The organism is Desulfosediminicola sp. (assembly GCF_048381775.1).
GTDB classification, from domain to species: Bacteria; Desulfobacterota; Desulfobulbia; order Desulfobulbales; family Desulfocapsaceae; genus Desulfopila; species Desulfopila ganghwensis.
This window is the reverse complement of the sequence record NZ_JBLXGE010000005.1, coordinates 115,343-173,013: the sequence shown is the minus strand read 5'-3', so window position 1 is coordinate 173,013 and position 57,671 is coordinate 115,343. Positions and strand designations below refer to the sequence as shown.

Genomic DNA, 57,671 nt, shown 5'->3' with positions numbered 1-57,671 from the left:
ATGTAATGGATTACACCGTTCCGAGCTTTAATATTTGCCTTAATGATCGTCGTTTCGTAATTTATCTGTACACCAGTAGCGCCAATACCCACTGCAAATACAGACTCATCTGCAACCACAACGCTCCCATTTTCCAGTAGAGCATTTTCAGATGCAGTCCGAAGATTCGCTCTTCTGGGCAGCGAGACATGCTTGAGCAGGATTGCAGCTACTGTACCTGCATCCACACCTGGAGGCAGCAAGCCGGGCAATGCCGCTACGATTTCTTCTATGGTCAGGCCATTCAGGGTTCCCGGTTCCAGGCCAAGCAGCTTCTCGAAGGCTGCGTTACCAGGTGCGAAAAGAACCACATCTCCACGTTTATTTCCGAGAATCTCGGCTAGGCTGAACTCCAGGACTTCCGCTTCGTCAACAACAAGTACGGCGGCCACCACGGCTTGAGCTCCGTCGGTTTGTACTAGTTTATCGAGAATAGTTGCAAATCTTTGATTTCCGTTGGCCATAGCAGTACTTACAGTCATCAAGAAAGCAAGAGCCAGTGCCACTAGGTATATGGAGCGTTTTATTATTAGAAATTTCATTGTATTTTTCTCCATTGGTGGTGATAAGCAATCGATTTTGAATAAAAAAGGCAAAAAGATACAAAACAGGTATTAAAATCGCCTTTCAAAAGTCATGAGCCACAGACAAACGTCGAAGGTACCGTACAAGCATATCTGTCACTTGATTGTCAAAACATAAATAATTTCGGCATAAACTGCCAGTTAGCCTGTCATAAAGCCGCCAAACAATTCGTTCCAAACTTCCTTATGTACCAACAAGAAAACTTCTTTTCATTTAACCTGTCACCCTCCTATCCACCTATATTTAACGAAAAACAACCGTACCACTTTTACTAAAGCAGTTCGGCCAATTATATAGCCTCGTATTTTTCGGCCCCTTTCTTCCGGCAGGTTTGGCTTTATCGCGTGGCAAAGATAATAAAAATTATTATCTAAAGTAATCACAAAAACTAAACGAAAGTCAATACAGCAACGTATTGATGCCATTATTACACGAGGTAAAAAACATGAATAAACTTTCTCGAATTAAGTTAAAATATTAAATATTTACAATTTCTTGTGCTTCGAAAGCAATATATTAAATTTTCTTAAAATCAATACATATTCGGTTGAAACAAATAAGATTATTTAAAAAGAACGAAATAGGTTCTAATTTTTTTTTGCCATCGTCCCTGCGGGAGTTTCGAATTGCCGCCATGTTATTAAAAACACAACTATTCTGGCCTGTCCCTTATATTTATGCTTCGAGAACTTGATCTTCGGTCAATTAAACTGAACCTACCACAGTAATTTAGTTAGTTCTGAAACACCGGCAATAGCTATAAAAAAAACGTGAGATAAAGCCTATCATGGAAAGTTGGTATTTTCCTTAAAAGTCCCTTTTTGCCTATGAAAAGGACACTCTAAGCTTCAAAAACACCTATTTTCTCGAAATAAAGCCTGAATTTGTAATTTATTGGCGTGGTCCGACCCCGAATTGGCGAATTGAGATCTACATTTTATCCGGGGTGGTTGACGAAGCGTGTCTCTGGTGAAACCGTTATGGGTGGTTTCTCCTGATGATTGGGGACGCTCTTAACTTCTTAACTTGACGAACTTTGTTATGACGGATAGCATGTCGTTATGCCTAGAAAATCTCGTATAGACTTTCCTGATGCGTTGCATCATATCATTGTTCGACGAATCGAGCGTCGACCAATCTTTCGAGACAACAAAGATCGCTATAATTTTATCGATCGCTTGGGTAAAATCTTGCTTAAGAGTAATACAAGATGCTTTGCCTGGGCGTTAATCCCCAACCACTCCACCTACTCCTGTGTACAGGGAGTTCTTCGATTTCCTCAATAATGAGTCGGTTGCTTACCGGGCATGCCATTTATTTCAACCGCCGGCATCGTCGCCACGGTCATTTGTTTCAGAATCGATACAAATCCATCCTTTGCCAGGAAGACACCTATTTGCTGGAACTTGTCCGTTATATCCATTTGAGTCCTTTACGATCAAAGCTTGTTAAGGATATGGATCAGTTAGTCCAATATCCCTTTTCGGGTCATGCGATTATAATGGGAAGTTACGAGCAGCCCTGGCAGGATAACCAAACAGTATTGACCTATTTCGGCAACCATCTCAAAAAGGCCAGAAGTGCCCGCCGAACCTTTGCAGCCAAAGTAGCTGATCAAGGGCGGCGAGATGAACTTATCGGTGGTTGGCTGATTCGCAGCTCCGTAGGTTGCGCTGGGGTATAGATTATACGCGAAGCAGAGCTGCATGCTCCAAGCGATGAACGCATCTTAGGTGACAATGATTTTGTAACTCAAATTCTTTCCAAACGCGCTGAGGTTGTAGAACGTCGCACTCGGTTACGGGCTAAGGGAGTTGATGTGGATGTTATTGCTCAAAAGGTGGCACAACTGTTGGTTATGGATGTGCATGAGGTCTGGAAACCTGGTCTCTTCTTCTCCTATCGTTTTTTACGAGAAGAGTCGTTTTCGCGGTCATGACCAAGCCCGGTAAGGGGCACAAAGGCCACCGACAGGATATCGTTCTGGATGAAACTCCGGTCACTTTCCTTCTTGAGAACCATCAGTTGCTGGGTATGGTAGGGAAGCCCTACCGGGATAACGAGCTTGCCGCCGGGACGAAGTTGCTCCTGCAGAGGATTGGGGATATGGCTGGCGGCGGCGGTGACAATAATACCGTCAAATGGGGCATGCTCGGGCCAGCCGTGATAACCGTCCCCCTGGCGTACCTCCACGTTGTGATACCCCAGTTTCTTAAGGCGTTGCGCGGCATCGCTGGCCAGGCTGGGGATGATCTCGATGGTGTAGAGTTGGTGGATCAGCAGGGAGAGCACCGCGGCCTGATAACCGCAACCGGCACCAACTTCCAGCATAACGTCATCTGGCTCGGGACACAGCAGATCGGTCATCAAGGCGACGATAAAGGGCTGGGAGATGGTCTGGCCGTTGCCGATGGGCAGGGGACCGTTGCTATAGGCATAAGGCCTCAGGTCGCTGGCCACGAATTGATGACGAGGCACACTGGCCATGGCATCCATGACCTCGGGACGCAGGGCTGACCGGCCAGTGAGCATCCTGGTCATCCGGGTCTCAACCTCAATGATGCGCAACATCTCCTGGATATCTGCTCTGTGCATTAGGCCCTCCTTTTACTCACTTTATCATTGGCCCGGGGCTGGCGGCAACAGGATTAGCCTCCCAAATAACAAATCGGGGACATCCATGATAAGTATTGTCAAGAGGAAAGCGGAGGTTTCCTCTAACCACCAATAGCGTCCAAATCTTTCTTTCTTGCGCTCGCCCCTCCCGGAAGGAGCGGAAGTGAAAGAGTACACGGCCTGAGAATGGGCCCCTCAATTAAGCTCGTCGGAAGACCGTTTACTCTTTCACTGGAGCGGGTTCCTTGCGATATCTCAGATACCCATCGTGGCTTCTTCGTTCTTCCTGCTGTAATTCGATCTTTTTTCCTCTTCAAATGGTCAACATTGATCATGCGACCAGACATCCATTTGCTGCATTTTGAAGTCCATACGAATCTGCTTTTCTCGTACCTGTGATGACTTCCGCAGAAGATTGAGTTAGGGTCAACCCGCCAGCCTCGAAACAGACCAAATGTTGCCTTACCAGTCTACAGCATGCATAGTCCCCGATTCGGCAAGGACTGGCTGGAAGATCTTTTTAAACTAGCAAGGGAATTGAAGTTTTTCTCTTAGGCTACTGCATGTTCCTCCGGTACCAAGAAGTCGGCTTTAGTTTTATCTACAGCCATCATGTAGGCTACCATTTTTCTGGCAACGGCAAGCGTTGCCCTGTTCCTGTTTCCCTTTTTTAATTCCCGTTCATGGATGGCAGCTAGTTGCGTGTTCCACCGCGGAGCAATTTTGGCCGCCTCAACAAGTGTGGTCTGCAAATGCTTGTTGCGCTTCTTAGAAATTGGTCCTCGTTTCTCTTTACCTGCTGATTCGCACTGGGCGCTGCAGAGTCCGCAGTAGCTGACTGCCTTGCGAACGGAAGGAAATCTCATGGGGTCACCAATCTCAAGTACCCAGGTCAGAGCGGTCAACCTCACCGACTCCCTGGATTGTCATTAGACGCCGTACCCGCTCCTGTATCAGGGGGTTGGTGCGTAAGGCCTTTGTGAGATGTTTCTGAGCCGTATGAAACATCTCGTAACCGGCGCGGCTCAACTTCAGAAGTTCTTTCACTGATTCCGGGATATCATCAAATGTCTCAAGGAGGTTATGGAAATATTTTTTCCCATGCAGTCGCTTTTTATTGTATCCAGCCCCAACCTCCATGAGCAATCCAGACATTTTGTTCTGCATCCTTACCGCAGTTTGAACGACATGAGTGCAATATCGAAGAACGCGCCGTAGTTCGCGGATTTCAGTAGGCAACATATAACATTCAGAAAGGAGCTTTACCCTCAGGAGATCAGTTATTTTTTCGGCGTCGTCGCGATCATTCTTCTTTTTGGCAGCAGTGATCGCTTTCCGCATTTCTGGATGTGCTACTTTCATTCCCATGGAGGCCTCCTTGTGGGTTGTTTTGGCCTATCCTTTCAGATGAATTGACCAGAATGGCGCTTGCCGGAGAATCTGAATCCGGAGATTGAAGTGATGCGCCAAGTTGCATAAAAGAAATCCATCTTAATCAGGGTTCAATCCCGTCCAATGAATCGGAGTTGCTGAATTGTAATTTTTCCAGTTGGGGAGTAATGACCTCGATACCACTGTCGAAGGTGAGCGCAATGACCCGTTGGCCGCTGACATACTCTGTCATCGCCTTCAGGATGGAGAGCGCCTGCTCTTCCGTATTCTCAGTGGAACTGGCCGGCGAGGTAACACAGAGCACGAACAAAAAAAGGGGGAAAATCAAAAATAAGCGTCGCATGTTCTTCTCCTCGCAAGGTGGTGGGTGGTATCAGAGAGGTTTGTCTGCAACCACATAAACCAGGTTGTTACTCTGGAATGCGGTTCGGTAGCCTGGTCTTTGACGTTGGCCACTGTCGCCGGAGCACAATGTGCCGGCAGGGTCTCGGCAACCGTGCCGATTAGGTTTGCTGCGGCTGCCGTGGCCCAGGGGGGGAGGAGACCGGTTGCTGCGTCGCGACGGTCGGGTACTGCGAGGCAGTTCCCGGCCGATATGCCGCAGCTTCCGCCGTCTAACGCCAGGAATGGCGTAAGCAACTGAAACGAAAGCGAGCAATGAAGCGTCCCATTTCTCAAGCAACTCTGAATTATAAGAAATACCGGAGGGAGTTGTTTCCCGCACCTGCAGCACTCTCTCACCGGTGGCCGGGACGTCGCCATCTTTAGGCCAGTTCCCCAGGAATGTCACCACCAGGGCGTCGCTTGCCAGGCTGACAAACTGTATTGCCGCATCCTTCATGCCTACTCCAGGATTGTTGAAGATAACAGCATGGAAAACACTACTTCGTGATTATATCAAATCCCGGATAGCTTGAACAACGCAATACACCAACTACAAGACAGGTAAATATTGTGGAACCAAGGCCTCTACGCCACCCAATCCCGGAAAGGAAAATCCTATCGACCAAACATCGCTCATCAATGGGAACAAACGAAACCAAGGGAAACACCACGGTTTTCAAAATAACAGCGAGTAATCTCATCAATATATCGATCGCTATCCGCACAATGTGCTTTAAAATAAATTACGCTGACTGCCCAGCCAACCCCTCCATCAAACACTCTTTGGGGTCTTGCCCTCCCCCCCCTTTCAACCCGTCTGCGAATAGGCAACATTCTGCTTGTCAACGGGTTCACACTCTTATATTTTTCTGAAATTCTACAAAAAACATGTGCATTGCAAATTTTCAGATATGGGTGAATCATGACAGTCAGGATGCTGGTCCTCGTGTTGCTGTTTATAGGGATATCGCAATCTGCAGCAGCGCAGGCGGAGGATAAGGCGGGAATCGATTTCGCCCTGGAGACTGAGGCGGTTTTAGCATCCCGGCAGATACAACAAGCCCGGATGTCAGCAGGCAAGCTGTGCAGTTCCCAGGAGGTATATCACTGGGAGATGTTGGTTCAGAAATACCTGTCATACGAGAGGGGCAAGGAGGCTGAAGCGCTCTGGTTTGATCTGTTGCAGGAGTGCGCACAGCAGAGTAGCTACCTTCATCCGGATACTCTTCAGGTTGCCGAGGCCATTGTCCGCTTTTATGGGGCGCAGGCCCAGCCGCACAAGGTGAACCCGTTTCTGGAAGAGCTCATGCTGATGGGAGAGCAGCAAGCCGGGAATAGGGAAGAAAATCTTTTGCCCTTACTCGATACATGCTCCGGTTTATACGGCGCTGCAGGCGACATTGGCAAACAGGAAGAAGTTCTGCGTCGCGGGCTTGCAATCGTTATTGACTCCAATCGCGCTTCCAGGCTGGATGTGGCACAACGAAAGGTTCACCTCGCCGATTTTCTTTTCGAGCATGAGCGCATGCCGGAAGCTGAGGAACTCTATCTGCAGAACGCCCCGCTTCTTCTTGAAGAATTATCAGAAAAGAGTGATAAATCTGCCGACCTTCGTGATCGGCTGGCAAAAATCCACATCTCCAGAAATGAGTGGGCCGCGGCAGAACCACATATCCAGATACTCAACAAGTATATTCATGACAAGCTTGGAGAGGAGTCTCCCGTCTCTATCAGATATCTTGGCTATCTGGCATTTATCTACGCAAATCAGGGGAAATATGCAGATGCCCGGCAGACCCTTGCGCGGGCAATACCACTGGCGGAGAGACTGGAGGGAGAAGACCGTACGCTGCTTGCAGATCTGAAAGAATTTCAAAGCCAACTTGATCACGAGCTGGATTATCTGATCACCCAGAAAGCCGTTGTCTGCAGCGAGGAAAGCGTTCGGCTCTATCAGCAGAAAACTCAAGAATGGCAGGAGATTTTTAGAGAGATATCTGAACGGGTGGAGAGCCTGAAGAGGAACGTTGAAAAAGAAGAAGCCTACGATCAGCAGATCGAGGAAGCCCGGCAAGCTATATATACGACAGAGCCGAAGCCGGGAGAAACACGGCGGGAGGCGCAACTCAGGGGGCGGGCTCATTACAACAGAGTCCGGTTATCCCGTCCCAACCTCTGGGGTGAGGCGGGCTTTGGCCGCGCCTGCCTGAAGGAACTGGCGGCAGTGGATCATGACCTCAACCGTTACCTCAATGGGGCTGAAGAACTCTATCAGGGCTGGAATGAAGTTGTCCGAAACTGTTCGGAAGAAGATAACAATGAATTGTTTGAAGCTTCCATGAGATACGAGGCTTTTGTTGACGATTGGTTTATGGAAGAATCAATGCTGCGGCAGAATGTTCTTGACCCACTTTATACGAGCTGCACAACTGAACTTGCGAACAGTATATGGGCGGAACAGGCTGTCGGGCAGGTGACGGGGCATGGGGATGAAAACCAGTTTTGCGGAGCCCTGGCATACATTATGGAAGGTTCATCCATAGAGCCGGAAGATATCGAGCAGTTACCGACAGGTGAACTCCGGCTGTTGCGCAACGCGGTTTTCGCCAAACAGGGCCGCAGCTTCAAGGCCCAGGATCTGCAGAGCTTCTTCTATGATGACGGAGCGTTGCCCTGTGGCTTTTATTTCCGCCAGAAGGCTGCATTTACTGCCAGCGCCCTCAGTGATGCCGACAGAAAAAACGTCAGCCTGCTCAAGTCGCTGGAATAGCGGGATACAGATAAGATATGGGGTCTGGCAGCGACTTCTTTACAACCGGCAGCCCCCTTCAACCTGGCACATCTTCCGCTGAGTCAATCAGCTGCCCGGCCATGCAATATGATTTGGTAAAATCATATTGCATGGCTTTGACGCCCCAATCGTCTCACCTGCCCGGCTCTCCTCCACCTCTTACCTGGCCTACACCAAAGAAAGGGGATGCGCCTTTATTCTCAGTCCAGATTGATCAAATTTCAAGAGTAGATTAACCGCACACAAGTCGTACTCTTAACCAATAATTGCTCTGCTTTCTAAGCTCTTATGTCCTTTCCTGAACAAGTTTCATCTTTCGATGAAAACCTTCGAGAATACCATTGCTTCTATAATATCGGAACATTCTTGCAATTGGCTCCAGCCAACTCGTAATGCTTCTACTAAGAGTTCGCATCTGCTTTAAAGGCCTCGTTTTCAACATCTCCACCCGTTCTCATAGTTCGCGAACAAGTTTTCTACAGGTGATATAGTTTTTCCCTTTATTTCCGCATAAAGTGGCTATTTTCCCCCAATATTTTCATGCGGTTGCAGTACAGCTAATCTTTTTAAATGCTTGAGTGATTCGGTTTATGTGTTTCGGCCTGTGAGCCAAATGCCATCTGGATGGTGCTCAGGGCAGAATGGGGGCAAATCATCTTTTGACTTTTATGCAATTCTTCCAAAAATTATTTATCCAACTATAGCTGTAATCCCATATCTGAGATTATTTGACATATCACGACAAACCCTCCACCTAACTATCCGATTACTTCGAAATCATTCTTCAGTCAGCATAATTGCTCCTCGTTCAAACCTGCCGACTTGCCTCCAGGCCGTTATCCAGAACGGCAGTCATAGTCGTAAATGAAATTTACATACATATACTTGTATTTCCAGACACATAGCAAGTCAGCCAAGGATTGTGCATACTTAGTTTACACGCAATGCAGGCGATCAGCGTCGTTATCAAAAGAAAGAAAGACAGGCTCACGAGGAAGCAAAAAAACACCTGCTAAACTATTAATATATTAGCAATATTTTACCTAAGAAGCCAACCCGGTCCATTTTGCCGGAACACATATGATAACTGTCGAAGGTGACAACTTCGTTTCCGCTCTCCCGCATTTTACCTCTACCCGTCAAAACATTCTTTATTCGATATCGGCGACACAGACATTCGAAAGGGTATTTTTCAAAGCGAAACTCTATCACCCATGCAGCATGATACCTGGGCATGAGGTGTGCGATTGAATTGTTGACCACCGAGTTCCCCAACTCCTGGCATGCATCGTGCAATGGCCACAAAGACAGAGTGCCAACTTGCAATCTGACATGACGAGGAGCGCAATAAGACTACTATTTCTTTCATATTCGATCCTCAAAAGTTGACATGACATCGTGAATGACGACAGGCTTGAGTCATTTGCTATAAAAATCTCCGAAAAGGCAAAACCAGAGAAATCTGGTAGCGCAAAACCACGGGCTCTGAAATCAGGGTAGCCGGGTTGCCGAAGAGATATGATGCGTCTTGGTTTACTGGAACAAAGGTTTCAGAAGCGCTCATCTTCGGCAGAAGATTGAGCGTTTTTTTTGTCCTGAATGCAAGCGGCAGCTCAATCGCAACGCTCGATGCAGGGAAATTTGATAGCCGTTTTATTATCAGGGATTCGTGATTGAATATGTTGTTGAATAAAACCAAATCGAAAATATGCCTCATGCTGGTAATCGCGGCCATGAGTGTTGCTGGTTTGTTGCTTTTTTTACAAACGGCTCAGGCTGCCCCCTGTGACGTCCAGAGTGGTGTTCCCTTTGTCCAGCACGATCTCCGCGAAAGTTACTGTGAGCTGTGTAGCTACGGTTATATTACGATAGTTGTCTCCAATCCTTACAGGAAAACGACCGGTCCGGACTCTCAAGGGACGATAATGACCGATATGACGGTTATTGAGAATCTGGGGAGTTCGGGCCTTCGCTACGAGCCGAGTGCGCCGGATTCGGTCACCTATTGGGTTAACAACGGCCCTGTCCAGACCGGAGCTGCGCCGGAGATCAGTAGCGGCGGTTCTACTACCCTAACTTTCACCTCAAAAGAAATTCCCGCACTGGCAAGCCTGGAGCCAGCTAGCAATAAGAATCAGGTCAACTCCATTACCATAAAGTTCGCTGTACGGAGAACGACTGATCCGGAAGATCTTGTTACTGCCGACCGAACCGTTCAGGCGAATCTTACCTTTGACACGGATTCAGGATGCAGTGATTCTCCGGTAAGTGAGGCGGTCACCCTACCCTTGCGCGAACCGAACCCTGCGGTATCGAAAGAAGGTTGGAACTACGATGCCGGCCAAAGGGAGAGTTCCCTGAGCAACACCGTTTACGGCAATAATAACGACGATATCGTCTGGCGCATCGCTATCGACAATAACGGCCAGGCCGATTTGCAGGACCTGCGCCTGGATGACCGGATGGATTCGGGCAGTCTGGTTATCAGTAACATTTGTCCTACCGCGGCAGCGGCCAACACCATTGCTGGCAATAACGGCGTTGGAACCGCCTCTGGCTGCGTGGCGGCAGGCAACAGCATCGACGACTTCATTGTCACCAATCCCTTCGGCAATCCGGGCACCTCATATTATGGTCATGAAATCGATGTAAACGCCGGCGGCACAGCCTATATCTATCTGGTCGGCAAGATTGGCAGTAGCGGCTCCTGTGAAACCAGCAAAACCAATACCGTCTCGGACGTCCAGTGGGGCTGCCAGGAACAGACTCCCGCCGGTGGCATCAGCCAGACATCCACGGACCGCACCCCGGCTCCCGCCACAGCCACCCTCCAGACCCGCTATACCTCTAATCTGAGCGTTGAACGCCAATTGACCGGAACCAACACCTCGCAACCTGTAGGCAGTAAAGGGACGATGACCATCACCATCCGCAACCAAAGCGGCGGCAGTGTGAAAAACATCCAGCTGAAAAATGTGTTGCCGCTTGAGTATGTCATGGACCCGACCTTCACCCCAGAGATAGCTGTGACACCCGCCTACGGGACGTATCCGGGACTTGTCGATACCATCGTCTGGACCAATGAAGACACTGATCCTTTAGCCAATACTGCTCCGGAGTTCGATATAACGAGCAACGGTATCTCACATCCCGATTACTCTGATCAGATCGACATGTTGCGCCACGGTGATGTTGCTGTGGTCAGTTTTCGCGTTGTCCTGATCGAGTCCGATTTCTATGATCGGAAAGCAAATCTCGATATCAATCCCGAGACCTACGAGACGACCGGCACCGATCCGACCTACCAGACACCGCTGAGCAATACCCTGATCGTCGATTTTGACCTATTCTGTTCGACCCAGGGACATCAGCAGCTGGTCCTGACGGGAAACGGTACCGGCAATCCTGACGGTTCCAATATTCCCGCTTTTCCGGAAGATTTAGATATTACCATCGGCGGCGAAGTTTTCATCCTGACCAACGATCCAAATCAACTCCTGACCCTGCCGATCGAGTTGACCAATAACGGCGGCCATGACGCTGCCGACTACCACGCCTTCGTCAGTTTCGGAGCCACCATGGAGGTTGTGAGTGCTCCTTCCGGCTGCAGTCCGATTTCATTGTCCGCAACCACCAGACAGCCAGATCCGTGGAAGGTGTGGGTCGACCCTACGCCTATACCTGCAACAGCCACGGTCTACCAGTGCGATTCGCCCTCGGTCATCAGGCCGGGACGGATTGTCACATTAAATTTCGATGTCAGAAAGAGCAGCGATCCTGCGAGGATCGCAATCGATGACCTCAGCCTTCGCGCCGATGTTGTAGGTGAAATCACCCTGAGCGACGGCACCCCGCTCTGGTTTCCGGCCCCGATACGTCGGGAGGATGGTGAACTTGATCGCGCCAATAACTACTCATTGGATGCAACCTGGGCCAGGGTCATCGGTTTCAACCTGAAAAAGAGTCTAATCGGCACCTGTAATGAGAACAATCCGCCAAGCTACGATACGAACGGCTATGAAGAGGTGCAGATAGGTGAGGAATGCTCCTACCACATCGAGACCGGAGGCTGGTTTGGTTTCGAAACTCCGGGATTTGCCTATATTGCCGTACAAAATATCGATGTGGTTGATGAAGTTCCTGACGGCCAGGCGTACCTTTCCAGCACCGACCCGTATGCACAATCCACCATCAGAATACAGAATATAACGCTCAATCCGGCCGGTCTGTCGGCTTTGGACGAAGGCTGGTTTAACTGGCGCTTCAACGTACCAGAAAGAGAACGGATCGAGGTGGCCGATGAGTGGTTTGTCGTCGATACGAAGACCCGACTGCTGAACAAATCTGTCGATGAGAGGCTCGCGCCCAATGTCCATGCGGCCAACAGCCACAATGTTATGACATCGACGTTTGATGCAATTTTCCAAAACGACAATACAGGCTTCATCGAAAATTATACCCTTGGACCGGCAACGGTGGGCTACCCGAATGAGGCAATCCGCCGCGTGGATCTCACCGTTACCGAACCGTACCTCACGGTCGTGAAGGAAGTGTGCAACGAAACCCTGTACGGCAGCGGATCCTCGTGCAGCAACTTTGTTCAGTTGACCGATGAGGGAGATGCCTATAACTCGTATATTTATCGCATCAGAATCACCAACGAGGCTGCCTCGGATGGGGTGCCGAGAGCTCCGGCTTACGACGTCATAGTTACGGATCAACTGGACGACAGTGACTACGCGTACCTGCTTCCGTTTGCCAGCGACGGCCTCGACAACGATGGTGACGGCCTGACTGGCGCGGCCGATAGTATTGGAGAGGGCTCGATCAACGATAACGTCGTCAAGAACGGCACACCGGGGCAAATAACCTTCTCCTACCCCCATAGCACAGCGTTGCAGCGGATAGATCCGGGGCAGTACGTCGAGCTTTACTACCGCATCGACTACGATGACGATGCGGCACCGCAGCAGGTTTTCACCAACACGGCCCAGGCCAGTTATGACAGCCTCGCAGGCGATTTCGGCAACCAGAGTACTCCGCAGCGCCCCAATAGCGATCTGGGCGGTGCCCGTGTTTACACTTCCGACAGCGCCTCGGCAAGCGTGCGTATCGTCCAGGTGGAGACGCGACCCAAAAGTATTGTCAATCTCTCCAATACCCCTCTTGTAACTACTCCCGATACCCAGGAAGTGTCGATCGGTGAGGAAGTCGAATACCAGTTGAATACCCTGCTTCCGGTTGCACTGCTGAGAAACTTTGTGATTCACGATGAGCTGCCGACGGGCTTGAGTTGTTCTGAGGCGGCACCGGTAAACCTTGATGCACCACCCTACAACGATGCGGGTTTTGAGCCGGGAGGAAGAATTACCCCTACCTGTACGGACGACTTTGTTGAATGGAATTTCGGCAACCAGCGTCTGACCAAAAGAACTGTCTCCGGCCTCTACGATTTTGCAATCAATTTCATTGCGCGTCTTGAAAACAGTGCGGCAACAAACGACGGCGATCTCATCACCAACGGCAGCCCGGCAACCACTGCGACGGCTGAGTATGTCGATGAAAATGGCACATTGATAGCCAACAATTTCGGCCAGGTGAGTATAGAGGTCCGTGAACCGCTCATCGCACTCACCAACACCTTTAACGTAGCTCAAGCCGACGGTGGGGATGTCGTGACGGTAACCGTGACAGCCACCAATACCGGTACTGCTCCCGCCTACAACCTTCGTGTCCTTGACGATCTGGTAGCTACCAGCCTGAGTTATGCAGGAAACGTGGGTGGCACTACGCCGCCGGACAATGTTGACACCAGTACCCTCGGCAATACGCAGCCGGTTTTCAGCTGGAACGTTCCCAACGGCATCGATGTCGGCGCAAGTGTCAGTTTCACCTATGACGTCCGTGTAGCAGACGATGTACAGCCGCATCAGGTCCTGAGCCATACCATCTATGCGGACTGGACATCGCTGCCGGGGCAGAGTACGGCGCTGAACAGTTCCGGGAGCATCGGCGTTGACGGCAGTCTCACCGGCATGCGTAACGGAACGCTGCCGATCAGCGGCGATTCGATCAACGACTACGAGACCAGTGCCGACAGCCAGTTGAGCATAGGGACCGTTGCCATGAGCAAAACCGATGCGGCACCGGCTACAGTTCCAACCATCGGTGCCCACAAGCTGTTCAGGATCGATATACACCTTCCGGAAGGGGTAACGACAGGAGTGAGGGTCACCGACAGCCTGAACGCGGCAGGCATCAGCTACGTCCTCGCCGACAATACAGACTTCGATATCAGTTACAGCTTTGAGGGAATCGCCGAAATCAATGGCCAGTTGCCCGGCGAGAATGGATTCAATGCAGTTCCGGCCGACGGCACCAGCGGCACTGCGACCTGGGACATCGGTACCGTGGTTACTGAGACAGAAGATGATTTGAGCAACTCTGCCATTGATCCGTTGATACGAATTAACTACTACGCCCGGGTCAATAATGACCTCGATACCGATGCCGGCGATATGCTGCAAAACGGGGTGGAGGTACAGTATACCAACGGCGAGACGGGAGGGCGTGAGACGCTCACCGCATCGACTGTTGCGGTCATCGTCTCCGAACCGGATCTGACCCTGACCAAAACCCTGGCCAATGTGACTCCGGGCAAAGGAGCATCCGATCCGCCGTTTGCCGGGGATATTCTCGAATACCGACTGACGGCGATCAATACCGGCAGCTCCAATTCCACCGGCTTTGATATCAATCTGGTAGACACCCTGCCCCCAGGATTGGTTCTGGATACCGGCTTTACCCCGACTGCGACAATCGATTCGATACCGGTGCCCGGCTTTGTACCGATGCCTGCAGGAGCTCCGGCAGGGCCACTGGTTTGGGGACGGGAGAATGGAGACGGGAGCCTGGATATCCCTGCCGGTGAGACCCTGATTTTGACCTATCGGACCATTGTTGAAAATATCCTTGATCCCTCAGGTCTTATAAAAAACGGTGTCTTGAGCGACTGGACTTCCCTTGCTGACGCAAACCCCTATGAGCGTACCGGAGAGGGATGTCCGACGATTACTGCACCAAATGATTATTGCGTTGGACCGGTATTCGCAACCGTTACAGGTGTCTCTCCCGAAATCGTATTCCAGAAATCTGTCATTAACGAAACCACCGGGGCAATCCCAGGCGTAACCGCCAGCCCCGGCGACACTTTGCGCTACCGGCTGGTGGCCACCAATATCAGCATCGCGCCGGCATATTTTTCCATAACCGATGAACTGGATCGATTAAACAATCCGGCGTATTTCGTTCCTGGCTCACTGGTTATTATCTCTAACGGTTCCGGCACAGACGCCAGTGATGCAAACGGTGGCGTCGCCGGAACGGGTCTGGTCGCTATAGACAACCTCCAGCTCGACGGCGGGGCGTCGCTGACCATAGAATTTAGCGTACAACTGCAACCTGTTATCCCGAACGGTTCTGTAGTGCTGAATCAGGCACAGTTACTGTTGTCCGGTCTGCACGTGATCAACAGTGACGATCCTGTCCAGGGTGGAACCGAGGATGCGACCCGGACCCTGATTACATCGGCCCCGGACTGGCTTTTCGAGAAAACGGCCGAGGACCTGACCGGGGCGGCGACGATCCTCTTTGCTGGTGACACGCTGCGTTATACCCTGACGATCAAGAACATCGGCACTGAAAATGGTACCGACGTCATCCTGCGCGATGCTATCCCGGCCAACACTACCTACATCGCGGGCAGTACCACCTTGAACGGAAATCCCGTCACCGATCCGACTCCGGGAATTTCCCCCCTGGAAAGCGGTATGTCCATCAATGCTCCCGAGGACTTAACCCCCGGTGCGATGCGTGCCGATGCCTCCAATACCACTGACAATGTGGCGACCGTCACCTTCGAAGTCCAGGTGGATGCTACTGCCCCGGCTGGGACCATCATTTCAAACCAGGGATTTGTCAACGGCTCCGGCAGCGGCAGTGGTCCATTCCCGGAAAAACCGTCCGATGACCCAACAACCCCGGCAGTTGATGACCCGACAGTAAAGGTCGTCAGCAGTCTTGAATTTATCAAATCCGTCTTCAATGAGACCACCGGAGGGGATGGCGCAACCGCTTCTCCCCGAGATTTCCTGAGATACCGGTTGCAGATAGTCAACAGTGGCACCCAGGATATTGACGATCTCGCAATAGTCGATGAAATCCAGAGCCTTCAGCCGAAATCTCCGATGTTTTTTGTTCCCGGCAGCCTGATCTTGGATCGTGCAACTGTCCCGGCAGGTGCGGATACTACGGGCACCGACTCGACGGGTGGCTCCATGGGAGTCGGCATTGTTGATATCAGCAACCTGAGCGTGGCTGCCGGTGACACCCTGAGTGTTGAGTTCACCGTGCAACTCGCCGCTGCAATCACCAGCACCACACAGGTACTGAACCAGGCCGAGTTGCACGCGGCAGGCCAGATGTTTGCGAAGAGCGATGACGATGATCCCTCCTTGACGGGAGACGAAGACCCCACGGTAACGGTAATCAATTCGGCACCGGCATTCGAGGTACTGAAGACTTCGACGATCCTGGATGGTGATCCCGCTGTCCTGATGGCCGGTGAGAGGTTGCGCTACACCATAACCGTTACAAACATCGGCAACGAGGACGCCGTAGGCGTTATTTTGCAGGATTCCACCCCGGCCAACACCACCTATGTGGCGAACAGCACCACCTTGAACGGTGTTTCCCTACCAGACGCCGGTTCCGGCGTCAGTCCGCTGCAAACCGGCATCATGATCAATGCACCGGAAGAGACGACCCCGGGGTATTTGCGCACCGATAGTGCTGCGGGGGCAAACAATGTGGCCGTAGTGACCTTTGACGTGTTGGTCGATCCGGATGCCATGAACGGTCTGATTATTGAAAACCAGGGTTTTGTAAGCGGCGCAGGCGCCGGCAGTGGCGATTTCCCGGAACAACCTTCAGATGATCCGGCTACCCCGGCGGTAAACGATCCTACCCGTAACATCGTCGGCAACCTGCCTCTGCTGTATGCGCAGAAGACTGTCGAAATCTCGATAGATTCCGGCTCACCCGGCATCGTCGATCCCGGCGACACCCTTCGGTATACGATTGTAATCAATAACTCCGGGGCGGTCCCAGCCACGGCGGTGACGCTCATCGACGATGTTCCAAACAATACTACTTATGTAGCCAATTCCCTTCGCCTTAACGGAACATCACCAGGACCGGACGCAGGGATATCGCCCCTTATCGCCGGCCTGTTGGTACAGTCCTCGGACAATCCCGGGGCCGGGATAAATTCACCCGGTCAAAGCGCCCACATCACCTTCGAGGTACAGGTCAACGCCGGGGTGATAACCGGCACACTGATCAGTAATCAGGGCACCGTCACCTCTACTGAATTGCCGCCCGGACTCACCGATGCCGACGGTTTGCCCTCCAATGGCTACCAGCCCACAGTCATTGTGGTGGGCGATGTCCAGTTCCTCGCTGTGACCAAAGATGTCTCGGTCGTGGCAGGTGGCAGTGCGGAACCGGGGAGCGAGTTGCAGTACGAGATACGGGTTACCAATATCGGCAGCCTGCCCGCCACCCAGGTGGTGGTGACAGATGATCTCGGCACCCTGCCGCTGGGCGGGCAGATCACCTATGTAACCGGATCCGGCACGATGAACGGCACCTCGAGCGGAATGAGCTATTCGAATAATACGCTCCTTGCAGACTACGGTTCCGTTTATGGCGATCTGGCACCCGGTGCAAGCTGCATCGTCAGGTTTCGTGTGCAGATTAATTCCGGCCTCCCATATGGGACCACCATCACCAACATTGGTACCGTTCACTGGAACAGTCCACAAGAATCAGCTTCTGCCTCCGTATCGCTTGACGTGGGTGGTACTCCCGGCAGTGGTGCTCTTAATGGCCGGGTGTGGCATGACGCAAGTCTCGACAAAATATACGATTCATTAACTGAGCTCCCACAGGAAGATTGGACCGTTGAACTCTACCTGGACAGCCAGCTCGTCGCCACCCAGACAACGGATGAATATGGCCTGTACCAATTCACAGGTCTTGCGCCCAGTGCAAACGTCAACGGGCTCTATGAAATACGCTTTTTTGCTCCTGGTGCTACCCTCCTTACCCCTTCGCTAGGCTCCACCGATTCCCCTTTCACCGATGGGATGCAGTGGATTACCGATATCAGCGTGACCGAGGGGGCTAATTTGCAAGATCTCAACCTGCCGCTCTGGCCTAACGGAACCGTATACAACTCGGTGTCCAGGACGCCTGTTACCGGAGCCACGCTCACAATGTTGAACAGTGTGAGCGGTGTGGAGTTGCCGACTCAATGCTTTGATGATCCGCTTCAGCAAAACCAGATAACTGCTGAAAACGGCTACTATAAATTCGATCTGAATTTCAGCCAGGTGGACTGCCCGCCGGGTGGATCATACCTGATCCAGATCGACGCCCCTTCAAGCGACTATCTGGCCCCCCCGTCCGTGATCATTCCGCCGACCAGTGATATATCCACCGCTCCTTTTTCCGTACCCGCCTGTCCGGGGAGTGTGGACGATGCGGTGCCGACAACCACTGATTACTGCGAAGCCACAGCTCTGCCAGGCGCACCTCCGTCATCCGTTGGGGCCGGATCACCGGATTCCATGTACTACATGCACCTTACCTTCAGCAATGGAACAGTGCCCGGTCAAAGTCAGATCTTTAATAATTCCATCCCTGTTGATCCGACATTGAATGGGGCGGTCGCCATCACCAAGACTGCGTCACAGACCAATGTAACGAAAGGCGCACTGGTCCCCTACACCATCAAAGTAACCAATATATTTGGTTTTCCGCTCAATGAACTCAGCATCGTCGACCGTTTTCCTGCCGGTTTTAAATATGTAGCCGGCAGTGCACGACTGGACGGCAAAGCAGTGGAACCGAAGATCAATGGCCTGGAATTAGTCTGGGATCAGCTTGAACTGACGGTGAACCAGGTAGTTACTCTTAAACTGCTGTTGGTAGTCGGGTCCGGCGTTTCTGAGGGTGACTATGTGAACCGCGCGCTGGTTTTCAATTCCGCTCTCGGCACAGCAGTGTCAGGTGAAGCAGCCGCAACGGTGCGTGTCATCCCCGACCCGGACTTTGATTGTACCGATGTAATCGGCAAGGTCTTTGACGACCGCAACATGAATGGCTGGCAGGACGATGGCGAAACCGGCCTGGCGGGAGTTCGTGTGGTGACTGCACGGGGGCTGATCGCCACAACCGACCAGTACGGCCGATACCATATCACCTGTGCGGTAGTACCCGACCAGGATCGCGGCAGCAACTTCATCATGAAACTGGATGACCGCAGTCTGCCCACCGGTTACCGGGTGATTTCCGAAAACCCGCGGGTGCAGAGAGCCACCGGCGGCCACATGATGCGTTTCAACTTCAGTGCGGCCCTGCACCGGGTGGTGGCAATCGATGTCGCTGACGGCGTATTTGAACCTGGCACCACACAGCTGCGGCTCCAGTGGCAGCCCAAAATAGACCAGTTGTTGAATGAGCTTAGGAAATCACCTTCGGTGCTGCGTTTATCATACCTGGCGGATATCGAGCCGGAAGCGCTGGTGCGCAGCCGGATCAAGATGCTGAAAGCGGAAATCAAGAACCGCTGGAGAGGCGATGAAGACAATTACAACCTGACCATAGAAACAGAAGTGTTCTGGCGGAGTGGCAGTCCACGCCAATAATGGCGCGCCAGATCCGTCCGTATAAAACAGTTTGAGGCAGTCTGGCAAGTGGCTATAAGCCGGTAATTTTAAGTTTTAAAAGTGATTAGATGGTAAGGCGGAGTATCACCATATTGTTGTTGAGTTTGTTGTTTGCAACGGGAAGCAGGGTTTTGGCAGTCGCAAAGCCATTCTTCAGTGCAGGTTCCGAAATCCATGTTCGTGAGGCTTCATCCAACGGCCAATCAACCGAGATGCATCTGCCCCCAGACCAATCTTTACAACCTTGGATCCTTGATCCTGCTATTTTCGAAGAAGATCAGGGAGACTTGGTGGAACTTCGTCAAGTCGTCGAAACAGATGTAAAAACCATTAAGCTGACCGATCTGGTTCCACCAATCCCTTTCCATGAGGGGCAAGCAGAAATCCCCGAGGATTATCTGAATCGCCTTCGCGAAATTCTCGCAAACATGGAGGATCGTGTCAATGTCCGCCTTCACTTTGTTGGCCACACCGATTCCACACCACTCAGCAATGCTTTACAGGCTCTTTATAACGACAACACCGGACTATCCCACGAGCGGGCGGGCACGACCGCTGAATATTTCCAACGCGCGCTGAATCTCCCCGCCGATTCGATCTCCTATGAAGGTGCCGGGGAGACAAAGCCGGTGGCCAGCAATGGTACCGAAGAAGGACGGGCACGTAACAGACGAGTGGAAGTTGAAGTCTGGTACGACGAGATGAGCGAAAAAATCGTTGAAAAAGAGGTGATCGTCCCCCGCGAAATCAATCGCATCAAGGTGTGTCGAACTGAAACGGTCTGTAAGTTGCGCTACAAAGAAGGGCTTTCACACCGTGCCCAGATCAAAAACCTGATTTCCCCCCTTCACTACGATGAAGGTATGGTGAGTGTTTCCCCCATTTTTCTGGAGCAGGTCAGGCAGGCGTGGAACAATCTGCGGGGAAAAAACAATGTTGTCATCAAACTGGTCGCCTATACAGACAACACCCCCCTGGCGGGACGGCAGGAACGGATCTACGGCAACCATCTCGGTCTTTCGAAAGCCATTGCCCGACGTGTCGCACTCGCCGTTCAGGATTCCATGGGTCTGCCCAACGAGGCAGTAGCTATCGAGGGTATGGGAGCGACGCAACCGATGGCATCCAACGCCACGCCTAAAGGGCGAGCGCTCAACCGGCGTATAGAGGTGGAATTCTGGCACGATGATTCCTTACAAAACCTTCCCGACGAGCCGCAGATTTGTCCGGATGCCGCAGGGGCAGAACTTGCCACACGGGTCTACGACTCCCCTTATGGCAGCATCGAGCCAATCATGTTCGAAAACGGTAAACCGGTCATACCTGACGAGACGGTATATCGCTTGCAGCAGGCAATGGCTGAGATCTCAGACAAGGCGAATGTACGGCTTCGGTTCATCGGGTATACCGGCAACAAGCGTTTGGATCGCCGTACCGCTGCAGTCTATGGTGACGACATCGGATGGTCAACGGCCCGCGCCCGTCGAACCATGGAGTTCATGTCCGGGAAGATGGGCCTGGCTGAGGAACAAACCGAGTTCGAGGGCCACGGATACGTTCAGACAGACGATGTTATCAACACCGGTTTCATCGAAATGGACACCTCCCGGGTCGAAGTACAGGTTGTTTATGATGAACTGGTCGTCATGGACGACTACCAAGATGTTGAAGTCACTCGACTTACACGTGAGGTTGAAACCCATAATCCTTTCGCTCTCAATCTCATGCGCATAACGGTTGACGGCAGCCCGATGGACGATCCGGGCAAGAGCATACCGGATGTCCAGCGCTGTACCGATGTCGAACTCGACAAAACACAGGTCAGGTTCAAGTACAACACCTTAAAGCTTGAGCTGCGACTCAATGTTACCGCCTGGCCCCGGTCTATCCGTTACCGTGATGTTGAAGAGACGAATTTTGAAGAAAACCTGGTTGAATTCAAACTTTATACAAATTACCGGGCTTTTATCGACCGGGCTGAAGTCAGGATCTTCGATGAGGATCAATCGGTTCGTGACACACCACTTGCGATCATCAGGATGACCGGTGAAGGTCAGGCACAATGGCGGCCTGATTTTCCCGACTATACGGCTCCGGGACGGAGCTTGAAATACCTGGTTCGCGTTTATGATACAGAAGGACGCTTTGATGAAACCATCCCCCAGCCACTGTGGTTGATCGACCGGATTAACCCGGCTGTCGCCTTTGCCAATCCCCAGACAGAGCTATTGGCCGGGTATGGCGCAAGTCGCATCGCCTCTCGAAACATCCCCATTCACGGTGGAACAGTCGAGGCACATGGTAAAGCCGTTCCCCAAGGTCACGACGTGTGGCTGGCCGGCTACACGGTGCCGGTGGATGGCAGTGGCACGTTCGTAGCCGAAGAAATCCTGCCGGAGGGTCTGCATACAGTCGAAGTTGCCGTTCTCGATCAGTCGGGCAACGGCGATTTGTACCTGCGTGATCTCGCACTGGACAAGAGCGACTGGTTCGCCGTGGGTATTGCCGACACGACAATATCGGCAAACATGACCAACGGGCCTGCAAAGCTTCTTTCACCAGACAATCCCCGTTATAGCGAAGATATAAGTATCCAGGGACGTTTTGCCTTTTATACCAGCGGCAAATTCAAGAACGGCTGGTCACTGACAGCAAGTGCCGATACCCGGGAAGGACCATTCGACGAAATTTTCACAAATTTTTTGGACAAGTCTTCTGACGCCCAGTTCCGGAGAATGGATCCGGATCGCCACTACCCCACCCTTGGCGACGACAGCACCGTGGTCGAAGACGCACCGACCCGGGGTAACTTCTACGTCAAGATGAAAAAGGACGAGTCCTACGGAATGTGGGGTGATTTCAAGATCAACTATACAGAGAATGAGCTGGCGCGCATTGATCGCGATCTCTATGGCGCAAACATCCATTACCAGCCGCTTAAGACCACCAGCTTCGGTGAGTCACGTTTACAGCTTGACGGGTTTGTAGCAGATCCGGGAACTGTTGCGGCGCGCGATGAATTTCGCGGAACGGGCGGATCTCTCTATTTCCTGCGCAGGCAGGATATTCTTCAGGGATCGGAAAGCCTTCGCATTGAAGTACGGGACAAGGATTCCGGAATAGTTCAATCCGTCAAGAACTTAATACCTGGGCTCGATTATGATATCGACTATATCCAGGGACGAGTAATGCTGACTGAGATCCTGCCATCAACCGCAAGTGATGACTTACTGGTCAGTTCAAGTTCTCTCAGCGGCAATCCTGTCTTTCTTGTCGCCCGCTACGAATACAGCCCGGGATTCGATGATCCGAACACCTTGGCAACAGGCGGTAAAGTTCATTACTGGTTCAATGATTACGTAAAATTTGGAGTAACTGCCGGTTCCGAGGAAGACGAAGAGGAAACCAGTACCCTGACAGGAGCTGATCTGACCCTGAGAAAGTCTTCCGCTTCGTGGCTCAAACTGCAGGTGGGTCAAACACAAGGCCCGGGGACACCCGCATCGACCTCCATCGACGGTGGCTACGGGTTCACTGATCCAGATACTGTTGATGACCAGAATGTCAAGGCAACTGCCTATCGTATCGAAGGCAGCATAGATATCAGCGACTTTTTCGGGAGCTTAAATGGACGTTCTACCTTCTACCTGCAGGAGGTTGACGGGGGATATTCTGCGCCTGGGCAAGAGACAATCACTGATCTGACCCAGTATGGCGGGACTTTTGAGCTCCCTGTCACCAAACGGATAAACGGACGTTTAAAATTTGATCGGAAAGTACAATCCGAGGGACTTGAAACAGATTCCGGTGAAGTGAATGTCGATTACCTCCTGAGCAATCAATGGACCCTGAGCTCCGGCATCAGAAGGGACAGCCGGGAGGACAACAGGGAGACTGTCGTAGAAACCCAGGAGGAAGGGGAACGGACCGACGGCGTGGTACGAATAGCCTACGACTCCCAGACAAGCTGGACAGCATACGGTTTCATACAGGCAACACTGGAAGCAACCGGTAATCGTGATGATAACGGTCGGGTCGGTGCCGGCGGCAGTTGGCGAATCACTGATCGTTTCAAGCTTTTCGGCAAACTTTCTGAAGGGGATCTCGGACCGGGCGCCAGCCTGGGGACCGAGTTCCTCTACAGTGACAAGACCACGACCTATGTCAACTATACGTTCGAGAACGAACGAACCGATAACGGTGTGCAGTCACGAAAAGGTAATATGACCTCGGGCTTTCGCAGCCGTTATTCAGACAGTGTCAGCGTCTACCTGGAGGAGCAGTACAGCCATGGCGATGTCCCCACAGGGCTGACACACTCCACCGGTGTGGAGCTGACGCCAAGCGACCGTCTCAACCTGAGAGCCAACCTCGATGTAGGAACCCTCAAAGATCCTGAGACAGCTGCCAAAACTGAAAGAAGAGCCGTTGGTCTCAGCGCTGGATATGGTTTTGACAAGCTGTCACTCGCCAGTGGTGTCGAATATCGGCTCGATAACACCGAGCAATTGGATCTCAGTTACATTGAACGTACCAGCTGGTTATTCAAAAACAGTTTCAAATATCAACTGACTCCCGACTGGAGACTTCTCGGCAAATTCAACTACGCGATGAGTGAGAGTTCTCAGGGGGAATCGTTTAACAGCGATTATACCGAAGCCGTCCTTGGTTACGCGTATCGTCCGGTCTACCACGACCGCCTGAATGTACTGTTCAAATACACCTATTTTAACAACCTGCCATCAGCTGACACGGAGTCCGGCAGCGACTCTGACTACATACAGCGCAGCCATATCGGAGCTTTAGATGTGATGTACGATCTTACCCCCCGTTGGACGGTGGGAGGTAAGTACGCGTATCGTCAGAGTCAGGTCGCCCTGGATCTCGAAGATCCGGAGTTTTTCCCAAGTACAGCTCATCTGTATGTGGTGCGTGCCGACTACCATTTCACCCATCGCTGGGATGCGCTTGTGGAGATGCGCATGCTGGATCTGCCGGATGCACAGGACAGCCGCAGCGGGGCTCTGCTCGCACTCTATTGCCATTTTGGCAACCACATCAAGGTTGGAGCTGGCTATAACTTCTCTGATTTCTCTGACGACCTGACCCAGCTGGACTACCGGCATCAAGGTTTTTTCATCAATCTGATCGGGAAGATGTAACGGGAAACAGCACACTGAATTGTTGACTACTGTGAATGCCTTATTCAAAGTTTCAAAGATCGAGGGGAACGTTGGAAAAATGATCAAAACTATAATCACTTTTATTTTGGGAGTTTTGCTCTGTAGCTTGAGCTGCATCGCCCAGGGAAAGGAAGTAACCAGGGAACAGATCAAAGGCCTGGACGAACAGGTCCAGGAGATAAAGAGCGATGTGCTCTCCATTGCCACCGAGTTGAATAAGCTCGAAGAAGTACTGCTCTACCCTTCCAACACCGAGATCTCGATGTTCATCAACCTCAAGGAAGGCGAGCAGTTCAGGCTCGACTCCGTGGAGATCTCTTTAGATGGGCAACCTGTCGCCCACTATATCTATACATTCAAGGAACTTGAAGCTCTGCGAATGGGTGGTGTGCAGCGAATATATACCGGCAATGTTACCAGCGGAACACATACGGTTCAGGTAAATATCAAGGGCAAATCCAAAGGTGGATCCACTCTTGATCGCGCGGAGAGTTTCAAGGTTCAAAAGGATGTCGGCCCCGCAGTCGTTGCAATCACCTTGGCTCAGCAGAGCATAACTTTTTCAGACAGGTAAGGTATGTACCGGCTGGCACTTATACTCACCTGCCTGTTGATGGTCGCTTCTTCATCAATGGCTGCGATGGCTGCAACTACAACTGCTCCGAAAAAGCTGCAGGATCTCTATTTCGGAGAAGTCCTCTATTACGCCTTCCAGGAAGAATGGTTCGAGGCCATCGCACGGCTCGATACCGAACTGGACCAGCACCACGGCCTGGATCAGCCTGAGCTTGACTCTCTTTTTGCCCACATTGGCTTAGCCCATTTTGCGGTAGGTGATTTTGAGCTGGCCTACAGGATGCACCGACGTGCAGGGCGAGCCATTTCTGCCCTGATTAACGGTAACGTTTCCCAAGAGTTACGCAATGAGGCGATATTTCGCCTGGCAAAAATCTATTTTCAAAAGGATCAACCCGTAAATGCCCTGCATGCCATCGAGCGTGTCGACGGAGCCGTTCCCAAAAAAATCCGTGACGATCTTGCATTCCTGCGTTCACAGATTCTCATGGTGAATGGGCGTTTTGAAGATGCCGCAGAAATCCTTAAAAGGCTTGAGAATGTGAAAAGTCTCAAAGGCTTTGCCAGCTACAACCTGGGAATTTCCCTGCTCATGCTTGGCAATACCAAGGAGGGGTTGGCCCATCTTGATATGAGCGGCAGGATCAAGAGCGATGATCCTTTAACGCTTGCTATCAAGGACAAATCGAACCTTGTCCTCGGCGACAAGTTATTGGGGGCAGAACAATTTGGTACAGCCAAGGAAGTTTTGGACAGGGTTCGTCTGGAAGGTCCATTCTCCAATCAGGCGCTGCTCGGCTCCGGGTGGGCCGATGCCTCGGCAGAACGTTTCGAACAGGCTCTGGTTCCATGGAGCATCCTGGTGGAACGCGAGGTTACCGATCGCGCTGTACAGGAAGCTATGCTCGCTCTCCCGTATGCCTACGGAAAGCTTGGAATATACGGCAAGGCTGCACTGTTGTACAACAGCGCTTTGGCCGCATTCACAACAGAAATCGACAAGCTCAGCGATTCGATCAAAAGCATTCGGGAAGGTGCATTCCTTCGCGCCCTGGTGAGGGAAGAACTGAAACAGAATAGTAATTGGGTCGTCAAACTCCGCAATCTTCCTGAGACACCGGAAACCTATTACCTGCTCGACTTGATGGCCTCCCATGATTTTCAGGAATCGCTGAAAAATTATCTCGACCTGGAACAGTTACGAAAGAAACTCGAAAGCTGGACAACAGACCTGGATGCCTTTGAAGAGATCATTGTCAAGCGTCGCGCCTACTATGAGCCGCTTTTACCGGAGATAGACAGAGAATTCCGACTCCTTGATTCACGAATGCGTTTGCGCGTAGAGCAGCGTGATCGTATCCAAAAGCGCCTTGAGGCGATGCTGGTCGCTCCACGGCCGGATTACCTGGCAACGGCAAAAGAGAGGATTTTGAATGAACAACTTGACCAACTGTCAAAAGCATTACCTACCAGCAGTGCTGCCCCGTCGGATGAGGGCAAGCGCAGAATCCAGAGGCTGAGAGGGATACTGCGCTGGAATATTTATACGGATTATGACCGGCGCCTGACCGAAGCGTATCATAACCTGCATGCACTCAATCAGGACGTAGAGATGCTGCAAAAACAATATGACTCGTTCGTCAGGAAGCGTCAGGCCGCCACGCAAAGCTACGAGGGGTACGGAGAATCGATTCGCATTCAGCGCATCCGGATAGCCGCAAGCCTGGAAAAAGTTGAAACCCTCATGGCCCGGCAGGGGCATATGCTCGAAAATATGGCGATACATGAATTGTCCGAGAATCGGAAACGGCTGGAGCAGTTCCAGGTCAAGGTGCTTTTTGCCATGGCCGACAGTTACGATCGTGCCGCAAGAGCAGAGGAACCCAATAGAGAGGAACCAATAGGGGTGGAAAAATGAGAACGTTGCGACTCTTCATTTTCGCACTGCCGGTGGTACTCGTCTCCTGCACCTCCCTGGATAAACGGGGAACAATTGCTCAGCTCAATCATCAGCGAGTTGAAATACGTGAAGAACAGATCGAAGGAGGGATTGATAAAGCCATAGTGAGTTATCAGCGCTTTCTGGCAGAAGCACCCACCTCCCAACTGGCGGCCGAGGCAATTCGCCGTATTGCTGATCTGAAAGTGGAAAAGGAGTACGGGCTTATCGGTGAAAATAAAGGCGAAGACATAGGCGACAATACCGTATCGACTACGGCAGCGACTGAAACTGAGACTAAACAGAGATTCAATGCTCCAGAGCAATTCAGTGATTCACAAAAATTGAGTACACCGGAGCAATTGAGTGCTCCGGAAACCGCCTCGCCTCCTGCTATCGCGGCAGTTCAGACGAATCAGGCGACGGTTCCTGATATGACTCCTGCTGAGGGAGAATCCGAAAGCGATTTCGAGCAGAGGGCAACTCTCGCCCAGCCTGTGGTGACTCAGGAAAAGGCTGGCTCAGCCGAAGATCATGCTATTGATGATCTTGAAAAGGCCGGTTCACTTGAAGCGATCGCTCTATATAAGGAATTACTCCAAAATTATCCGTTATACCAGCGTAACGACCAGGTTCTGTACCAGATGTCCAGGGCGTACGAGGAACTTGGGCGTATAGAGGAAGCAATGGTCGTAATGGGACGGCTGGTCCGCGAATTCCCGGAATCCCAACATTTCGACGAAGTCCAGTTCCGCCGGGCTGAACATTTTTTCATTCACAAAAAATATCTCGATGCGGAAGATGCCTACGCAAGCATTGTCGATATGGGTGAAGGCTCGTATTTTTTCGAACTTGCACTCTATAAACTGGGCTGGACCTTCTATAAGCAAGAGCTTTACGAAGACGGCCTGCATAGGTTCATAGCCTTGCTCGATCACATGGTGTCCATGGGATACGATTTCGAGCACATCGAAGATGAGACGGAACGGAATCGAATAGATGACACGTTCCGGGTCATCAGCTTGAGTTTCTCCTATCTTGGCGGTGCCGAATCTGTTGTCGAGTATTTTTCCACCTATGGCAAGCGGCCCTATGAGGACAGTATCTACAGCAATCTTGGCGAATATTATTTCGGCAAGCGTCGCTACAACGATGCAGTGGCTACATACGACGCATTTATGAGCCGAAATCCGTTTCACAGGAAAGCACCCATATTTCACATCCGCGTCATCGAGATCAATATCGCTGGCGGCTTCCCTACCCTGGTTATCGAATCGAAAAAATCTTATGCCACAAATTACGGATTGCAGGCTGACTACTGGCAGCACTTTCAACCCGATGATCGACCAGAGGTCATTGATTCCCTGAAAACAAACCTGACGGATCTGGCGAATCATTATCACGCGATGTACCAGAATCCGAAATATGTAAAAGAAAAGCCATCCAATTTCAGCGAAGCGCTTCATTGGTATCGCGAATTCATCGCCTCGTTCCCTAAAGAAAACAACACGCCTTTCATGAACTACCAGTTGGCTGACCTGCTGCTGGAAAACAAATCCTACGCCCTGGCTGCCGTAGAGTATGAAAAAACCGCATACAATTACGAGCCCCATGAACGATCTTCGAAAGCTGGTTACGCTGCTGTCTACTCGTATCGCCAGCAGCTTGAAACCACCCCGGAAGGAAATACGACTCCTGTAAAAAAAGAGGTTGTTCGCAGCTCGCTTAAATTTGTCGACACCTTCCCCGAGCATGAGAAGGCATCTGTCGTGCTTGGTGCTGCAGCAGACGATCTGTATTCCATGAACGAGTACGAGCAGGCATCGGCTGCCGCCCAAAAGCTTATCGGGGAATTTCCTGCGGCTGATGTCAAGGTCAAACGTTCGGCCTGGCTGGTTATCGGCCATTCCTCGTACAAACTCGAACTCTATAAAGAGGCTGAAACGGCCTATGTCAACACCCTGGCCTTGCTTGAACCAAACGACAAGTCGCGAGCAGGGTTGGTGGACAATCTCGCTGCCTCAATCTATCAGCAGGGTGAGCAGGCACAAGCCAGCGAAGATTACCTTGCGGCTGCTGATCATTACCTGCGGATCAGTTCCATGGCTCCGAACTCCAAAATCAGACCAACCGCCGAGTTCGATGGTGCTGCCATGTTAATCAAACTCAAGGACTGGGGCCGGGCGGCAACGGTGCTCACCGGTTTTCGTGCTAATTTCCCGGGGCATGAACTACAGCCTGAGATAACGAAGAAGATCGCCTTTGTCTATCGGGAGGACGGAAAGCTTTCCCAGGCGGCAGCAGAATACGAACAGATAGAGAGGGAATCCGATGACGATCTGATCAGGCGTGAGGTTCTGATGATTGCAGCAGAGCTGTATGAAGAGGTGAACAACAGTGCCAAGACATTGGAGGTTTACCGGCGCTACGTACAATACTTTCCACAACCGATCGAAACCAACCTGGAAACGCGTACCAAAATTGCTGAGATTTTCAAGAAACAGGCAGAACAGAAGAAATACTTCGCAGAACTTAAATCAATTGTCGCAATCGACGCTGCAGCGGGAGGTGATCGAACCGATCGAACCCGTTACCTGGCAGGAACTGCCGCTCTGACCCTGACCGAACCGAGCTATCAGGCTTTCGAGGCTATTCAATTGGTCAAGCCTTTCGAGAAGAATCTCCGCAAAAAACGGCAGGCCATGAAAACCGCCATGAAAAAGTTTTCAACGCTTCTTGATTATGAAGTAGGAGAAGTGACCGCTGCTTCGACTTTCTACCTTGGCGAGATTTATGCTGACTTCAGCAAAGCCCTGATGGAATCCGAGCGTCCTGAAGGATTGACCGCGATGGAAGAGGAGGAGTACGAAATTGCGATCGAAGACCAGGCCTACCCTTTTGAAGAAAAGGCTATCTCTGTGCATGAAAGCAATCTGCAGCTGATGTCACGGGGCGTCTATAACAGATGGATCGATAAAAGTTTGGCGAGATTGGCCGACTTTCTGCCTGCCCGTTATGACAAACCGGAAGAGCAAAGCGATGTAATGACTTCGCTCAGCTCCTACACATTCGAATTCACCGTACAGCTACCTGCAAAGAAGACCAAGGCTGCCAAGGCAGCAGGTACAAGCCAGAACGCACCTGCTGCACACGAGGTACGTGATGTCTCCCAAGAGACATCAGCAGCTGAACCACACGTCGAGGAGGTGCCGTCTGAGAACGGTCAAGGAGCTGATAATGAATAAGATTTCAGAACTTTTCTGCTCCATCAAAAACAATGGCAACGCTGGATTTGTACTTCTGGTGATGGTGCTGTTGTTGAATGGATGTACAGCCGGTAAAGATGGCGCCCTTCATAAAAGTGCAGATGGCCTGCAAGTTGAAGGTGCAGCAGATGCACAAGACGCATCGGGTGCCTCGGATACTGCACCACCGGAGCCCCTGCAAAAAGGGTTTGTACTGAGAGAAAAAGTGGACCTGGGCATAAATGCACGCCGCGATTTCAACCGGGCTGTCGATTTCTTGCACAATGAGGAATATGACAGCGCTGCAGCATTACTGGAAAATGTAATTGAAGATTCACCCAAGGTCACAGCACCTTACATCAACCTGGCAATGGCCTACCGTAAACTCGACAAGCCTGAAAAGGCGGAAGATCTGCTCAAAATTGCCCTGAAGCTGTTCCCGAAACATCCGGTGGCAAGCAACGAGTATGGCCTGTTGCTGCGTGCTGGCGGTCGTTTTGCAGAAGCACGAGACGTATATGAGACAACACTTCAAAAATATCCGGAATATCTTCCTGCCCGTAAAAACCTCGGAATTCTCTGTGATCTCTATCTGAACGACCCAGCCTCCGCCCTCGCCCAATACGAGAAATATCATCAGATCAAGCCGGATGATAAACAGGTCAAGTTGTGGATATCAGAGATTCGTCTTCGACTTGGGAGCTAACTATGAAATCTATATTATTGCATATTTTCTGCATCATCCTGATTCCCGCCACTCTAGCGGCAGCTGACAAGCCCGGGACTGAAGGCCAGGAGCAGAAGAATAGCCAGGCCAAGGAGCTCTCTGGAATGTCCATCGTCGGCAATGACGAAGCTCCAAAGTCTCTCTATATCGTTCCCTGGAAAAGCTCTGAGATCGGCATGGAGACCAACCTGAACATGATGTTGAACAAAGACGCCGTTCCCGTGGAACGCGAAGTATTGAAGAGACAACTCGACTTCTATGAAGTCAGTACAGCAAACATATCCAGGAGGAAACAGTAATGGGATTCTTTTATTCAATCATTCATTTTTTTCAAAACGGCGGAACCTTCATGTATCCGATTCTGATTGTTTTCGGAATTGGGATGGCCATCGCTTTTGAGCGCGGGATACAGCTTAGCCGTATTCGAAACGCCAATCGCAAAATGTGGGACAGGCTGCAACCGATAGTAGTGAAAGGTGAGTTTGACCAAGCACGGAAAATAGTCAGCAAAGACACATCCACCATAGCGCAAATGTTGTCTCTGGGTCTGGCGCGGCAGGGAGCAGTCAGACGTCGGGATGATATCGAGATAGCAATGGAAGAAGGCATGATGGAGATTATTCCGCAATTGGAAAAACGAACACCGTATATTGGTTTGCTTGCCAACATTGCAACCCTTCTCGGACTACTCGGTACAATTATGGGTCTGATCGAAGCATTTACCGCAGTAGCGAATGCGAACCCGGCGGAGAAGGCCGATCTTCTCTCAGCCAGTATTTCCGTTGCCATGAACACTACAGCATTTGGTTTGATGACCGCTATTCCACTGCTACTCATCCATGCCAAGTTGACTTCGACCACAGGCCAGATTGTGGATAGCTTAGAGATGGCATCGGTCAAGGTTTTGAACTGTATTTCCGGCTTTGCCAGACGCCAGAATCAAACGGACGATGCATCATGAGCAGACGAAATCATAAATTACGGCGACAAGGCTTAAAGGCAAACCCTGAGCTGGATATCACCACCTTTCTCAACCTGATGGTGATCCTGGTACCGTTTCTTCTGATCAGTGCCGTGTTTTCGCGCATTACAATTCTTGAGTTGAGTGTGCCGACTTCAGCCGCCGGGGGAGCTGCAGCAACAAAACCGAACTTCACCATTGAGGTTGTTGTAAGGAAGGCCGGGCTCGAACTCTCCAATGGAGCCCAAGTGGTCGCAGCACTCCCGCTAAAAGACGGTGTGTATGATTTCGAAAAATTGACCGACATCCTTATTCGACTGAAAAAAGATTATCCCAAAAAGGATGATGCCACTGTTTTGATGGAACCGGATATCGAATATGACACGTTAATTCAGGTTATGGACAGACTACGTGAAACTGAAGTGGAGGATGAGGAGAGTGGAGAACTCCTGAAGCTCGATCTCTTTCCACTGATATCGATAGGAGACGCGCCATGAAAAACAATAGACGCATCAAACGCATGGCGCGTAACAGGAAAAAACCGGCAGCATTGAACCTTACATCACTCATGGATGTTTTCACAATCCTGGTGTTTTTTTTGCTGGCCAATTCATCTTCAAGCGAAGTTTTATCCACTCCGAAACAGATCGTACTGCCAGACTCGGTGGTTGAGACCAAACCGAGAGAAACTGTGGTCATCATGGTCAGCCCCGAGGCGGTATTGGTGCAGGGTGAGGCAGCGGTTGCAACTATCGACCTGCTGGACTCAAAAGGTGAAATTATTCCCGGTATCACTGAAAGGTTGGATCACCTCAAAGGCAACATTATCGGGACAAGCACTAAAACTGTCGCTAAAAGCCAGGAAATAACAATTCTTGCCGATAAAACAATACCCTTTCGAGTCTTGAAAAAGATTATGGCAACCTGCACTGCCTCTGGATACGGGAAGATATCTCTTGCTGTAATTCAGAAGGCGAAACAAAGCTGAGTATGAATCACGTGGAAACCCCTATAACATCACAGGAAATGGACCAACTGAACGCCCAGATCACGCAGGTTCAGCAAGCCATTGCCAAACTGGAAGATTACCTAAGGGTTGTAGAAGCAGAGATCGAAACCTTCGCAACAGATCAAGAGCGCTACAACACATTACAGGATGCCTGTAATGCACTCGACAGACTTGAAGAGTTGGGCGCCGGGGACATATTCTGGAATGGGTTGGCGAAGGCGGCGGATGCCAACGAACATGGTGAGCGACTCCGATCCCGTATCGCCGCATTCAAGGACCGAACCCGTGAGACTCTGGAAAAACGTGACTCCCTCCAGGAACATATTGCCGAAAAGCAGAATACCCTTTACTGCCTGTTTGATGAAGTAGAAGAACTGCGGTTGCTTGAAGAACAGCATCGGGATGAATTCGTTGTCGAACGTGAAATGTCACCTGAACCGTTTCGTCCTATGCTCATGCCCTGGACGAAAAATAGTGAGAGTGACAGACGCTTTCGACGGACTGTCCTGGTTTCGCTGGCATTCTGTTTGTTTTTCGGAACCACTATTCCGTTGGTGACACTACCGATACTTGATCGGGCAGAGGTTGTAGAAGTTCCTGAACGCTTAGCAATGCTGATCAAGGAGACACCACCTGTAGAGCCTCCTCCGGTTCAGGTTGCTGAAAAGAAACCGGAAAAGAAGGAAGAGAAAAAGCCTGAGGAAGTCGCTAAAGCTGAGAAAACTCCGACCAAAAAACCAGCCGCTCCCAAAGCTGCTGGCGACGTGAAACGTAAAGCAAAGCAAAAAGCCAGCAATGTTGGTGTACTTGCGTTTAAGAGTAGTTTTGATGATTTAATGGATGAAGTCCCTGTCGCTAAACTCGGGGCTGAAGCCCGCCTGCAAAAATCAGCGAACACAATCCCCGGCAAGGCCAAAGCTCAACGTTCATTGGTTGCAATACAGGCCCAAGGCGGGGGCAGTGGTGGCATTGGCAATTACAAGGTCAGCCAGGATCTTGGTAATGGCGGAAAAGGTGGCAAGAGTGGATACGGCAACGCCGGTGCGATCGGCGGTGTTGGCACCGAAAAGGTTGCGAGTTCCGTGGCAGGGTTGATGGAAGAGGCAGGTCGCCCGCTGAGCGGAGATTATGGGTCTGGTCGAACCGATGAAGAAATACAAATCGTATTTGATCGTTATAAGGCAACACTGTATCGAATCTATAACAAGGAATTACGTAAGGACCCAACTCTGAGAGGAAAACTGCTACTGAAGCTGGTAATCGAAGCGAATGGGGAAGTATCGCTCTGCAAAATGGAATCCACAGATCTGGACTCGCCGGAACTCGTGGCCAAGATTGTTGCCCGTGTCAAGAAGTTTAATTTTGGTTCAAAGGATGTGCAACAGATAACTATTCTTTATCCTATCGATTTTCTGCCGGCAGGATAGATGGCTCACTCACATTTCTCACCAGTCCAGGCGGTACCAGGTTCGAATGTTTTGCCAGTGGACTATAGTTAGCCCTCTTTACTGGCAAAAAACTGTAGAAGATGGTGCTGCATGGACTGGCCTTCGGTGAGCATTGGGGAAATCAGGAAAGTTTGAAAATCTGAGCCGCAACGCTGAGATTGGACGGAAGGGTAGTTTTAGGATCGGAACTCAATAGTGATGTTGCAGTCTCAGCGGAGGAGCACGTCGTCAGACTGCAAGCTTGTAGCGTTTAAGTTTTTGAGCGAGCCCCTGTCGGGTAAGACTGAGCAGTCTGGCGGCCTGTGTTTTGTTTCCGGAGACCCTGTGCATGGCCTGACGAATAAGGTCCTTTTCAAGATGCTCTACATGATCAGGGATGGAGAGGGAATCACAATTCCCGAGGTCATTGGTCTCGACACTTCCGGGGCGGAAATTGAGCAGGCCAGGGGAACAGTTTTTGATCTGGATGATTTCATTGTCCGAGGTAAGTGCGACCAGCCGCTCTACTTCCCTCAGTAACTGGCGAACATTACCCGGCCAGGTATACTTCTCGAAAAAGTTGAGTACTTCGCTTGAAAATCCTGCGACATTTTTAGAGAAACGTTTATTCGTGGCCGCAAGGAAATGGAGCGAAAGCGGGAAAATGTCTTCTCGTCGTTCTCGAAGAGGGGGAACAACGATTTCCACCGAAAAAAGCCTGAAATAGAGATCTTCCCGGAATGTGCCTTTTCGCACCTCCGCCATGAGGTCCTTGTTCGTTGCACTGACGAGCCTCAGGTCATATTTCAGGTTTTTGTTGCCTCCCAGTCTGCGGCCCTCCTGTTCTTCAATTGCCCGTAAAAATTTGGACTGTACGCTCAGGGGCATCTCTGCGATTTCGTCAAGGAACAACGTACCACCATGGGATTCTTCAAACCTGCCCTTCCGGCTGTTATCCGCTCCGGTAAATGCGCCTCTTTCATGTCCAAAAAATTCACTTTCGATGAGACTTTCCGGGATACAGGCGCAGTTGACGGGAACAAACGGTTTTGCCTGTCGCGCTCCTTTTTCATGGATCATGTGGGCAAGCAATTCCTTCCCGGTCCCGTTTTCGCCAAGAAGGACGACATTTACCGGAGTGTTGCTGACAACCTCCACCATGTCGAGAACTTCCAGCATAGCGGGGCTTTCGGCAATAACACGTTTCTCGGTGGCCGAGGTCCGGCTCAATCTGTCGACTTCCTGACCGAGAACATCGGCGAGTTGCAGAATCTCCTTGTTCAGCAGGATCGTTTCGATGGAGGAGGAGAGCAGCTGGGCCACCTCTTCCAGCACAACACTGTCGTTATCTGTAAAGGTTCTATCACCCGCCTTATTCAGCAGCTGTATAGCGCCATAAACCCTTATATCCTTTTTGCTTTTTATGGGAGCGCATAGCAGATTCCGGCAAACAAAGCCTGTCTGTTTGGCTGTGTGGAGATGATAGCCTGAATGACTGCTCAGGTTATTATCAATTATGCTTTGCCCTGTTGAAATTGCCTGCCCCACAATACTGTCTTCAAGCGGCGGCATAATGTGCATTTCTTCCAGACCGGTTCCAAACACTGAGCAGATTTTGTTTGAGTCGCTGTCCAGGATGAAAATTGTACACCGTTCTACCCCCATAACCTTGGGAAGAATCCTGGTATAGAAAATGACCGATGACTTATAATTTTCGAGCGTACCCGAGTTGGACGCCCGGGAAAGTCGTTGTCGAAGTTGGCTGAGGTCCTGCTTTGAAGCGTTCTTCACATTAATTATGACCCTGGTGGTAACAATGCTGAGCGGTGTTGAGTTAGCTTACTAACGTAATGAAATATAAAAGAAATGTCAATTACTTGTCCGCACATTGTGTAAACAAAGTTACCTGACGAGCAATGGGGTGTAAACAAGGTTGACGGTTACTTTCGAAAGTAAATGAAATATAGGGTCTCCCTTTTTCAACGCTGTTACCTTCCTCCCGATCAGCGACTCGACTTCTTCTCTGAATCGATGGATTCCTATGGCCGGGCCCTTGCTGGCATTTGATCGTATCTCTACCAACAACTTGCCAGCAACATCCTTGGAAAACAGCGAACGATAGTTGCTTCTTTCCTCTTCGATGTTCGCTGCCAATGCAGGATGCTCAGGATGTGGCGTGCATATCTCCAACAAACCACAGACACCATTAAGATGCCAGGCATGCAAAACATACTAGCCAGGGTCTTTGACCATCTCTACTCTCAATGGATCAAGTTCAATATGATCGTTTCCCGCTTTTGTATCTTGAAAGCAAATGACACCAGCGTCAAAATAGATATTCTGCCCCGAAACGACTTGATCTCTCTCGGTCTCTGGCCTGTCGTAGTTTCCCCATTCCTATTTTCCTGCTTTTTATTCTGCAAAGAGTAGAGTAAAAAAATGATATGCCAGCAAGGCAGAGACGTGTCATGCCCCAACAGCAGGGATACACCGATATCAGCGTGGAACATGAAAACAGAGTTGCCAGAAGTACCATCAGCAGACCGGATACGCTCAATACAACTGTCGAAGGCGTCACCGTCGAGATAGACACAACAAGCCTCTTTCATTGCGATAGAGCTGTCGTCTCTTCAACCTCCAGATTCAGAGTACAATTTGCCAACCCTGGAGTCGGCCCCGCAGGTGCATCAAGTGTGCGCCCGCCCCTGCTGACAAGACACAATCACGCTCGCGAGGTTCTGCGTACCGGTCGGTTCTTTACTGCCGATGAGGCACGTTCATGGGTGCTGATCAACCAGATAACTGATCATGACTGCACCAACGAAGGTGCAATGAAACAGTCAGGCACTGTTCAAATAAGACATTCAGCTGATGAAGTAATATTATGATTGCATATGAAGATGATAACTGGCTGGTCGTAAACAAGCCCACGGGACTGTCAACACATGCCGCTGTGAGAGGCGGTCCAGGATTGGTGGAGTGGCTGGAGCTCCACCACAACCTGAAAGCCTTTGTATGTTGCAGGCTTGACAAGGGAACGAGTGGGGTTTTGCTCTTTGCCAAAACAAAAAAAGCGAGCGCCCTGGCTCAGGACATTCATGAAACTCTTCAGGCAGAGAAGACCTATCATTTCATAAGCCATCGACCTTATAAGGGAAAAGAAGGTAAAAATACGCAGTGGACCATTAATGAGCCCCTGGCCGGAAAGGAGTGTTCGACACAATTTCGGTTCATAGAAAGCGGGCACGGCTGCTATTGTTATGAAGCTGTCATCAAGCGTGGGCGTACTCATCAGATACGACAGCATGCGGCTCTCGCCGGGGTACCTATCCTTGGTGATGAAGAGTATGGAGGCAGGTCCTTTTCACGACTCTGTCTGCATTCCAGCAGGCTCAACTGGCCTGGTATTTCTGCGGAAGTAACAGCACAATTTCCTGATTCTTTTAGCTTCCTTTTGAAAGGGAAAGAGCGAATTTTGCAGGATGCAGCGGTGGCCTGGGAACGGCGAATGGGGTGGCCCGGCACAGTGAGCAACAGTTATCGGCTTATCCATCGCGGAGAGCTGGATTTACCGGTGAGCATAGACATCTATGATGCGTATCTTTCTATTGCCGCTTTTAGTGAGCAGCTGACTTCCGGACAGCTCAAGAGCAAACTGGCCCCTGTCTGCGATTATCTGGCAACAAAAATCGAATGGCGTGGTGCACTGTTACGGCAACATGCTAAAAATCCGCATCGCAAAAAACTTATTCAGGACGTGATCTGTTGGGGGGAACCGATACCGGATAGCGTTTTGGCACGTGAGCACGATCTGTTCTTTGAGGTGAACATCAACGATTCACAGCATGTGGGACTCTTCCTCGATCAACGCGATTCCAGAAGGCGCGTGAGCAAAACCGCTGGCGCTCGACGTGTAGCAAACCTTTTCTCGTTTACCTGCTCATTTTCCGCAGCTGCTCTTGCTGGCGGGGCTGAAGTTGTTTTTTCCGTGGATCTGGCCGGCTCGACCCTGGCTCGGGGAAAGGAAAATTTTGCAATCAATGGTCTTGATCAATCAGGTCGGGGCAAGTTTATACAGGGAGATGTATGTAAATGGTTGAGCAGGCAGGAGCGCAAACAGAGTGCTGATCCAAGTGATTATGCCTATTGGGATCTCATTATTTGTGACCCCCCGGTATTTGCTTCTGCCGGCAAAGGTCGCGGATTCCATGTTGAGCAGCAGTGGCCGGAACTTGCCAGACAGATTCGATTACTGCTCTCGGGTAACGGTATTGCTCTCTTTGCCAATAATCATCGCGGCGGAAAGCCGGCTTATTATCTCCAGGAATTGGAAAAACATTTCGGCACAGTCACTCAACTTAGCCCGCCGATGGATTTCCCGGTACTGGAAGACCAGCCGGAGCATGTGCGGATCTACTGGTGTGAGGTGTAACCCGATTTTCTCATGACCTTTTCAAATTGAATCTCCCCAAACAGGATAGAAGTTACTGTGCTAAATCTTCGTGGAAATTTTATTGAGTTCAATACAACGGCCCAAAAATATCCAACTGTGTCAGATAGAGGCGCATATCGAATTCAAGTTGATGGTATTGGGGCTCTATATGCTTACAGAGCTTATAAAAAGCTTTGTTGTGCTCCCTCTCTTTGATGTGAGCAAGTTCATGCACGACAATCATGCGAAGAAGTGGTTCTGGTGCGTTTCTAAACGCAGAGGAGATGCGGATCTCATTTTTGGCTTTCAACTTGTTCCCCTGCACCCGCGATATAATTTTGTGCACACCGAGGGCTTGATAGTGCATCTTGATTTTGGCGTCATAGAGCACTTTGCTGAGAGGCTGTGACTTTTGTATGGAAGAATTTTTGATCGCCGTCACGTACTCGTAGAGAGCTTTATCGGTACGAATTTCATGGGGTGAAGGATACTTTTGAAGAAGGAGTGCGGGCAATGTCCCCTTCTCGATCAGGTGCTGTACCTGCGCTGTGATATCGTTGGGATAACCTTGTAAATATTGTAGTTCCTGCACTGAGTCACCTGATCAATTATTGAATGGTATGAGTTTTTTTTGGGGGGGGATACACTGCTACCCTTTCAAATTATGAACAACAGACGTTCAAGTCCAGCCCCTGCTCTGTGTTACACCATCTCCGCTGTAACACAAAGAAGAAATGAAATCCCGGCGTCCTGGCAGTAGAAAAGGTGGTCTATCCAAATGAGTTTCCAGTTAGCCTTTCCGGCCCTCTGATTGCCGTATAGAGTTCTGGTCAAAGTGGAATCTCTCTAAAAGTTATACCTATGTTACCTTAGCCTAGGGGATTTTCGTTCTGTTCGATTATGAGCGCCACCCGGACCAACCAGGTCACCACAGTTATGCCAAGCGCGAGTATGCCCAAGGTCACACAGAGTTCAACCCAGGTTGGCAAATAGTCCACCACCTCGCCGAGCGGGCTTGGGATCAGGCCGGGCACAATAAGACCAATCCCCTTTTCCATCCATATCGCTATAAATAGTAAGCCACAAGCTGGCAGTAAAACTTTAGGGTTATTCTTGCCTGGGTTCAGGGCAAGCACCAGGGTGGCGAGGACATTTGCACATACCGAAGTCCAGATCCATGGAACAAGTGCGTCATAACCATCCAGCCCAAAAAAGAGATATACCGCAGAGATTGAATGATGGGTGGTAAAATAGAACTCTTTAAAGATCTCTGAAAAGAGCATGATGAGGTTAATTATCGCCGAAATGACAATGATAATCCGCAGCTTACTGAAGACGGACCTGTCAATCTTGTAGGTGGTAGAGCTATGAATAATTGCCAGAATAAGAGTAATAAGGGCCGGGCCTGCAGCAAAAGCCGAAGCGAGAAAGCGTGGCCCCATTAATGGATTGTTCCAAAATGGCCGCGCAGGCAGGCCCTGATAGAGAAAGGCTGTAACCATATGAATGGAAAATGCCCAGAATATCGACAGAAAGACGAAGGGCCGATACTTTCTTTCATCCGCCTTTCTACCCATATAGTGACAATATAAGATATAGGCTGGCACAAGGGCGTTTAACAGAAGATACCCATTCAGAACAAGTACATCCCAGGCAAGAATCGATGAAGGGAAGTTGAATAGTCCAATGCCCGGAATAAGATGCCATGCCTGCAGCGGGCCACCCAGATCTACCAGAATAAAGGTCAGACACATAATTAATGCGCCAACCGCCACCCCCTCACCAATAATGACCACCCGATGAAAATCAGGGTCATGAAAGACGTAGGCCGGTAAAATCAGCATAACCGCAGCAGCTGCCACTCCTACCAGAAAGGTGAAGTTGGAAATGTAAAACCCCCAGCTGACGATGTCGTTCATACCCGTTACAGACAGGCCGTACCGAGCCTGAAAAGAATAGGCATAAATGCCAAGGCCCATACAACCGAGCAGCACCAGCCTGAATATCTGAAAGGCCGGGGTGCCCTGAAGATTCCAACGAATACCGTCTATAAAGAATGTTTTCAGACTCTTCTCATGAAGTGCTCGCATATGACACCTATCAGTCAATAAAGTACCAAAACTTAGGATCCGTCTCTAATTCCTCCTTCATCCTGAACACCTTCTTATGTTTCAGGACATAACGAATCTCACTGTCCGGGTCGAGCAAGTTGCCAAATACACGGGCACCTGTCGGGCATGCTTCAACACATGCTGGCAGCCGGCCTTTTCTGGTTCGCTGAATGCAAAAGGTGCATTTTTCCATCTTTCCCATGGGCCGGATACGGTTACCGAGGTAATGCTGTTTGGTGTTTATCTCGTCTTTCGGTATTTCCGGCTTTCCCCAGTTAAATCTTCGGCCATAGTATGGACACGCCGCCTGACAATATCGGCAGCCGATACACCAATCGTAGTCAACAACCACAATCCCGTCCGGCTCTTTCCAGGTCGCTTTGGTCGGGCAGGCCTTGGTACACGGGGCATTTTCACAGTGAAAACATTGCGTACCCATATAGAATTTATTATCCACCGGCACCTCGTGGTAATACTGGCCATCCCCGGTGCTTGGGTCGAGTTTGCCCGGCTCCATTTCAAAAATCCGGATATATTGGGTGTGTACTTTACGGTCTAAATTGTTCTCTTTTATGCAGGCGGTGACACACTCCATAAACCCTGTACAGCGTGTGATATTAAAACCATAACCATAGAGCACACCATCAATCGGAGGCTCACTGCCCATCTGCAGATCAAGATTGTTCTCAAGCTTTGCCAGCCGCTCCAGCCGCCCCACGGCTGCATCTTTTTCCTCTTGGGTCATCAAGCGATAATGTTTTTTGAAAAACTCCTGCCAGCGCAGTTTCATCTCCTCTGTACTTGCTTCCGCAAGAGAAGGAATGCAGCCGGTGGTCAAGGCCGCACTTCCCGCAGCGGCAGCAATTGAGAGATTTTTTATAAACGATCTTCTGCTGCTATCACCTTCAAGAAATTTGATAATATCAGACTCTTTAGGGTGCTTTTTATCAGAGCTCATATTTTCTCCCGATCAGTCCAGAGGCACCGAATAGGTAGCCGGGAATCGTTTTTCAAAGCGCGGCGAATGAGGGTTATGGCAAGTAGCGCAGTTATAGACCACGCGCTCACCGGCCCAGTTGGCCACCCTCTTGCCATGTGCCCCGGCGAGCCAGTCCCTTTTCTGGCGGAAATGGCACTGACCACATAACTGATAACTGTGATCAAAATCTATCTTCCGCCCCTTTTTATCTTCCAGGTAATCGCGTTCCTCACGGTGATGACAATCGATGCAAACAAGAGCTCTGCCACCCAGGCCGTGCTGCAGCACCACATCGCTGTGGGTGAGCTCAAGCCCTTGCCGTGCTTTCACCGGTTTATCGGTATGGCAACTGCTGCACTTGTAACGCCCTATCTGCTTTTTTCTGGCCAGAACCCGAAAAAATTCATCATTATTCGGTGACATGGTAACTACCGTTTCTTCGATAACCTGCTTTTCAAGAGGAACAGTTCGGTTATCAAAACGCGCTTCCGACTCTCTCACCTCATCCATAAACGATTTCCTGGCGGCCATTGCGAAGCTGCCGTAGATGCAGGCCGAAAGCAAAAGGAGAAAACACAAACCGACTCTTCTGTTCATTGTAAACCTTGCCTGGGTGGTGGTTAGAACCGTTCAACTATTCCGGCCGCTCAAATTCCTTAAATGGTGCTGTCCGAATAACGACCGAATGACATTGCCGACAGTCACCCCTTGAACTGTGCTGTATCTGTATCTCGACCACTGCCGCCGGGCCCGTGTGGCAGGCTATACAGTTTTCCCGCAGTTGCAGGCTATGCGGCACCGCTGGTGGTGAACTGCTGAGAAACGATTGACCAAGGCGGGGCGGTTGTATAGATACCCAATCTGTTTCGACAAACTTTTCCTCTGTCTGCACCAGGGTGTGACATTGATAGCATAAGATATTCTCCGGATGCGGCGTAACAGGAGCGAATGCATCAAATTCCTGACTGTATCCACCCTTTTCGTGGCATGAGAGACAATCTGTCTCATTACCGCTGAAGGTGATATCCACCTCATGGGGAATGCGTGGCGGAGAGCCGGGGTACTGACGCAGGCCGTAAAAATCCGCCAGGGTTCTGGCACCGGAGCCCGCCTCAAGATTGATTACCGGAGTCTCTTTCTGAGCCCTGAAAATTTTCCAGCCCTCATTATCAAACCGAACAGGGACATTGGATTCTGCCAAGACAGTTGTCTGCAATACTATTGAAATACCGACGAAACCGAGAATGGCAACGTACGCAAGCAACTTGCCCTCCTGATTGAGATATTTCATCACACTTTCTCCAGTCGTACAGCACATTTTTTATAATCCGGCTGTTTGGAAATAGGACAAAAGGCATCCAGCGTCACCTCGTTAATGAGGTAACTTTCATCGAAAAACGGTACAAAGACCATACCTCTCACCGGTACCCCCCTGCCGTTTATCTGGGCTGGTATTGTTATCTCGCCCCTGCGGGAGATGATCTTGACGCGCTCACCGTTCACAACACCCAACTCGGCTGCATCCTCCGGGTGAATCTCCACATATGACGATGGCACAGCATTATGCAGCACCGGCACCCTCCTGGTCATCGAACCGGTATGCCAGTGTTCGATAACCCGGCCGGTATTGAGCCAGAAATTATACTCAGCGTCGGGAGATTCTGCGGCAGGTTCATACGGTCGTGCCCATATCCAGGCGCGGTTATCCTGCTTACCGTAAAAATGAAAATCTTTACCGTTGGTGCAGGCGGGATCGTGCTTGGCGTTGAAGCGCCATCTGGTCTCTTTACCGTTTACAAAGGGCCATTGCACTCCCGAGCGCTCGCGTAGTACCGTGTAAGGTGCCATTTCATGTTTCGGCCCGGCATGGAATTTTCGATATTCTTCCCATATGTTGGCAATATATTCTTCCTGGTCCCAGGGGAACTGCTTCTCAAAGCCGAGCCGTCGTGCTACCTCGATAATCTGCCAGGTATCACACATCGCTTCGCCCGGCGGCTCGACAATGCGTGTAAAATGCTGGGTTCTACGCTCTGAGTTACCATACATTCCTTCCTGCTCTATCCACATCGCAGCTGGCAGGATCACATCAGCCACATCGGTGGTTGGGGTTGGGTACACATCTGATACCACCACAAAGCGGTCTTCTTTCAGGGAACCATCACGATACCTTTTCAGGTTGGGCATGGTTACCATCGGGTTGGTTACCTGGATCCAGATAAAGCGTATATCGCCCCTGTCGAGGGCACGAAACATTTCAACGGTGTGATAGGTTGGCTTCGGGTCGATATTCTCAAGCGGGACATCCCATATCTCCGCGGCCTTTTCACGGGCGTGTTCATTGGTAACCTCGCCATAGGGCAACCTGTTGGTCAGGGTACCAACCTCACGCACCGTTCCGCAGGCGCTGGGCTGGCCGGTGAGTGAAAAGGGGCTGTTGCCCGGGGTGGAAATCTTGCCCACCAGCAGGTGAATATTATAGACAAGGTTATTTATCCAGGTGCCACGGGTATGCTGATTCATCCCCATACACCAAAATGACGTAACCTTCAGGGAAGGATCACCATAAAGAGCAGCCAGATACTTGATATCCCGTGCTGAAACCCCTGAAATCTTTTCTACTTTTTCCGGAGTATAATCCTGCAGAAACTCTTCGAACTGGCCAAAGTCGATAGTTTCAGGCTGGTCTGTAAAAGAGAAATGATCTTCTGTGCCATAGCCTATATTGGTTTTTCCGCTATGAAAAGAAACATGCTCGTCGACAAAGTTCTGGTTCACCCAGCCGTTTTTGATGATTTCATAGCAGATGGCATTGGCCACGGCCAGGTCGGTTTGCGGCTTGAAAATTATACTTTTATCTGCGGCCTGGCTGGTTCTGGTATAGCGGGTGGCGAAATCGATAATGGCAACATTGCTTCTGCGTTTCCTGTTGGCCAACATCCTCGAAAACAACACCGGATGCATCTCCGCCATATTGTTGCCCCAGGTGATGAAGACGTTGGCGTGATCAATGTCTTCGTAACAGCCCATCGGTTCATCAATGCCGAAAGAAGTCATGAAACCGGTTACAGCGCTGGCCATGCACAGCCGGGCATTCGCTTCTACATTGTTGGTGCCCAGACACCCTTTAAACAGCTTCGATGCGACATAACCATCAGGGATGGTCCACTGGCCAGAGCCATAAATCGCCACAGAGTCTTTGCCATATTGCTCTCTGGTCTCAGTGATTTTGTCAGCGATAAGATCAAGAGCCTCCTGGATGGGCACATCAACCAAGGTGCCGTTCTTTCGCACCTGAGCTTTGGTCAGCCGATCTTTACCATACAGTGCCTGCACCGAATGGTAGCCCTTCATGCAGCACAGCCCTTTATTCACGCTGCAGTTCGGATCACCCTTGACCGCAACCGCCCGACCATCACTCACTCCCACCAACACACCGCAACCGGTGCCGCAGAAACGGCAGGGAGATTTCTGCCACGCAATAACCCCTGAGTTATTCGATAGTCTGGTCCAGTCTCCGAAGCTTATGCCAGGAAAAAGAGAACCGGCAGTCGCAAATGCACTTGTTATCGCCGCCTGTTTTATAAACTGTCTTCTGTCGAGTTTCATGGTCTGTGTAATCTCCCTTGTCATTCTGTTTCGTCATAACGTATCGTCATAACCGAAGGCCAGGCTCAAAGATTGCAGAGACGGCAGGGTCTTCAATGTTTCGGCAAGCTGTTTCTCCGTCGCATGGTCAGGAGTATCCGTCACAAGGACGATCACCTCCTGATTTTCGGCTGGAATCACTTCACAATATTTGAGAGCAGATAATTCAGAGCAGAGTGACTCCCTTGCATTTGCTTTAGCAATGGCGAGATAACTGAAGATCGGCATACATTCTCCCTTGATGGGCATGAATTGAACGTGCCATATTGTCTACACAAAACCCACAGCAGATACACCGGCTTTATGCAGTCTGATTGTGTTGACATTGATCAAGCACCATAACCCTAGGCGCTTATCAATGAACAATTCGGTACTACATCATATCACTCATCCATTCGGAAAAACAACGAACTGACGGAAGCTCGGCACAATGGGGTACCAAAAATATAAGCGGTATTGGTTGAGGGCAATTCATGACGGATAGAGTTGAAAAACCTCATATGAATTGAATACCTTGGAAAGGTTATATTGCAGCAGATCAATTCTTGGTGGCACAGCTTGAGAACACCGTTGCCGAGTTAGAAGGCAGTCAGGTGCTTCCAGAGCAAAAAATGCTTCAAGGCTCTGGCGACACACCAATGATACAGCAATTATGAGATAGGAAAACAAGCTTGATCAGACATAAGTACCTCCCATTTTAACAACCAACCGGTTCCATTCTCACCATCTTTTTTCAATTTGACGTCTATTTCGTTCCACCCTTTTCAAGCATATTCAATCTTAACCTGCCAAGAAGTGAGGCGCCAATAATCAAACACATTCCCCAGATCACGGACGTATTGATCTTCTGACCATGAACCAGCGCCACCAGCAACACCGCAAGTGGCGGGGTGAGGTAGCTCAAAAAGCCGACAATCACCATATTGCCTGTGGTAACAGCCCTGTTCCACAAGAAAAATGACAGACCAAGCGGCACGCAGCCAAGGTAGGTTGCCGATAATAGAGCCTGCAGAGATGGCATCTCATATGGCCCGGTGCAAACATAAAGAATCGCCGAGCAGATCGCCGCGTAGATGGTGAAGGCGGTCATCGGCTCCTCTTTTATTTTCAGATATGGCAATGCTACGGAAAAACTCGACCAGATCAGACCACAGCACAGGGCGAGCAGATAACCGGGCATGGCCGCAGCCTGAAAAGAGAGTTCCTTGCCGCCACCAATCACCAGAGCTGCGCCGGCAAAGCCGAGTACGGCTGTGACAATCATCGACGGCGCCAACCGCTTCAAGCGCAGAATTGACGAGAAGATCACGATCCACAAAGACCAGGTCGTAGCCAGAATGGCACCTTCGGCCAGAGGTGCCCGCTCCAGTGCCAGATAATAGACGAAATGGTAAACAAAAATCCCCGTTACACCAAAAAGAGATGCAGGAAGTGGGGGCAGAAAAACTCTGGCTGAACGCTTTACCACAAGATCCTGCAGGTACAGATAGATCGCTGCAGCTGTGAAGCTGAAAAACATCAGCTCTGGTGTTGTGAGTTCTACCAGACCTGAGCCTGTCGCCGCGGGCAGACTGGCCCAGCAGAGAATTGCGCCGAGCGCGTAGAGATAGGGAGTCATAATGGTATTCGTTTCCTGTCCTTCTGGTTAAAATATATCGATCTGCCAGGATAACGAATAATCACCAGCCACGTCTTGAACAAAATTGACCTGGGCGGTGCGGATTGCGTTGTCAGTCTGAAAAGTCTTCAGGTCGTGCTACTTCTACAGGTTTACGTAACGCCCAGGCGTAAGCCCATAGCGCTCTTTGAATTTGCGGGTGAGGTGACTCTGGTCGGCGAAACCTGAACGGAAGGCTGCATCGGCAATAGAAACATCTGCCCCCAACAGCCTGCGTGCCTTCTCCAGTCGCAACTGTACCAGATAGGCGTGGGGTGATATTCCACAGTGCTTTTTAAAGAGACGGATCACGTAGTGTTCGGTACAACCGGCCAACTCGGCCAATTGAGAGAGCGTGTGAGACTGTGCCGGGTCGCTGTGCAGAACTTCGGCAAGCTGTGAAAATCTTTTATTGGTACAACGTACGCTTTGGCCTGAACTACGCTGTACCGCAGTGGTGTTCCGCCAGAGTCTGGTAAAAAGGCTGACCACAAACTGTTCGGTAACCAGTTGCTCCTGTCCCGAGACAACAGCCTCATGGAGATTGAGTAACTCACGCCAGCTCACCTCATCATGATAGGTTGCTGTCGGCAGGTTTATGGTATCAGGAATACCGATGAATATCTGCGCCACCCGGCTAAAAAAATCGGGTGCCAGATAGAGGCTGCGGAGGTGACGCCCGCTGCCCTCACAGGGATGATTGGTATGGGCCACTCCCGGTTCTATTACGCTGACGCTACCCGGTTGCAGGATGTCACTGTCTCCTTTCACCGAGAAATGCTCACCACCAGCTGAGTTGAGCCAGATAACGTGCCCATCGTGGATGTGAGTGCCGAAGTGGAAATCACTCACGCAGGAGAGCGCTTCGATACCGGTCCCGGGCGAGGATGCGTATATGATATCACCGGGTGTTGAAATCATCTCACTCCGCGCTCATAGCCAGGAATTTCAACCCCATAATCCCTGTCACAATCAATAGCAGACACAAGATTCTCATGATATCACGTGACTCATCAAACAACACCATACCCATAATGGCTACCCCAACGGCACCAATCCCGGTCCACACCGCATAGGCAGTACCGACCGGAATGGTTTTCATAGCTGCAGAGAGCAGAAAAAAACTTACCCCCATTGCTGCGACAGTGAACAATGAGGGCATCAGTTTTGTGAAACCTTCAGTATATTTCAGGCCAATAGCCCAACCACACTCAAACAACCCTGCAATAAACAGATATAACCAAGCCATTCCACACACATAAAAGTAACAAAACAAAACACCACAAAACGTTGCCAGCAGAGCCCCGGCACGCTACCCAACAAAAGAGTCAGGATACAGCTCTTGCCCAGGTATATTCAAGACATTTCGTCCTGCCAGCCACCTGTCAGGCTGCCCGTTTGAAAAACTTCCACTCGATTTCGCCCCATTTTCTTAGCAAGGTAGAGTGCTCGGTCGGCAAACCCCAGAGCATCATCAATCTTGACTTGGTTCAGCCGAACCTCAACCATGCCAATGCTAATTGTCAGTACAAGTTCTTTACCGTTTTTCGTTTGCAGTGGTTTAGAGGCAACGGTGGTTCGAATACGTTCTGCGGCTATTACGCCCTCCTCCAGAGAGGTTTCAGGCATAATCAAGGCAAACTCTTCGCCGCCGTAGCGGGCAAAGATATCTATTGAACGGATTGCACCTTTGCAACTCTGAGCCACTTCGAACAGGGCGTGATCACCAAAATTATGACCATGGGTGTCATTCACCTTCTTGAAATGATCGATATCCAGCATCATTATCACCGAGACACTATTATGTCGGGTCGCCCGGTCTGTCTCAATTGCGGCCAACTCAAAAAAATGACGTCTGTTCCACACCTGGGTTAACTGGTCGACTGCGGCAAGATTTCTGAGACGCACTGCTTTTCCCAGTAATTCTTCCGCTGCCTTGGCCATCACCGCGATCTCATCCCTGCCTCTTACCGGGATATGGGGCGGCTCACTCCCCGACTCCTCCGCCACCATGGCACGGCTGATGAGGCTGAGCCTGTCACCAAAGCCACTCACCACAACCCTGCGATAGAGTATATAGAGCGTTACAATCGCCCCGAGAGTGAGCATTGTAGTGATGTACAACCCTATGCGCTCTTTCTCAATGACCTTTGCCGCAGTTTGATGAAAGTGGCCGAAAACCACATCCACCGACTCTGAAGCAAGGGAGGCCAGGTTTATTATCTGCTCATCCAGTTCTGTCGAAAACATGGCAACGTCCTCATTTATCAGCAGGTACTTGCGATGCCTGTCATAGAGCGCCTCCATGTCACTGATATGGGTCTGATAGACACTCTTCACAGGTGCCAGTTGCTGATTGGCCGCCAGCATTTTGGTATACACACCCTTGATGATAACGAAAGAGTCCTCCAGCGCATCAATTTCTTCACTCTCTTTCACCAACTCAAGCTGGCTTGAGATGATAACCATCTTTAGGAGACAGCTACGTAACAGATCCGCGGTAACCTGCTGGGCATCAACAGCGACCTTTTCCCGCCATACCTCAGCATTGACTACCGCAGCATAGGGCAGCGCCTCCGCCAGCAGCTGACTGCCGATATCACCAAGCAGACTCTCTCTCTGGTGTTCGATCTCCAGCTTATGGGCCTCAAGCTGGAAAATCTGCAGCACTAGAGTGTGAATCGCCTGACTCAGGTAATTGAGTTTCAGGAGATCGAACCCCCCCTCCTTCTGTGATATTCTCGCTGTGGTGTCTTCCAGTCTGTAGAGCAGTACCTCGAGCCGCCCATAGATCAGGCTCAGGTCATCGACAGTATCGCTCTCTGTCAGGTCCCGGCTGAAATTGCCGATTTCGGTAACCGTATGCTCAAGTGCATTTGCCGTCTCTATACTGGGAAGGGTATTCTCAACGAAGATCTCTGTGGCCGATAGCAGCTGGTTTGAATAGTAAAAATACAGACAGCCTCCCAGCAGAATAACCAGCACTGCAATAACCAGGGTCGCCGTCAATCTTGATTGAATACTGTAAAACCATTTTCTCATCAGTTTGCCCGAATATTTCCATAATAGGAAATAAGGTATTGCCAATCCAGCGAATTGCAACGATCGCCAGGGATTCAAAAACTATACTGAAAGATGAGGTTCGGTTGTTAATCCCTAAAAAATATTCAGGTTATTGGTTCCCGGACCAGCTTCTGCTGTAATGTTCCCTGTAATTATTTTTTATATCAAACAGGTTCAGACCTTCATCCTTCGGCCATATATTTTTTCTGGTCACGATATGCGGCGGGGTCACATAACCGCTTGGCGGTTTGTTACTGAAGATCCTGTTCAGTTCATCTACGAGCTGCCAACCATGAAAAAGCAATGGTTCCGGAACCGTTGCCTTCTGATAACTGTCGCTGCGAATTCGCAAAAAAGCGGATGGGCTGCCATCCCCGGCCGAAATATTGAACGGCGGCCCACCGGGATCGTTACCAGCCAGCACCAGTGAAGTTACAGAACTATCGTAATATAAATCGTTTATGCCGAGAGAGTAATTCCAGCGCTCGCCGTATTTCCCAATTAAAGCATTTATGACATCAGGCATTTGTACATTCACACTATCCAGGCTGACATCCAGAATTTCGAGAACTTCACATCCTTCACAACTCTGAATAATCTCCGCCATGATGTCCGATTTCTTCAGGGCGATGGCAAATCGGCTGTCCGTAAATAGTATGACCGACGCTTTGCCCCCGGAGTCTGCTATCACGTAATGCGCCGCCACCCTGGCCACATCTTTTGAGTCCGTGGCAATATTGACTGCAATAGGTGTCCCCTCCACCACGCCAGGAAATGGCGCAACATGCCAACCCACAATCGGAATTGCCGCGTCTTTAAACCGCTCCAGATATCTCAGGCTGGCATGGGCATCCAAACCACCGAGTACCACTCCGTCCGGTTCCAGCTCAAAAACCTCTGAAAAAATCGCCTCCCTCTTCACGTCAAGGCTGCCGAGATCAAATACTCGACACTGCCAGCCAATGCTTTCCGCTGCCTCACAGACACCGGAGCCCACTCCCAAGACCCCACCGTTTCTGAGGTCTTCAGCGACATAAACAATCAGTTTGTTTTTTGCAGCGGCGGGTCCAGCAGGAGGTAGAGGCCAACCACTGGTATCCTCCATCGCTGTTTCGGCTACTTGCCTGGACAAAGCGAGATCTGCCCGGGCACGGCTCTGGAGAACGAGTACAGACATGAGGAGTATCATGATGAGCCATACACACAGGGACTTGCTGAGACGCACTATCACTTTTCACCCCCTGGTACTGATCGGCCAAAGACGATCTTTTGAAATGTCAGAAAATCAAAGAGATAAATACGATAGATATCAGTATCATTCTATCAAACAATAGAGTTGCCGCTCAAGCTCCATTTCCATTAATGTTACCAATTGATTCGCCAGCTATCGCCGATATTGCCGGCAATAACCGAAACTCGACCCTCACATAGATAAGGAAAACGTCATTTATGCTTTATTTTCTTTACTCTGTGGTTCGAAAAGGTTAAGAATCCTTTGGTTCAACTTATTGTGCAGTTACAACACATCCGCAGTTTTCAGTGTACGTACTTCCCGACCCTGCCGGAATCACCAGAGCATGTGCCTTGACCGAACCAGGGTCATATTCCCCCATTATTCCTGAATAAAAATGAATTGAGGAGAGTTGTTATGAAAAAGTTATTGGCCCTGGCAATGTTTGCCATCTGCCTCACCACAGGTTTTCTGGTTCCAGCTACCCCGGTTGCTGCAAAAACTGTAAAAGTCGGTGTTCAACCCTGGCTCGGTTACGGCCCCTGGTGGATTGCCGACCAGAAAGGCTTCTTCGCCAAACATGGCCTTGATGCCGAGATCGTTAATTTCACCTGGGATGCCGACATGAGTGCCGCTGTCGCCAGCGGCCGAGTTCAGGTTATCGCCGCGGCGACCAATACCCTGATCACAGTACGTAACCAGGGCATCGATCTGCAGGCATTCCTGATACTCGATTCCGCCTATGAGGCAGATGCCATTCTGGCACCGAAATCAGTACAAACCATTGCTGACCTCAAAGGTAAAAAAGTCGCCTATGAAGCGGGTGCAACCAGTGATCTGCTGATCAACTACGCGCTCAAAGAAAATGGCATGACCATCAGAGATATCGAGCCAGTGAATATGGCTGCCGCCGATGCAGGCCTGGCGCTTATAGCCGGTAGAGTCGATATCGCAGTCACCTACGAACCGTACATCTCTGCCGCGTTACGGCAAGGCGATGATTATAAGGTTCTCTACACAGGTGCCGAGAAGCCCGGTCTCATCAGTGATGTTGCCATTTCCGACGCTACATTCATCAAGGACAATCCTGAAACTATTCAGGCGCTGATCAAAGCCTGGGATGAAGCCGTACGATTCCTCAACGAGAATCCTGAAGAAGGCGGCAAAATCATTGCCGATGCGGTAAAAAGCCCGATGGATGAGTACAAGCTCGCCATGGAGGGAGTACATGTTTACGACCTCAAGGGAAACCAGGAAATTCTGGCTGGAGAATTCCAGAAAACCATGGTCGATATCAACACTATCATGAAAGAGACCACTCCGGACGTTATCAAAACTGTCGCCGACCCGGCTGACGCACTTGGCATAGACGTCATCAAGAACATGGCCAAATAGCTGCCGACCGCTCTGTAAGAACGCAGGGGTAGCCGTTTGGCGGACTACCCCTGCTCCTACATTCCCTGCAGGATTGCCCCAATGACCGACCCACAAAAACCATCACCTGACAGCAACACCACACGCCAGCACAAGAAACCGACCCGCTACCTTGCCCTACGAGAAGATATCCCCAAAAATGTCTATATCGCCTTAGGAGCAGGTTTTATCCTGCTGCTTCTTGTTGCCTGGCAAATTGTCACCAGCAGTGGTCTGATACGCCCCCTCTTTCTGCCGCCGCCAGCAAACATTGCCACGGAAGGATTACGGCAGATAAACGAGGGCATACTCTGGGCAGATGCCTCCGCCTCCATCTATCGTATCGTCATGGGCTGGGGCTTCGCTACACTGTTTGCTGTTCCCATCGGTATATTAATGGGCAATTTCAAGTTCTTCGAGGGACTGTTCGAACCCTTTATCGATATCGTCCGCTATATGCCAGTGGTCGCCCTGATACCACTCACTATCCTCTGGGCCGGTATAGGTGATTTTCAGAAATTCCTGATCCTCTTTATCGGCACCTTCTTCCAGCAGGTACTGATGGTGATGGATAACGTCAAGTCGGTGCCGATCAGTCTTATCAAAGTCGGGCAAACCCTTGGGCTTTCACGTTTTGAAATCCTGAAATCCATAGTTCTGCCCGCCGCCATGCCCAAGATCTGGGACACCTTCAGGATCACCATGGGCTGGACCTGGACCTATCTGGTTGTAGCCGAACTGGTGGCCGCCAATAACGGCCTGGGACGACGCATCATGGACGCCCAACGCTATCTGGCCACCGATACCATCATCTTCGGCATCCTCTTCATCGGCTTTTTAGGGCTGATTACCGACTATATTTTCAAACTTTCCGGCAAAGTACTGTTTAAGTGGAATAAAGGGCAATAAAGGGACACGCAGCAATGACAATTCCGAAAATCAAAATCGACAATGTCTCGCAAATCTATAATAAGAACGGCACGGCTTTCGTAGTGCTCGATAACTTCAATTTAGAGATTGCCCAAAATGAATTCGTGACCGTGGTCGGCACCTCGGGCTGCGGGAAATCGACCCTGCTCAATATCGTCGGCGGCCTGGTCGACCCCACCGAAGGCCAGGTCCAGATAGATGGTATGCCCATCTCCGGCCCCGGCAGGGATCGCGGCTTCGTGTTCCAGTCCTATAGCCTTTTTGAATGGCTGACAGTCACCGACAATATTCTCTTTGCCCTGAAAGGAACTGACATGGGGGAGAGTGAAAAGCGTGAACTGGTGCAGCACTACATCGAATCGGTGGGACTGGTCGGCTTTGAAAAGGCCTACCCAAACGAGCTTTCAGGCGGCATGAAACAACGGGTGGCCATTGCCCGGGCACTGGTTTATAAACCATCGGTGCTATTGATGGACGAGCCGTTCGGGGCACTTGACTCCCAGACCCGCGGCATGATGCAGGAGTTGCTGCTGAAGGTGTGGGGAGAGCACAAAACCACAGTGCTCTTTATCACCCACGACGTTGATGAGGCAATATTCCTCTCCGATCGGGTTATCGTGATGTCATCGCGGCCCGGCCGACTCAAGCAGGACAAGCGTATCGGCATCTCCCGTCCCCGCAGCTACGAGATAATGACAGAACCACTCTTTATGGAGGCCAAAAAAGGGCTGATTGAGTCCATTCGTGAAGAGACTCTGAAGACCATGGGAACTGTTGGCTGATATTGAAACAGGGCTACCAGGCCCTTGGCAATTGCAGCGCACTGCCCGTTCTCCACTGTTCATCTTTGTCCGTTTTGGTCATCCATGCTGACAACATTGACAGCTCCGGCCATAAAAGGGTATCTGCCCTCCTCGTAGAGATGCGTGTTCCATTCTCGACCAGCTGAACACGTCCAGAACAACAACCTCCGAGGAACAATCATGAATATCAGGAAGCTCGTATTTGGTGCCTCAATGGCCCTGGCCATCGCCGGGGCAACCGTAGCCCAGGCCGCAAACAACTGCAAAGCCATCTATGGCAACGGCGAAAACACCTACACTCTCGCCACCGGCAGCCCCGGTGAACTCGGCCTGCTTGAAGAGCTGGCCAATACCTTCAACGACAAGCACGGCTCCACAATGTGTTGGCAAAAAGCGGGTTCCGGCAAGTCTCTTGCGCTCTTGAAAGACAAGAAAGTTGATCTGGTTCTGGTGCACGCCCCGGCTGCAGAAAAGCAGGCTATAGCTGACGGCTGGGCTATCAAGCGCTCCCTGATCGGTTCCAACGAGTTTTACATCGTCGGCCCGGAAAATGACCCTGCAGGAATTGCTGGTGCCACCAGCGCTGCTGACGCGTATGCCAAAATTGCCGCGGTAAAAGCCCCGTTTCTCTCCCGTGGAGACAACTCAGGCACCAACAAGAAAGAGCTGGCAATCTGGAAAACCGCTGGAGTTGCACCGGCTGGTGACTGGTACGTAATCACCAGGGAATTCATGATGGCCTCCCTGAAACAGGCCAACCAGACCAACGGCTATTTCATGACTGATTCTTCCACCTGGGTTGCCGGTAAAAAAGAGATGGGTAACCTTAAGGTACTCTTTAAAGGTGATCCTGTGCTGATCAACACCTACCACGGTCTTTGCCAGCCGGAAGGTGCCACCGCAGCTCAACCGCTGGCTTCTCAGTTCATCGACTTTGTCGCTTCAGCAGAAGGCCAGGCTATTATCGGCAGCTTCGGCAAGGATCTTTACGGTGAACCGATGTATAACGACGCAGAGTATGCAACGCAGTACGATCATTAAAAACGTCATCTGGCATGTCTGCCGTTAGTCTCCCAACTACCGGCAGACATACCCTTTTCCTCCTGCTTCATCTCTTACATCTGAGCCTGCATAACCTCACCACCGGCCGCCCGAATCTCATCTATCACTCTCGCAATCATCTGCGGTCTGGCCGCAGCAACCTCTTCGGTTAACTCCGTGCCCCAGGCGCTGAGATCTTTGGGTTCACAGCCGATCATCACTGTCTCGGGCAGCATGCCCAGAAAATCGGCATAGGCGATGGTCTCCAGGAAAGACACCTGGTGCTGTGAGTTTTTGGCCGCAACCCGGCCACGTAACTCGCTGCCGGTCAATCGGGTAATGGTGCCGGGAGCTTTACCTGAACACAAAGTATCGGCCACGATCATGTAATCGGCCCGCCCCATAGCATCCAACAGCCGTATACCGAGAGTTCCCCCGTCAAGGAGGGTTAACTCTTTGGAAAAAGAGTACTGCTCTTCCAGATCCCTCACCACGTGAACACCTATTCCTTCATCATGCAGCAGGATATTGCCCACTCCCAATACCAGAATGTTCTTTCGTTTCTGCATACCTATCTCTTTTGCAGGTTCAACCGAAGAGTAGAACCAACCTACTCTTCGGAACGTTCGATTTATTTACAAAACTTTAACTTCATAATGGGTTTGCTGGTCGTTATCAGTCACATGGACCGCGCAAGCGATACATGGATCGTAAGAATGTACGATACGCAGGATCTCAACCGGCTGCTCGGGGTTCGCCACCGGGGTTCCGATAAGTGCTTCCTCGACAGGTCCACGTGATCCGGAAGCGCAGCGCGGGCCCAGGTTCCAGGTGGAAGGAACCACCATCTGGTAGTTGCCGATCTTCTGGTTCTCAATGTTGATCCAGTGACCAAGCGCTCCTCGCGGCGCCTCGTTGAGGCCGATACCGGAGGCCTGGTTCGGCAGGGAGACGGATACCCTGGCAATGGCCCCCGGCTGGAGCTGATCGAGCCAGGAGCCCATCTCATCGGCGATGACCTTGGTTTCGATGGCTCTGGCCGCTGAACGGCCCAGGGTGGAATGCATGGCCTCGATGGTCAGACCTGCCTTGGCCAGGAAACTGTCCACGGCATTCACGAAAGCTGAATGGCCCATACCATAAGCGACCAGCACACGGGCCAGCGGGCCAACTTCCATCGGCTCACCCTGATAGCGGGGAGCCTTCATCCAGCTGTAGCGGTCAGCGGTATCATAACCAGTATAGCCGGGTACCGTTTCACCGTTTTGCGGATAGCGGGCGGTGGAGCCCTCATACCAGCTGTGCTGGACGTGCTCGTTGATCTCGCCCAGCATGACATCGTTCACCTGGCCAATGTTCTGATCCATGATCACACCGGCGGGCAGGAACAGGTCGCCCTGATTGGTGTTGCTCATCTGGAACTCACCGAAGGCCAGGTAGTTCTTGAAGCCGCCGATGGCACCCCACTCAGGATAAGCGGAGGCAAGGTGCTGGACATCCGGCAGGTAGACATTGTCTATGAAATCACGCATCTCGTTCAAAAGGCTTCTGAACTCGTTGATCCGGGTACTGTTGATCTCGTTTTGACAGGTTACACCTCCGACCCTGAGACTCTGCACATGCGGATTCTTGCCGCCGAAGATTGCGTGCATGCGGCCCGCCTTCACCTGCTGGCGCAGGGCGTAGAGGTAATGAGC

Annotated in this window: 43 protein-coding genes and 1 riboswitch (2 of these 44 running past the window's edge); of the genes, 20 read left to right on the top strand and 23 right to left on the bottom strand. The window is 50.7% G+C overall.

Features of this window, described 5'->3' with window-relative positions:
• Positions 1-581, bottom strand: the 5' portion of a protein-coding gene (locus ACN5NT_RS10105) for a fasciclin domain-containing protein (RefSeq protein WP_419175344.1). The gene continues 31 nt to the left of window position 1, outside the view; the window shows 581 of its 612 coding nt (coding positions 1-581); it begins with the start codon at positions 579-581; its stop codon lies beyond the left edge, outside the window.
• A gap of 1,328 nt (positions 582-1,909) precedes the next feature.
• Between ACN5NT_RS10105 and ACN5NT_RS10100 the strand changes: the two genes are divergently transcribed.
• Positions 1,910-2,308, top strand: a complete 399-nt coding sequence (locus ACN5NT_RS10100) for a transposase (RefSeq protein ID WP_419175343.1) — start codon at positions 1,910-1,912, stop codon at positions 2,306-2,308.
• 215 nt (positions 2,309-2,523) lie between these two features.
• Here the strand turns inward: ACN5NT_RS10100 and ACN5NT_RS10095 are convergent, their stop codons facing one another.
• From ACN5NT_RS10095 to ACN5NT_RS10075, 5 genes are all read right to left on the bottom strand, one after another.
• The gene (locus tag ACN5NT_RS10095) at positions 2,524-3,219 is read right to left on the bottom strand and encodes a protein-L-isoaspartate(D-aspartate) O-methyltransferase (protein WP_419175342.1); all 696 of its coding nucleotides are present in this window, start codon (positions 3,217-3,219) and stop codon (positions 2,524-2,526) included.
• Positions 3,220-3,791: 572 nt separating this feature from the next.
• Positions 3,792-4,106: a transposase gene (locus ACN5NT_RS10090; protein ID WP_419175341.1), complete on the bottom strand. Its 315-nt coding sequence runs from the start codon at positions 4,104-4,106 to the stop codon at positions 3,792-3,794.
• A 13-nt stretch (positions 4,107-4,119) separates the two neighbouring features.
• Positions 4,120-4,608 (bottom strand): IS110 family transposase, encoded by a 489-nt coding sequence (locus ACN5NT_RS10085; RefSeq protein WP_419175340.1) that lies wholly within the window; start codon positions 4,606-4,608, stop codon positions 4,120-4,122.
• Between the two features lie 127 nt (positions 4,609-4,735).
• Positions 4,736-4,975, bottom strand: coding sequence for a hypothetical protein (locus ACN5NT_RS10080; protein WP_419175339.1), 240 nt, complete (start codon positions 4,973-4,975; stop codon positions 4,736-4,738).
• 30 nt (positions 4,976-5,005) lie between these two features.
• Entirely contained in the window at positions 5,006-5,473 is a 468-nt protein-coding gene (locus ACN5NT_RS10075; RefSeq protein WP_419175338.1) for a hypothetical protein, read from the bottom strand.
• A gap of 465 nt (positions 5,474-5,938) precedes the next feature.
• Between ACN5NT_RS10075 and ACN5NT_RS10070 the strand changes: the two genes are divergently transcribed.
• Entirely contained in the window at positions 5,939-7,786 is a 1,848-nt protein-coding gene (locus ACN5NT_RS10070) for a tetratricopeptide repeat protein (protein WP_419175337.1), read from the top strand.
• A gap of 307 nt (positions 7,787-8,093) precedes the next feature.
• On the opposite strand, the gene ACN5NT_RS10065 is transcribed toward ACN5NT_RS10070, so the two are convergent.
• Entirely contained in the window at positions 8,094-8,249 is a 156-nt protein-coding gene (locus ACN5NT_RS10065; RefSeq protein WP_419175336.1) for a transposase, read from the bottom strand.
• 993 nt (positions 8,250-9,242) lie between these two features.
• Positions 9,243-9,320: riboswitch (cyclic di-GMP riboswitch) on the top strand.
• Positions 9,321-9,486: 166 nt separating this feature from the next.
• On the opposite strand from ACN5NT_RS10065, the gene ACN5NT_RS10060 reads away from it, so the two are divergent.
• From ACN5NT_RS10060 to ACN5NT_RS10010, 11 genes are all read left to right on the top strand, one after another.
• Complete coding sequence (locus ACN5NT_RS10060) at positions 9,487-19,578, top strand: hypothetical protein (RefSeq protein WP_419175335.1); 10,092 nt, start codon at positions 9,487-9,489, stop codon at positions 19,576-19,578.
• A gap of 152 nt (positions 19,579-19,730) precedes the next feature.
• Positions 19,731-24,761 carry an OmpA family protein gene (locus ACN5NT_RS10055; RefSeq protein ID WP_419175334.1) on the top strand — a complete coding sequence of 1,677 codons (5,031 nt, stop codon included), beginning with the start codon at positions 19,731-19,733 and terminating at the stop codon, positions 24,759-24,761.
• Between the two features lie 79 nt (positions 24,762-24,840).
• Positions 24,841-25,356, top strand: a complete 516-nt coding sequence (locus ACN5NT_RS10050) for a hypothetical protein (protein WP_419175333.1) — start codon at positions 24,841-24,843, stop codon at positions 25,354-25,356.
• Between the two features lie 3 nt (positions 25,357-25,359).
• On the top strand, positions 25,360-27,276 hold the full coding sequence (locus tag ACN5NT_RS10045; protein WP_419175332.1) for a tetratricopeptide repeat protein: 1,917 nt from the start codon (positions 25,360-25,362) through the stop codon (positions 27,274-27,276).
• A complete protein-coding gene (locus ACN5NT_RS10040; protein ID WP_419175331.1) occupies positions 27,273-30,542 on the top strand; it encodes a tetratricopeptide repeat protein in 3,270 nt (1,089 codons plus the stop codon). Before ACN5NT_RS10045 ends, ACN5NT_RS10040 begins: the two co-directional genes overlap by 4 nt.
• Entirely contained in the window at positions 30,535-31,248 is a 714-nt protein-coding gene (locus ACN5NT_RS10035) for a tetratricopeptide repeat protein (RefSeq protein WP_419175330.1), read from the top strand. Before ACN5NT_RS10040 ends, ACN5NT_RS10035 begins: the two co-directional genes overlap by 8 nt.
• A 2-nt stretch (positions 31,249-31,250) precedes the next feature.
• Positions 31,251-31,568, top strand: a complete 318-nt coding sequence (locus ACN5NT_RS10030; protein ID WP_136798913.1) for a hypothetical protein — start codon at positions 31,251-31,253, stop codon at positions 31,566-31,568.
• Complete coding sequence (locus ACN5NT_RS10025) at positions 31,568-32,230, top strand: MotA/TolQ/ExbB proton channel family protein (RefSeq protein WP_136798914.1); 663 nt, start codon at positions 31,568-31,570, stop codon at positions 32,228-32,230. The genes ACN5NT_RS10030 and ACN5NT_RS10025 overlap by 1 nt, the downstream gene beginning before the upstream one ends.
• Positions 32,227-32,727, top strand: coding sequence for an ExbD/TolR family protein (locus tag ACN5NT_RS10020; RefSeq protein ID WP_419175329.1), 501 nt, complete (start codon positions 32,227-32,229; stop codon positions 32,725-32,727). The genes ACN5NT_RS10025 and ACN5NT_RS10020 overlap by 4 nt, the downstream gene beginning before the upstream one ends.
• Positions 32,724-33,218 carry an ExbD/TolR family protein gene (locus ACN5NT_RS10015; protein WP_136798916.1) on the top strand — a complete coding sequence of 165 codons (495 nt, stop codon included), beginning with the start codon at positions 32,724-32,726 and terminating at the stop codon, positions 33,216-33,218. The genes ACN5NT_RS10020 and ACN5NT_RS10015 overlap by 4 nt, the downstream gene beginning before the upstream one ends.
• 2 nt (positions 33,219-33,220) lie before the next feature.
• The gene (locus ACN5NT_RS10010) at positions 33,221-34,666 is read left to right on the top strand and encodes an AgmX/PglI C-terminal domain-containing protein (RefSeq protein ID WP_419175328.1); all 1,446 of its coding nucleotides are present in this window, start codon (positions 33,221-33,223) and stop codon (positions 34,664-34,666) included.
• Between the two features lie 249 nt (positions 34,667-34,915).
• Here the strand turns inward: ACN5NT_RS10010 and ACN5NT_RS10005 are convergent, their stop codons facing one another.
• Both ACN5NT_RS10005 and ACN5NT_RS10000 read right to left on the bottom strand, forming a co-directional pair.
• Entirely contained in the window at positions 34,916-36,457 is a 1,542-nt protein-coding gene (locus ACN5NT_RS10005) for a sigma 54-interacting transcriptional regulator (RefSeq protein ID WP_419175327.1), read from the bottom strand.
• Between the two features lie 111 nt (positions 36,458-36,568).
• The gene (locus ACN5NT_RS10000; protein ID WP_419175326.1) at positions 36,569-36,859 is read right to left on the bottom strand and encodes a transposase; all 291 of its coding nucleotides are present in this window, start codon (positions 36,857-36,859) and stop codon (positions 36,569-36,571) included.
• 27 nt (positions 36,860-36,886) lie between these two features.
• On the opposite strand from ACN5NT_RS10000, the gene ACN5NT_RS09995 reads away from it, so the two are divergent.
• From ACN5NT_RS09995 to ACN5NT_RS09985, 3 genes are read left to right on the top strand one after another with little or no spacing between them, the layout of a single operon-like run.
• The gene (locus tag ACN5NT_RS09995; RefSeq protein WP_419175325.1) at positions 36,887-37,096 is read left to right on the top strand and encodes a hypothetical protein; all 210 of its coding nucleotides are present in this window, start codon (positions 36,887-36,889) and stop codon (positions 37,094-37,096) included.
• A 38-nt stretch (positions 37,097-37,134) separates the two neighbouring features.
• On the top strand, positions 37,135-37,554 hold the full coding sequence (locus tag ACN5NT_RS09990) for an enoyl-CoA hydratase/isomerase family protein (RefSeq protein ID WP_419175324.1): 420 nt from the start codon (positions 37,135-37,137) through the stop codon (positions 37,552-37,554).
• The gene (locus tag ACN5NT_RS09985; RefSeq protein ID WP_419175323.1) at positions 37,551-39,098 is read left to right on the top strand and encodes a class I SAM-dependent methyltransferase; all 1,548 of its coding nucleotides are present in this window, start codon (positions 37,551-37,553) and stop codon (positions 39,096-39,098) included. The genes ACN5NT_RS09990 and ACN5NT_RS09985 overlap by 4 nt, the downstream gene beginning before the upstream one ends.
• A gap of 88 nt (positions 39,099-39,186) precedes the next feature.
• On the opposite strand, the gene ACN5NT_RS09980 is transcribed toward ACN5NT_RS09985, so the two are convergent.
• The 12 genes from ACN5NT_RS09980 to ACN5NT_RS09925 form a co-directional block, all read right to left on the bottom strand.
• On the bottom strand, positions 39,187-39,690 hold the full coding sequence (locus ACN5NT_RS09980) for a M48 family metallopeptidase (protein ID WP_419175322.1): 504 nt from the start codon (positions 39,688-39,690) through the stop codon (positions 39,187-39,189).
• A 277-nt stretch (positions 39,691-39,967) separates the two neighbouring features.
• Positions 39,968-41,188 (bottom strand): sulfate reduction electron transfer complex DsrMKJOP subunit DsrP, encoded by a 1,221-nt coding sequence (gene dsrP, locus ACN5NT_RS09975; protein ID WP_419175321.1) that lies wholly within the window; start codon positions 41,186-41,188, stop codon positions 39,968-39,970.
• 10 nt (positions 41,189-41,198) lie between these two features.
• Positions 41,199-42,167, bottom strand: coding sequence for a 4Fe-4S dicluster domain-containing protein (locus tag ACN5NT_RS09970; RefSeq protein WP_419175320.1), 969 nt, complete (start codon positions 42,165-42,167; stop codon positions 41,199-41,201).
• A 12-nt stretch (positions 42,168-42,179) separates the two neighbouring features.
• Positions 42,180-42,785: a hypothetical protein gene (locus ACN5NT_RS09965; protein WP_419175319.1), complete on the bottom strand. Its 606-nt coding sequence runs from the start codon at positions 42,783-42,785 to the stop codon at positions 42,180-42,182.
• A 37-nt stretch (positions 42,786-42,822) separates the two neighbouring features.
• Entirely contained in the window at positions 42,823-43,479 is a 657-nt protein-coding gene (locus ACN5NT_RS09960; RefSeq protein WP_136798925.1) for a hypothetical protein, read from the bottom strand.
• Positions 43,479-45,797 carry a molybdopterin-dependent oxidoreductase gene (locus tag ACN5NT_RS09955; RefSeq protein WP_419175318.1) on the bottom strand — a complete coding sequence of 773 codons (2,319 nt, stop codon included), beginning with the start codon at positions 45,795-45,797 and terminating at the stop codon, positions 43,479-43,481. Before ACN5NT_RS09955 ends, ACN5NT_RS09960 begins: the two co-directional genes overlap by 1 nt.
• Positions 45,798-45,830: 33 nt before the next feature.
• A complete protein-coding gene (locus tag ACN5NT_RS09950) occupies positions 45,831-46,064 on the bottom strand; it encodes a chaperone NapD (RefSeq protein ID WP_167495853.1) in 234 nt (77 codons plus the stop codon).
• 517 nt (positions 46,065-46,581) lie between these two features.
• Positions 46,582-47,454: a DMT family transporter gene (locus ACN5NT_RS09945; protein ID WP_419175317.1), complete on the bottom strand. Its 873-nt coding sequence runs from the start codon at positions 47,452-47,454 to the stop codon at positions 46,582-46,584.
• Positions 47,455-47,598: 144 nt separating this feature from the next.
• A complete protein-coding gene (locus ACN5NT_RS09940) occupies positions 47,599-48,414 on the bottom strand; it encodes an AraC family transcriptional regulator (protein WP_419175316.1) in 816 nt (271 codons plus the stop codon).
• Position 48,415: 1 nt separating this feature from the next.
• Positions 48,416-48,742, bottom strand: a complete 327-nt coding sequence (gene sugE / locus ACN5NT_RS09935) for a quaternary ammonium compound efflux SMR transporter SugE (RefSeq protein ID WP_136798930.1) — start codon at positions 48,740-48,742, stop codon at positions 48,416-48,418.
• 107 nt (positions 48,743-48,849) lie between these two features.
• On the bottom strand, positions 48,850-50,535 hold the full coding sequence (locus tag ACN5NT_RS09930; protein ID WP_419175315.1) for a diguanylate cyclase: 1,686 nt from the start codon (positions 50,533-50,535) through the stop codon (positions 48,850-48,852).
• Between the two features lie 130 nt (positions 50,536-50,665).
• A complete protein-coding gene (locus ACN5NT_RS09925) occupies positions 50,666-51,733 on the bottom strand; it encodes a sugar ABC transporter substrate-binding protein (protein ID WP_167495854.1) in 1,068 nt (355 codons plus the stop codon).
• A gap of 471 nt (positions 51,734-52,204) precedes the next feature.
• Here ACN5NT_RS09925 and ACN5NT_RS09920 point away from each other — a divergent pair, with 471 nt between their 5' ends.
• From ACN5NT_RS09920 to ACN5NT_RS09905, 4 genes are all read left to right on the top strand, one after another.
• Positions 52,205-53,182 carry an ABC transporter substrate-binding protein gene (locus ACN5NT_RS09920; protein WP_136798933.1) on the top strand — a complete coding sequence of 326 codons (978 nt, stop codon included), beginning with the start codon at positions 52,205-52,207 and terminating at the stop codon, positions 53,180-53,182.
• A gap of 81 nt (positions 53,183-53,263) precedes the next feature.
• Complete coding sequence (locus ACN5NT_RS09915) at positions 53,264-54,109, top strand: ABC transporter permease (RefSeq protein WP_136798934.1); 846 nt, start codon at positions 53,264-53,266, stop codon at positions 54,107-54,109.
• A 14-nt stretch (positions 54,110-54,123) separates the two neighbouring features.
• Positions 54,124-54,912 carry an ABC transporter ATP-binding protein gene (locus ACN5NT_RS09910; RefSeq protein WP_136798935.1) on the top strand — a complete coding sequence of 263 codons (789 nt, stop codon included), beginning with the start codon at positions 54,124-54,126 and terminating at the stop codon, positions 54,910-54,912.
• Between the two features lie 201 nt (positions 54,913-55,113).
• A complete protein-coding gene (locus ACN5NT_RS09905) occupies positions 55,114-55,974 on the top strand; it encodes a substrate-binding domain-containing protein (RefSeq protein ID WP_228721449.1) in 861 nt (286 codons plus the stop codon).
• Between the two features lie 74 nt (positions 55,975-56,048).
• Here ACN5NT_RS09905 and ACN5NT_RS09900 read toward each other — a convergent pair whose 3' ends face one another.
• Positions 56,049-56,543, bottom strand: coding sequence for a HyaD/HybD family hydrogenase maturation endopeptidase (locus ACN5NT_RS09900; protein ID WP_136798936.1), 495 nt, complete (start codon positions 56,541-56,543; stop codon positions 56,049-56,051).
• Positions 56,544-56,609: 66 nt separating this feature from the next.
• Positions 56,610-57,671, bottom strand: the 3' portion of a protein-coding gene (locus ACN5NT_RS09895; RefSeq protein WP_136798937.1) for a nickel-dependent hydrogenase large subunit. Its footprint extends 558 nt past the window's final position; 1,062 of the gene's 1,620 nt are visible here — the last part of the coding sequence; its start codon lies beyond the right edge, outside the window — the gene reads right to left on this strand; its stop codon occupies positions 56,610-56,612.

Excerpts from the sequence above, each read along its gene's own strand:
- ACN5NT_RS10100 (WP_419175343.1), top strand. The coding sequence starts at position 1,910 with ATGAGTCGGTTGCTTACCGGGCATGCCATTTATTTCAACCGCCGGCAT.
- ACN5NT_RS10095 (WP_419175342.1), bottom strand. The coding sequence starts at position 3,219 with ATGCACAGAGCAGATATCCAGGAGATGTTGCGCATCATTGAGGTTGAG.
- ACN5NT_RS10090 (WP_419175341.1), bottom strand. The coding sequence starts at position 4,106 with ATGAGATTTCCTTCCGTTCGCAAGGCAGTCAGCTACTGCGGACTCTGC.
- ACN5NT_RS10085 (WP_419175340.1), bottom strand. The coding sequence starts at position 4,608 with ATGGGAATGAAAGTAGCACATCCAGAAATGCGGAAAGCGATCACTGCT.
- ACN5NT_RS10080 (WP_419175339.1), bottom strand. The coding sequence starts at position 4,975 with ATGCGACGCTTATTTTTGATTTTCCCCCTTTTTTTGTTCGTGCTCTGT.
- ACN5NT_RS10075 (WP_419175338.1), bottom strand. The coding sequence starts at position 5,473 with ATGAAGGATGCGGCAATACAGTTTGTCAGCCTGGCAAGCGACGCCCTG.
- ACN5NT_RS10070 (WP_419175337.1), top strand. The coding sequence starts at position 5,939 with ATGACAGTCAGGATGCTGGTCCTCGTGTTGCTGTTTATAGGGATATCG.
- ACN5NT_RS10065 (WP_419175336.1), bottom strand. The coding sequence starts at position 8,249 with ATGTTGAAAACGAGGCCTTTAAAGCAGATGCGAACTCTTAGTAGAAGC.
- ACN5NT_RS10060 (WP_419175335.1), top strand. The coding sequence starts at position 9,487 with ATGTTGTTGAATAAAACCAAATCGAAAATATGCCTCATGCTGGTAATC.
- ACN5NT_RS10050 (WP_419175333.1), top strand. The coding sequence starts at position 24,841 with ATGATCAAAACTATAATCACTTTTATTTTGGGAGTTTTGCTCTGTAGC.
- ACN5NT_RS10045 (WP_419175332.1), top strand. The coding sequence starts at position 25,360 with ATGTACCGGCTGGCACTTATACTCACCTGCCTGTTGATGGTCGCTTCT.
- ACN5NT_RS10040 (WP_419175331.1), top strand. The coding sequence starts at position 27,273 with ATGAGAACGTTGCGACTCTTCATTTTCGCACTGCCGGTGGTACTCGTC.
- ACN5NT_RS10035 (WP_419175330.1), top strand. The coding sequence starts at position 30,535 with ATGAATAAGATTTCAGAACTTTTCTGCTCCATCAAAAACAATGGCAAC.
- ACN5NT_RS10030 (WP_136798913.1), top strand. The coding sequence starts at position 31,251 with ATGAAATCTATATTATTGCATATTTTCTGCATCATCCTGATTCCCGCC.
- ACN5NT_RS10025 (WP_136798914.1), top strand. The coding sequence starts at position 31,568 with ATGGGATTCTTTTATTCAATCATTCATTTTTTTCAAAACGGCGGAACC.
- ACN5NT_RS10020 (WP_419175329.1), top strand. The coding sequence starts at position 32,227 with ATGAGCAGACGAAATCATAAATTACGGCGACAAGGCTTAAAGGCAAAC.
- ACN5NT_RS10015 (WP_136798916.1), top strand. The coding sequence starts at position 32,724 with ATGAAAAACAATAGACGCATCAAACGCATGGCGCGTAACAGGAAAAAA.
- ACN5NT_RS10010 (WP_419175328.1), top strand. The coding sequence starts at position 33,221 with ATGAATCACGTGGAAACCCCTATAACATCACAGGAAATGGACCAACTG.
- ACN5NT_RS09995 (WP_419175325.1), top strand. The coding sequence starts at position 36,887 with ATGCAAAACATACTAGCCAGGGTCTTTGACCATCTCTACTCTCAATGG.
- ACN5NT_RS09990 (WP_419175324.1), top strand. The coding sequence starts at position 37,135 with ATGCCCCAACAGCAGGGATACACCGATATCAGCGTGGAACATGAAAAC.
- ACN5NT_RS09985 (WP_419175323.1), top strand. The coding sequence starts at position 37,551 with ATGATTGCATATGAAGATGATAACTGGCTGGTCGTAAACAAGCCCACG.
- dsrP (WP_419175321.1), bottom strand. The coding sequence starts at position 41,188 with ATGCGAGCACTTCATGAGAAGAGTCTGAAAACATTCTTTATAGACGGT.
- ACN5NT_RS09970 (WP_419175320.1), bottom strand. The coding sequence starts at position 42,167 with ATGAGCTCTGATAAAAAGCACCCTAAAGAGTCTGATATTATCAAATTT.
- ACN5NT_RS09965 (WP_419175319.1), bottom strand. The coding sequence starts at position 42,785 with ATGAACAGAAGAGTCGGTTTGTGTTTTCTCCTTTTGCTTTCGGCCTGC.
- ACN5NT_RS09960 (WP_136798925.1), bottom strand. The coding sequence starts at position 43,479 with ATGAAATATCTCAATCAGGAGGGCAAGTTGCTTGCGTACGTTGCCATT.
- ACN5NT_RS09955 (WP_419175318.1), bottom strand. The coding sequence starts at position 45,797 with ATGAAACTCGACAGAAGACAGTTTATAAAACAGGCGGCGATAACAAGT.
- ACN5NT_RS09950 (WP_167495853.1), bottom strand. The coding sequence starts at position 46,064 with ATGCCGATCTTCAGTTATCTCGCCATTGCTAAAGCAAATGCAAGGGAG.
- ACN5NT_RS09945 (WP_419175317.1), bottom strand. The coding sequence starts at position 47,454 with ATGACTCCCTATCTCTACGCGCTCGGCGCAATTCTCTGCTGGGCCAGT.
- ACN5NT_RS09940 (WP_419175316.1), bottom strand. The coding sequence starts at position 48,414 with ATGATTTCAACACCCGGTGATATCATATACGCATCCTCGCCCGGGACC.
- sugE (WP_136798930.1), bottom strand. The coding sequence starts at position 48,742 with ATGGCTTGGTTATATCTGTTTATTGCAGGGTTGTTTGAGTGTGGTTGG.
- ACN5NT_RS09930 (WP_419175315.1), bottom strand. The coding sequence starts at position 50,535 with ATGAGAAAATGGTTTTACAGTATTCAATCAAGATTGACGGCGACCCTG.
- ACN5NT_RS09925 (WP_167495854.1), bottom strand. The coding sequence starts at position 51,733 with ATGTCTGTACTCGTTCTCCAGAGCCGTGCCCGGGCAGATCTCGCTTTG.
- ACN5NT_RS09920 (WP_136798933.1), top strand. The coding sequence starts at position 52,205 with ATGAAAAAGTTATTGGCCCTGGCAATGTTTGCCATCTGCCTCACCACA.
- ACN5NT_RS09915 (WP_136798934.1), top strand. The coding sequence starts at position 53,264 with ATGACCGACCCACAAAAACCATCACCTGACAGCAACACCACACGCCAG.
- ACN5NT_RS09910 (WP_136798935.1), top strand. The coding sequence starts at position 54,124 with ATGACAATTCCGAAAATCAAAATCGACAATGTCTCGCAAATCTATAAT.
- ACN5NT_RS09905 (WP_228721449.1), top strand. The coding sequence starts at position 55,114 with ATGAATATCAGGAAGCTCGTATTTGGTGCCTCAATGGCCCTGGCCATC.
- ACN5NT_RS09900 (WP_136798936.1), bottom strand. The coding sequence starts at position 56,543 with ATGCAGAAACGAAAGAACATTCTGGTATTGGGAGTGGGCAATATCCTG.